This window comes from Skermanella aerolata KACC 11604 (assembly GCF_000936425.1).
In the GTDB taxonomy this organism is placed as follows: Bacteria; Pseudomonadota; Alphaproteobacteria; order Azospirillales; family Azospirillaceae; genus Skermanella; species Skermanella aerolata.
Genome location: NZ_AVFK01000047.1, coordinates 1 through 47,778, shown reverse-complemented (window position 1 = coordinate 47,778; position 47,778 = coordinate 1). Strand labels below are relative to the sequence as shown.

Annotated in this window: 41 protein-coding genes and 2 pseudogenes; 18 read left to right on the top strand and 25 right to left on the bottom strand. The window is 61.5% G+C overall.

Annotation, left to right across the window (positions count from 1 at the left end; all coding sequences use genetic code 11):
- Positions 1-107: 107 nt before the first annotated feature.
- The 3 genes from N826_RS32785 to N826_RS32780 all read left to right on the top strand — a co-directional run bounded on the left by N826_RS32785 (position 108) and on the right by N826_RS32780 (position 2,923).
- Positions 108-1,757, top strand: a complete 1,650-nt coding sequence (locus tag N826_RS32785) for an IS1182 family transposase (protein ID WP_044436000.1) — start codon at positions 108-110, stop codon at positions 1,755-1,757.
- Entirely contained in the window at positions 1,758-1,868 is a 111-nt protein-coding gene (locus tag N826_RS46080; RefSeq protein WP_084721383.1) for a DDE-type integrase/transposase/recombinase, read from the top strand.
- A 284-nt stretch (positions 1,869-2,152) separates the two neighbouring features.
- Complete coding sequence (locus N826_RS32780) at positions 2,153-2,923, top strand: calcium-binding protein (protein WP_044435998.1); 771 nt, start codon at positions 2,153-2,155, stop codon at positions 2,921-2,923.
- Between the two features lie 155 nt (positions 2,924-3,078).
- On the opposite strand, the pseudogene N826_RS32775 reads toward N826_RS32780, so the two are convergent.
- Positions 3,079-3,767, bottom strand: a pseudogene (locus N826_RS32775) (IS6 family transposase).
- 528 nt (positions 3,768-4,295) lie between these two features.
- Between N826_RS32775 and N826_RS32770 the strand changes: the two are divergent.
- Positions 4,296-5,546 (top strand): epoxide hydrolase family protein, encoded by a 1,251-nt coding sequence (locus N826_RS32770; protein WP_084721380.1) that lies wholly within the window; start codon positions 4,296-4,298, stop codon positions 5,544-5,546.
- Positions 5,547-5,655: 109 nt separating this feature from the next.
- Here the strand turns inward: N826_RS32770 and N826_RS32765 are convergent, their stop codons facing one another.
- Positions 5,656-6,015, bottom strand: a complete 360-nt coding sequence (locus N826_RS32765; protein WP_044435996.1) for a transposase — start codon at positions 6,013-6,015, stop codon at positions 5,656-5,658.
- A gap of 753 nt (positions 6,016-6,768) precedes the next feature.
- Here N826_RS32765 and N826_RS32760 point away from each other — a divergent pair.
- The 5 genes from N826_RS32760 (at position 6,769) to N826_RS32740 (ending at position 10,791) form a co-directional block, all read left to right on the top strand.
- Complete coding sequence (locus tag N826_RS32760; RefSeq protein WP_044435994.1) at positions 6,769-7,173, top strand: DoxX family protein; 405 nt, start codon at positions 6,769-6,771, stop codon at positions 7,171-7,173.
- A 363-nt stretch (positions 7,174-7,536) separates the two neighbouring features.
- On the top strand, positions 7,537-8,634 hold the full coding sequence (locus N826_RS40835) for a PAS domain-containing protein (RefSeq protein ID WP_052832468.1): 1,098 nt from the start codon (positions 7,537-7,539) through the stop codon (positions 8,632-8,634).
- Positions 8,635-8,954: 320 nt separating this feature from the next.
- Positions 8,955-9,980 carry an aldo/keto reductase gene (locus N826_RS32750; RefSeq protein ID WP_044435993.1) on the top strand — a complete coding sequence of 342 codons (1,026 nt, stop codon included), beginning with the start codon at positions 8,955-8,957 and terminating at the stop codon, positions 9,978-9,980.
- Positions 9,981-10,322: 342 nt separating this feature from the next.
- Positions 10,323-10,520, top strand: a complete 198-nt coding sequence (locus N826_RS32745) for a hypothetical protein (protein ID WP_044435991.1) — start codon at positions 10,323-10,325, stop codon at positions 10,518-10,520.
- A gap of 79 nt (positions 10,521-10,599) precedes the next feature.
- Entirely contained in the window at positions 10,600-10,791 is a 192-nt protein-coding gene (locus N826_RS32740; protein ID WP_044435989.1) for a hypothetical protein, read from the top strand.
- Positions 10,792-10,977: 186 nt separating this feature from the next.
- Here the strand turns inward: N826_RS32740 and N826_RS32735 are convergent, their stop codons facing one another.
- Positions 10,978-11,985: a Rossmann-fold NAD(P)-binding domain-containing protein gene (locus N826_RS32735; RefSeq protein WP_044435987.1), complete on the bottom strand. Its 1,008-nt coding sequence runs from the start codon at positions 11,983-11,985 to the stop codon at positions 10,978-10,980.
- A 95-nt stretch (positions 11,986-12,080) separates the two neighbouring features.
- On the opposite strand from N826_RS32735, the gene N826_RS32730 reads away from it, so the two are divergent.
- Complete coding sequence (locus N826_RS32730) at positions 12,081-12,707, top strand: TetR/AcrR family transcriptional regulator (RefSeq protein ID WP_211099447.1); 627 nt, start codon at positions 12,081-12,083, stop codon at positions 12,705-12,707.
- Between the two features lie 212 nt (positions 12,708-12,919).
- Here the strand turns inward: N826_RS32730 and N826_RS32725 are convergent, their stop codons facing one another.
- Positions 12,920-13,846, bottom strand: a complete 927-nt coding sequence (locus N826_RS32725; protein ID WP_044435984.1) for a LysR substrate-binding domain-containing protein — start codon at positions 13,844-13,846, stop codon at positions 12,920-12,922.
- A 134-nt stretch (positions 13,847-13,980) separates the two neighbouring features.
- On the opposite strand from N826_RS32725, the gene N826_RS32720 reads away from it, so the two are divergent.
- Both N826_RS32720 and N826_RS40830 read left to right on the top strand, forming a co-directional pair.
- Positions 13,981-14,631, top strand: a complete 651-nt coding sequence (locus tag N826_RS32720; RefSeq protein WP_044435982.1) for an FMN-dependent NADH-azoreductase — start codon at positions 13,981-13,983, stop codon at positions 14,629-14,631.
- Positions 14,632-15,179: 548 nt separating this feature from the next.
- A complete protein-coding gene (locus N826_RS40830) occupies positions 15,180-15,695 on the top strand; it encodes a glycine-rich domain-containing protein (protein WP_052832466.1) in 516 nt (171 codons plus the stop codon).
- Positions 15,696-15,764: 69 nt separating this feature from the next.
- Here N826_RS40830 and N826_RS32710 read toward each other — a convergent pair whose 3' ends face one another.
- Positions 15,765-17,321 (bottom strand): ABC transporter substrate-binding protein, encoded by a 1,557-nt coding sequence (locus N826_RS32710; RefSeq protein ID WP_052832465.1) that lies wholly within the window; start codon positions 17,319-17,321, stop codon positions 15,765-15,767.
- Positions 17,322-17,638: 317 nt separating this feature from the next.
- Between N826_RS32710 and N826_RS43645 the strand changes: the two genes are divergently transcribed.
- The 5 genes and pseudogenes from N826_RS43645 to N826_RS32685 all read left to right on the top strand — a co-directional run bounded on the left by N826_RS43645 (position 17,639) and on the right by N826_RS32685 (position 23,732).
- A complete protein-coding gene (locus tag N826_RS43645) occupies positions 17,639-19,438 on the top strand; it encodes a hybrid sensor histidine kinase/response regulator (protein ID WP_052832464.1) in 1,800 nt (599 codons plus the stop codon).
- A gap of 221 nt (positions 19,439-19,659) precedes the next feature.
- Positions 19,660-19,994: pseudogene (locus tag N826_RS32700) on the top strand (transposase); the annotation flags it as partial.
- Positions 19,995-20,172: 178 nt separating this feature from the next.
- A complete protein-coding gene (locus N826_RS32695; RefSeq protein WP_044435979.1) occupies positions 20,173-21,141 on the top strand; it encodes an IS5 family transposase in 969 nt (322 codons plus the stop codon).
- Positions 21,142-22,288: 1,147 nt separating this feature from the next.
- Positions 22,289-23,143, top strand: a complete 855-nt coding sequence (locus N826_RS42235; RefSeq protein ID WP_169789457.1) for a sigma 54-interacting transcriptional regulator — start codon at positions 22,289-22,291, stop codon at positions 23,141-23,143.
- Between the two features lie 106 nt (positions 23,144-23,249).
- A complete protein-coding gene (locus tag N826_RS32685; protein WP_052832459.1) occupies positions 23,250-23,732 on the top strand; it encodes a four-helix bundle copper-binding protein in 483 nt (160 codons plus the stop codon).
- A gap of 63 nt (positions 23,733-23,795) precedes the next feature.
- Here the strand turns inward: N826_RS32685 and N826_RS32680 are convergent, their stop codons facing one another.
- The 10 genes from N826_RS32680 to amoC form a co-directional block, all read right to left on the bottom strand.
- Positions 23,796-25,184 carry a PepSY-associated TM helix domain-containing protein gene (locus N826_RS32680; protein WP_044435977.1) on the bottom strand — a complete coding sequence of 463 codons (1,389 nt, stop codon included), beginning with the start codon at positions 25,182-25,184 and terminating at the stop codon, positions 23,796-23,798.
- Between the two features lie 59 nt (positions 25,185-25,243).
- Complete coding sequence (locus tag N826_RS32675) at positions 25,244-25,678, bottom strand: DUF2946 family protein (protein ID WP_169789456.1); 435 nt, start codon at positions 25,676-25,678, stop codon at positions 25,244-25,246.
- Between the two features lie 54 nt (positions 25,679-25,732).
- A complete protein-coding gene (gene gfa / locus N826_RS32670; RefSeq protein WP_084721375.1) occupies positions 25,733-26,368 on the bottom strand; it encodes an S-(hydroxymethyl)glutathione synthase in 636 nt (211 codons plus the stop codon).
- 62 nt (positions 26,369-26,430) lie between these two features.
- The gene (locus N826_RS40815) at positions 26,431-28,731 is read right to left on the bottom strand and encodes a copper resistance CopC/CopD family protein (RefSeq protein WP_084721374.1); all 2,301 of its coding nucleotides are present in this window, start codon (positions 28,729-28,731) and stop codon (positions 26,431-26,433) included.
- A 43-nt stretch (positions 28,732-28,774) separates the two neighbouring features.
- The gene (locus N826_RS32660) at positions 28,775-29,287 is read right to left on the bottom strand and encodes a DUF1775 domain-containing protein (RefSeq protein WP_169789455.1); all 513 of its coding nucleotides are present in this window, start codon (positions 29,285-29,287) and stop codon (positions 28,775-28,777) included.
- A gap of 56 nt (positions 29,288-29,343) precedes the next feature.
- Positions 29,344-31,107, bottom strand: a complete 1,764-nt coding sequence (locus tag N826_RS32655; RefSeq protein WP_169789454.1) for a multicopper oxidase domain-containing protein — start codon at positions 31,105-31,107, stop codon at positions 29,344-29,346.
- Between the two features lie 21 nt (positions 31,108-31,128).
- On the bottom strand, positions 31,129-31,911 hold the full coding sequence (locus N826_RS44960; RefSeq protein ID WP_063772354.1) for a hypothetical protein: 783 nt from the start codon (positions 31,909-31,911) through the stop codon (positions 31,129-31,131).
- Between the two features lie 35 nt (positions 31,912-31,946).
- Positions 31,947-33,230 (bottom strand): bacterial ammonia monooxygenase, subunit AmoB, encoded by a 1,284-nt coding sequence (amoB, locus tag N826_RS32645; RefSeq protein WP_247870475.1) that lies wholly within the window; start codon positions 33,228-33,230, stop codon positions 31,947-31,949.
- Positions 33,231-33,331: 101 nt separating this feature from the next.
- On the bottom strand, positions 33,332-34,147 hold the full coding sequence (amoA, locus tag N826_RS32640) for a bacterial ammonia monooxygenase, subunit AmoA (protein WP_084721373.1): 816 nt from the start codon (positions 34,145-34,147) through the stop codon (positions 33,332-33,334).
- A 172-nt stretch (positions 34,148-34,319) separates the two neighbouring features.
- A complete protein-coding gene (gene amoC / locus N826_RS32635) occupies positions 34,320-35,234 on the bottom strand; it encodes a bacterial ammonia monooxygenase, subunit AmoC (RefSeq protein WP_084721372.1) in 915 nt (304 codons plus the stop codon).
- Between the two features lie 551 nt (positions 35,235-35,785).
- Between amoC and N826_RS32630 the strand changes: the two genes are divergently transcribed.
- On the top strand, positions 35,786-36,265 hold the full coding sequence (locus N826_RS32630; RefSeq protein ID WP_147041163.1) for a hypothetical protein: 480 nt from the start codon (positions 35,786-35,788) through the stop codon (positions 36,263-36,265).
- A gap of 199 nt (positions 36,266-36,464) precedes the next feature.
- On the opposite strand, the gene N826_RS44955 is transcribed toward N826_RS32630, so the two are convergent.
- The 10 genes from N826_RS44955 to N826_RS32585 all read right to left on the bottom strand — a co-directional run bounded on the left by N826_RS44955 (position 36,465) and on the right by N826_RS32585 (position 47,098).
- The gene (locus N826_RS44955) at positions 36,465-37,439 is read right to left on the bottom strand and encodes a TCP-1/cpn60 chaperonin family protein (protein ID WP_052832454.1); all 975 of its coding nucleotides are present in this window, start codon (positions 37,437-37,439) and stop codon (positions 36,465-36,467) included.
- A 120-nt stretch (positions 37,440-37,559) separates the two neighbouring features.
- Positions 37,560-38,147 (bottom strand): TCP-1/cpn60 chaperonin family protein, encoded by a 588-nt coding sequence (locus N826_RS44950; RefSeq protein ID WP_211099446.1) that lies wholly within the window; start codon positions 38,145-38,147, stop codon positions 37,560-37,562.
- Between the two features lie 28 nt (positions 38,148-38,175).
- Positions 38,176-40,107, bottom strand: coding sequence for a sigma-54-dependent Fis family transcriptional regulator (locus N826_RS32620; protein ID WP_211099445.1), 1,932 nt, complete (start codon positions 40,105-40,107; stop codon positions 38,176-38,178).
- Positions 40,108-40,568: 461 nt separating this feature from the next.
- Positions 40,569-41,699, bottom strand: coding sequence for an aromatic/alkene monooxygenase hydroxylase FAD-binding subunit MmoC (gene mmoC, locus N826_RS32615; RefSeq protein WP_211099444.1), 1,131 nt, complete (start codon positions 41,697-41,699; stop codon positions 40,569-40,571).
- The gene (gene mmoD, locus N826_RS32610; protein ID WP_169789453.1) at positions 41,699-41,914 is read right to left on the bottom strand and encodes a soluble methane monooxygenase-binding protein MmoD; all 216 of its coding nucleotides are present in this window, start codon (positions 41,912-41,914) and stop codon (positions 41,699-41,701) included. Before mmoD ends, mmoC begins: the two co-directional genes overlap by 1 nt.
- Before the next feature lie 8 nt (positions 41,915-41,922).
- A complete protein-coding gene (mmoZ, locus tag N826_RS32605) occupies positions 41,923-42,432 on the bottom strand; it encodes an aromatic/alkene monooxygenase hydroxylase subunit gamma (protein ID WP_044435966.1) in 510 nt (169 codons plus the stop codon).
- Positions 42,433-42,468: 36 nt separating this feature from the next.
- Entirely contained in the window at positions 42,469-42,879 is a 411-nt protein-coding gene (mmoB, locus tag N826_RS32600) for a methane monooxygenase regulator MmoB (protein WP_044436004.1), read from the bottom strand.
- A 29-nt stretch (positions 42,880-42,908) separates the two neighbouring features.
- Complete coding sequence (mmoY, locus tag N826_RS32595) at positions 42,909-44,087, bottom strand: aromatic/alkene monooxygenase hydroxylase subunit beta (RefSeq protein WP_044435964.1); 1,179 nt, start codon at positions 44,085-44,087, stop codon at positions 42,909-42,911.
- Positions 44,088-44,183: 96 nt separating this feature from the next.
- The gene (gene mmoX, locus N826_RS32590) at positions 44,184-45,764 is read right to left on the bottom strand and encodes an aromatic/alkene monooxygenase hydroxylase subunit alpha (RefSeq protein WP_044435962.1); all 1,581 of its coding nucleotides are present in this window, start codon (positions 45,762-45,764) and stop codon (positions 44,184-44,186) included.
- 461 nt (positions 45,765-46,225) lie between these two features.
- Positions 46,226-47,098, bottom strand: coding sequence for a DUF2189 domain-containing protein (locus N826_RS32585; protein WP_084721371.1), 873 nt, complete (start codon positions 47,096-47,098; stop codon positions 46,226-46,228).
- Positions 47,099-47,778: the final 680 nt, after the last annotated feature.

The following is a 47,778-nucleotide window of genomic DNA, read 5'->3' as shown; positions in this document are numbered from 1 at the left end:
CGCGGTCGATCGCCCGGTAGAGATAGCACCATTTCCCGGCAACTTTGAGTAGGTCTGATACTGTCGGCGAAATCCCGAGGTGTCCTCCAGCAGGAAAGGGTTTATCCATGAGCCTTCATCCGGACCCGATCGGCGAGATTTCCGTTGAGACAGCGCGTGTCGCTCATGCCGCTTTTCTGAAGGGTACCGTCGCTATGCGGCTGCGCGAGGAGTTCGACGCCCTCTACCGTGATGAGGATTTCCAAGCGCTCTACCCGAACCGGGGCCAACCCGCCTTGGTGCCGTGGCGCCTAGCCCTGATTACGATCTTTCAGTTCTTCGAACATCTCAGCGACCGCCAGGCAGCCGACGCCGTGCGGGCCCGGATTGACTGGAAGTTCGCACTCGGGCTTGATCTCGCCGATCCAGGGTTTCACTTCAGCGTGCTGACCGAGTTCCGCGCCCGCCTTGTCGTCGGTCAGGCGGATCACCTGCTGCTCGATACGATGCTCGAGCGTTTCAAGGAGCGCGGCCTGGTCAAGGCGCGCGGCAGGCAGCGCACCGACAGCACGCACGTGCTGGGCGCCGTGCGTGACCTGCATCTCCTTGAACTTGTCGGCGAGACGCTGCGTGCCACCCTGGACGACCTGGCCGCCGTCGTGCCGGACTGGCTGCGCACGCTGGCACCACCCGCCTGGTTCGAGCGCTATGGCCATCGCGTCGAGGACAGCCGCCTGCCCAGGAGCCGGGAAAAGCGCGAGGCACTGGCCCTCGAGATCGGCGCGGATGGGTTCCAGCTGCTCGATGCTCTGGATGCGCCGACCGCGCCGCCAGCAGTCCGCACCGTGACGATGGTGCAGACGATGCGCCGGGTCTGGCAGATCCATTACGCACGCGACGAGGGGCAACTGCGCTGGCGCCCCGTCGCGGAACTGCCCCCGGTTGCCGACCGGCTGCAGTCCCCCTATGACCCGGAGATGCATTACAGCATGAAGCGGCAGTTCGAGTGGTCCGGATACAAGGTGCACATCACCGAGACCTGCGACGACGACGCGGCACACCTGGTCACCCACGTGGAAACCTGTCCGGCGATGCAGCTGGACACGACAAGCACGGCCGGGATCCACGAACGCCTGGCCGCCAGAGAACTCCTGCCCGCCGAGCACTTTGTGGACTCCGCCTATATCAACGCGAGACTGCTGGTCGGCAGCCGGCTCGATTACGGTGTTGCGCTCGAGGGGCCGGTTCGTGGCGTAGCAAGCTGGCAATTCCATGCTGGACAGGGCTACGACCTGTCCCACTTCACAATCGATTGGGAAGGTGAACGGGTCACCTGCCCGAAGGGCAAGGTCTCGGTATCCTGGCGCGCCTCCCGCAATGCCAACGGCAGCCCGCGCATCCTCGCCCAGTTCAGCCGGTCGGACTGCGGGGCCTGTGCCGCCCGGGCCTTGTGCACCGCGACCAAGGCGGCACGCCGCCACGTCTACTTCCATCCACGCGCGGAGTACGACGCCCTCAACGCGGCGCGGGTGCGGATGCGCGATCCTGCCTGGAAGGAGCGCTACCATGCCCGCGCCGGGGTGGAGGGCACGCTCTCACAGGGCGTCCGTGCCTTCGGCATGCGCCGCAGCCGCTACATCGGGCTGGCAAAGACCGGACTTCAGCAGGTTTGCATCGCCGCCGCGATGAATGTGTCGCGGATCGTCAACTGTCTTAACGGCCGACCCCGCGCCCAGACACGCGTCACACCCTTCGCCGCCCTGGCACCGGTCGCCTGAATTCGCCGACAGTATCAGACATACATCAAAGTAGGTGGCCGGTGGCAGTATCTGTACCGGGCGATTGACCGCGACGGCAACCTAGTCGATGGGATCTGGCGCGAGACCTGACGGAACCATCTGGATTGCCCTCTACTTTGAGCATCTGCTGAAATTCCAACTCTCAATCGGTATAGTTGGATTTCTGGATGATTAATTAAAGTGAATGAAACAGATCAATCTGCTACTTTTTTGAAAAATTACGGAACAGCGGCGTAAAAGATCACTTCTATTTAGGTAATATTCTCAATGGATATTGCATGAGTGCCCCTTCAGGGCGACTATCCGGCCGTTGTTGAGCACGGCCCACTGCGCTCCTGGCCGATATTTATCATTCATATCAGGAGGATCAGACTATGGCTCTCATCGACGGCACAGACCTGCGGGACATCCTCACGGGTTCCTCCTCAGCCGATACCATCAACGGCTTGGCCGGAGACGATATCCTCTTCGGCCTAGCAGGTAACGACACCCTGTCCGGCGGCGGCGAGGACGACATCATCGACGGTGGATCCGGCAACGATACCATCAACACCGGAGCCGGCAACGACTTCATCCTTGGCGGAACGGGAAACGACACCATCGTCGGCATGGCAGGGTCGGACATCGTCTTCGGAGGCGCCGGCAACGATACGGTAGCCTGGAACGATCCAATTGGAGACCGGGTCTTCGGCGACGCCGGAAACGACATTCTGCGCGGTGGCGACATCGCCGCGGACACCATCTTCGGCGGCTCGGGCGACGACCTGATCCGTGCTGTGGCCAACCAGTCCATCACTGTTCACGCCTCCGACAAATTGTTCGGTGACGCCGGGCGGGACACGCTCATTGGCAGCAACGTAGGCGATCTGCTCGATGGCGGAACGGGCAACGACACCATGGCCGGTTTCGGCGGTGCGGACAGGTTCGTGTTCCAGAAGGGCGGATCGGGCAACGACCTGATCGTCGATTTCGACAAGAGCCAGGACGTCATTGACTTGACCGGCTGCGGCGGCGCCTTCGATCCCCTGGATGAGCTTCAGGACACGGCTTCCGGGGTGAGGCTGAATCTCGGCGGCGGCAACCACATCACCTTCCTGGGCGTCACTGCGGGCGAACTGACGGAGGCGAATTTCTTCATCGCCTGAACTTCGCGGGCGGGCAGGGCCGCGACGGCTTGCCGCCCGTCTCCGCTTTTTTTCAGGAAAGCCCCATCTCCTGGTCCGGCCTGGACGGCATCGTCAGGTTGTTGGGCGGGAGCCGAGAGCTGGGCAAGCTTGACGGCACACAAGACAAGGTCGGGCTATGCAGCCGGCTCGATGCCGCAGACGTCGTGCCACGCCTGGAAGGCACGGTCGCGATCGGCGCGGTAGTCGGTTGCAGGCGTCAGATGGCGGAGCAGCAGGAAGAGGTTGTTGATCTGGTCGTGGGCGGACAGGAAGCGCTGGGCCTGCCGGGCTGACTTGAACCGTTTCATCTGGCGCTCCCGTCGTCGGGTCGGCTGGTGCGAGTTCTCGGCCCGGTTGTTCAGGCCCTTGTGCTGGCGGTGCTCGCCGCCGAGATTCAGGTCCTTCTTCGCCGCCGCGTAGGATTTCAGCTTGTCCGTGACCATGACACGAGGGGCACGGCCTTGCTTCTTCAGCAGCTTGCGTAGCAGGCGTTTGGCCGCCTTCTTGTCGCGCCGGCTCTGGACCAGGGCCTCGAGCACGGGCCTTGGCAACGCCCTTCGGGCGGTAAGCCGTCCTGATCCACGGCGCACCAGAGATAGTGCTTCTTGCCGGCGATCTTGTGAACGACCTCATCCATATGCCACTTGTCACCAGGCCGGGGCAGCCGCCGGCGGATGATGTTGGCGAACTCCTGGCCAAACTTGAGGGCCCACTGCCGGATCGTCCCATAGCTGACCACGATGCCTCGGAAAGCCAGCATCTCCTCGACTATTCGAAGGCTGAGCGGAAAGCGATAGATTAGCCAGACCGTGTAGCTGATCAATTCCGGAGGGAAGCGGTGGCCGGCGTAGAGGGACTTGGTCTAGATCGTCATGCCAGCCTCATAACCAACCCGTGCTGCTCCGGCAGCCCAGCCCGCCGGCAACTTGACGATGCCGTTTTGTCAAGTCGCCCCTTCGATGCTGTCGCAGCGCATCGCTGCGCTGCGATCCATCTTCCGAATTACTCGAAAGGTGATTTGGAATTTGACAAGCTTATCGGCGGGCATGGCATGAGTATAGTCGTACGCCAAGGACCGGGTGTCACGGCAGACAACATCGCATACGGCCCTTGCCGACTGACGACCGTGTTCGACGAAATGATCCGGTATGCCGTTGCGACACGGCGCAAATGCACGGTTCCATGGCTGATCGCGGCGCTGCGCTGCACGACCCGCCGAGCTTGGACCGCGCCCATGACATGGATCTGGCCATACGACGGCTTCCTTTGGAGAATAGAAGATGCATTGCGGTGACTTCATTCCAGCATCGTGCGACGGAACGGATGACGTTCCCTGAACCAGAGACGGCGGATGATTTTCAAAGCTGGACTAGGTTTCGCTGCGGCGACAGTGCTGGGAGCCGTTTCTCCGGCATCGAGCGCGCCCGCATTCCCCAGCTCGGCCAACGCTCCGCGCGATTACCAAGTGATCTGGAGCGCACGGCAGCTCGAGGACCTTCGCAAGAAACTGAAATCGTTTCAGTTTCCGAAGCTCATCCCGGGGACGGGTTGGGATTACGGCATGGACCCGGACTATCTTCGCTCCCTGATCGGGCACTGGGCCGACCGATTTGACATGGAAGGTGCAGCGCGGAACCTCAACCGATTTCCCCAGTACATCACGAAGGTCGAGGATCTGGATATCCACTTCATCCGGGTGATCGGCGAAGGCGGCCCCGACAAGGCACGGCTTCCGCTTATCTGCACCCATGGCTGGCCCGGTTCGACATCCGAGTTCTGGGATGCCATTGAGCCTCTCGCTTTTCCATCGCTCTTCGGTGCCGGGTCGGAGGTGGCGTTCGACCTGATCATACCTTCGCTTCCCGGGCATGGGCCATCCGGCAAGCCGATCCGTCCAGTAGGGGCGCGGACGACAGCGCGCCTTTGGGACAAGCTGATGCGCGAGAATCTGGGCTACGAAACCTTTTATGCACAAGGCGGCGACTGGGGAGCCGGCGTAACCGGCTGGCTTGCGCTCGTTTTCCCCGAAGCGGTGAAGGCGATCCACCTCAACCTGATGATCGTAGCACCGCAGGTGTCGCCGAAGACGGATGCCGAGCATACGTTCTATGCCAAGGCCGAAGAGGATGAACAACTCTGGGGCGCCTATTACCAGCTGCAGGCGACCGAGCCTCAATCGCTGGCCTATGCGTTCATCGACAATCCGGTTGCCCAGGCGGCATGGCTGATCCAGCGCTTCTACGAGTGGAGCGACAAGCGCACCAGACCGTTCAAACAAGTGTTCACGATGGACCAGCTTCTCACCAACGTCATGATTTACGTAATGAACGATGCTTTCCAAAGCTCGACTTGGTTTTACACCGGCAGTCACGAAGAAAACGTCAAGCAAATGCCGAAGGACAAGCACGTCACCGTACCCACTGGATTTGCATCCTACGGCGGCGACAGCCGTTCGCCGACGCCACCACGCAGCATCATCGAGCAAGGATACAATCTTCAGCACTGGTACGACGTGCCACAAGGCGGGCATTTCGCGGCTATGGAAGTTCCCGGACTTTATGTCCAGGGCATCCGCGACTGGGCACGGGTGTTGAGGCTCTAAGAACCAAATGGCCTCGCTAAAAGCAGCCAGCCACCTGTCCATCATGACCGAAGCCGAGTCTTCCAAAGTCTTGGCGTTTGGTCTTGTACTTATAGACTGTTTGTAGACGTCAGGCGCTGATTTCCGAGGTCCCAAGGCGTACGAGGCGGCGGGACAGGATCGAGATGAAGGCAAATTCGATGAAAGCGACGAGGTGAGCCTCCGTCCGCTGAAAGATTGTGTTCAACCGAAGGTAGCAGCTAACCCACGCCAGCGAGCGTTCGACGACCCATCGAATTCCCTTTGGAATGAAGGTTCCTTCATGGCCTCCGACGCTGGGCTCGATGGTGATGCCGAGCGCCTCGCCGGTCTTGGACCGCCGCTGACCGCGATAGCTGAGATCACCCAGGGCTGATCCTTTGAAGCCACGGCCGGCAAGCTGGTGCAGCACCGGGACGATGCCCTTGCTGTCATGGACGTTCGCCGGCAAGACGTCGATCGCCAGCGGGAAGCCCTATTTATCGACGGCGAGATGGATCTTGATGCCCTTGATCTTCTTGACGCCGTCGAAACCGCGCGCGAAGCAACTCGGCGCCGAATGACAGGACCGGCTATCGATGATGTCGGCGCTGGGTACGGGTTTGTCGCCGCAAACCTGCAGTCAGGTAAGGATCAAGCGGTTGAGCAGGCGGCGCCACAAGCCAAGCCGGGTCCAGTGGGCGAACAGCGTTTACAACGTACCGAAAGGAATGTCGCAGAGCTGGTCAATCGCCCGCCACTGCATGCCGCAGAACGCCACGTACCAGAGCGCCGTGATCGCCTTGCGCATGATCATGAGGCTGCTCATAGCCTGCGACGGGCCGGCCAGGATCGCCACGACGTCGTGCGGCGACTGGCCGTCCCACCCTTCGAGGTTCTCGAAAGGTCATTAGCGCCGGGCGTGGTTCCACAGGGATCGCGACGCTGCTAAAGCTGCCGGCGCCAAAGGAGCTGGCACGTGCAACCTCCCCGTAGCCCCCACTGCGCCGGCGACGACGCGCCATTGGCGTCTGGTCAGGACAGGCGGATCGCAGGTTTGCATCGTCCAGGCCCCTGCGGCGTCGATTTCACCTGGGGCGCCCAAAGCCGAGATCGACCATCTGGCGCCTGTTCGCCATCGCGGCAGTTTGTGGATTAACGCCGCGCTCAAACGCCCCTCGGTCGGCACCAGCCGCCTCATACTCTGATTACGCGAAAGACATCCATGAACACGCTTCTTGACTCTCTGCTGCTCAGCGACGCCTTCGTCCTCATCGCGAGGGTTGTCTTGACCTTCGTTTTCTGGAGCGCAGGTCTGATGGGCATCTTCGCTTTCAAGGCGAAGATCGCGGAGATCCGCGCCGTGGGCCTTCCGCAACCGGAGTTGTTCGCCGTCGCAGTGACGATCGTTCAGCTCGGGGGCTCGGGGCTCATCATCGCCAACATCATGCCATGGCTGGGAGCTGGTGCCTTGGCTGGGTTTCTGCTCCTGACAATCCCGATCGCTCATCCGTTTTGGAAGCTTCCGGAGCCGCAACGCACCTTCAAATTCTTCTTGGCGCTCGAACATCTGTCGTTGATCGGCGGGCTCATGGTCGCCGCGGCTCTCGGAGCTTTCACGGGCCAATAGAGCCGGACCTCCAATCCGGATCGGCCTGCAAATCGTCCCCGAACGGTTTGGTCGGCGGACAAGCCGGATGGGGCCATCGGCCATTCAGAAGCTGTTCGTAGACGTCAGGCACTGACCTCCTCGATCACCAAGCGCTTCAGGCGCCTGCCGAGGATGGAAACGAAGGCGATCTCGACGAAAGCGACGAGATGTTCCTTCGTCCGCTCGAGCAACGCGACTGTTGGATCCGGGAGATCATGGCAAAATCCATCTCACTTCTCATTAGTTGAAAAATAAAGAAATTTTTGCTAGCTTTCTGTGTTGTTGTTCCTTGATGTTGTTGTTCCTTGATGACGATAACCCAAGCGGTATGATTGGCAAGCCATGGACAACGAAGCGCCCCGGAATGACGATGCGGACCATGCGTCTTCCGACCTTGAAGCCTGGCCATTGGGCGAGGTGTTCCGCCAATCCCAAACTCCAACGGTCCTGACCAACCCGCGTCTGGCTGACAACCCGATCATCCTGGCCAATGACGCTTTCCTGCGGCTGACCGGTTACAGGCGCGACGAGGTCCTTGGACGCAACTGCCGCTTCCTGGGCGGGGCGGAGACTGATCCGCAGGTGAGCGGCATGATCCGTGTGGCGATCCAGGAAACCCGCTCGGTGAGCGCTACGCTGCTGAACCATCGCAGGGACGGTTCACGGTTCTGGAGCGAACTCCAAATCAGTCCAATCCTCGACGCAGCCGGCACATTGGCCTTCTTCGTCGGATACCAGAACGACATCACCTGGCGGGTGGAAGCCGACCAAGCCCTGCGCAACGCGCACCGGGAACTCGGAGATCGCTTGGCCGAACGCGAGCATCTGGTCCGCGAGATTCAGCATCGCGTTCGTAACAACCTGCAAACCATCATCGGCCTGCTCAACCTGGAACGACGACGCGGGGATCCGGCGGTGCGCCGGAGGCTCGACGTCATTGCCCAACGTGTGGGAGTGCTGGGCGACATCCACAAGCAACTCGAGACCGTTGCCAACTGGAACGCGATCGATTTCGGCCGGCATCTGCGGGAGACCAGCGCCGCGCTCACATATCTCTTCGAGGATGGCATCACGATTGAGGTCGATGCCGACCCTTTCACGTGTGACGTTCAGGTGGCCGTGTCTCTGGGATTGATCGCCAACGAGCTCATTGCTGCCCAACTCGACCTTGTTGTGAGCAGTGGCGAAGCGGGACGGGCTGGGATCGGAGTTCGGCTCAGACACCGGAAGAAAGCTGGGATACTCGAACTCACGGTCGGAATCGTGGGTGTCGAGCATACCCCATGGTCAGTTAGCGATATCATTCCGCACAGCGACATCGTCAATGTGCTGGTAGAGCAGATCGGCGCCGAGTTGGCTCTCGACAGGAATGGGAGCCCGTCCGTGATACTTAAGGTGCCCACCCGGAACCTCGTCACCGAATTCCAAGCTGTGTACTGATGCTGCCCGCTGGAGGGAATCCTAATTTCCGTCACGCGCCAGGTTCAGGACTTAAGCTTAACCAGTTCAGCAACATGCGTGAATGACGTGGATCCCAAGAGCACCCGGCCAACCAACACCATCCTGGCCGGGCGAAACTCTACTGGACCGATGCCGGTCTGGATCACGCGCTCCGGGCCATGACCATGCCGAACCACCCTGCGCGTCGCTCCCGCCGACGAGCCGCTTGACCTCGCCGCCTGATCCGACGAACCTCAAGTTCATGAGAATGCGCCCTCAGAGATTCCCACCAACTTCTGAAAGCGACCAAGGGAAAAGCTATGGACTATAATCGTCTTGGCCATTCCGGCCTACGGGTGCCAGCTCTCAGTTTCGGCACGGCCACTTTCGGCGGCGGCAACGACTTTTTCAAAGCATGGGGTTCGACGGATGCGGGCGGTGCTTCCCGCCTGATCGATGTGTGTCTCGATCACGGGGTCAGCCTTTTCGACACGGCGGATGTATATTCCAACGGCATGGCCGAGCAGATTTTGGGTGAGGCCATCAAAGGCAAACGCAATCGCCTGCTCGTGTCTACGAAGACGACCTTCCCGATGGGCGATGGTCCTAACGAATTCGGTTCTTCACGTCAGCACCTGATCGAAGCCGTCGACACGGCACTTAGACGCCTTGGGGTTGATCACATCGATCTGCTGCAACTACATGGTCAGGACTACAACACGCCGGTCGAAGAAACGCTGTCCACGCTCGACCAGCTCGTGCGATCCGGAAAAGTTCGCTATGTCGGATGTTCGAATTTCTCAGGCTGGCACCTGATGAAATCCCTCGCCGTATCCGATCGCTATGGCTATGCCCGCTATGTCGCACATCAGGCGTATTATTCTTTGCTCAACCGTGATTACGAATGGGAGCTGTTGCCGCTTGGCCGTGACCAGGGCATAGGCGCGCTGATCTGGAGTCCGCTTGGGTGGGGCAAGCTGACCGGAAAAATCCGGCGTGGGCAGCCGGCACAGCCTGGCAGCCGCGCGCATGATATTGCCGGAACTGGACCGCATTTCGAAGAAGAGAGGCTGTTCACGATCATTGACGCCTTGGACGCGGTTGCGGCCGAGACTGGAAAGACGATCCCGCAAGTGGCGCTTAACTGGTTGCTGCGGCGACCGACAGTCTCCACAGTCATCATCGGCGCTCGGAATGAAGAGCAACTGGTCGAAAATATCGGCGCGGTGGGCTGGAAGCTTACACTTGATCAGATAGCGGCGCTTGATGCTGCCAGTGATGTTCCTCCGGTTTATCCGGTTTGGCACCAGCGCAGTTTCCCGATGTTGAACGAAAAGTTTGGCTAAACCGATCAAATGGTTATGTCAGCTTCTGAGGCAGCTTGCCGAGAGCATCTCAGGTGTGCATCCGCGCGCCTTTAGGCGTCTTTGCGCGCCGGCCAAGTTCCTGTGGCAATGCCCTGATTCGGGTAGCCGGGGAGAGAAAGACGCCGCTCGGCAAATCGGCCGGGAAGAGTGACCTGGCTGCGTTCACCTTCACGACCGCCATTACCTTCTATGATGGGGGGCTATGATGGCGGGACCGGTCGCGACACGTTGATGATCGATTAAAGCGACGTTTTCACGCCAGGACCGGACGAGAGATATTCATGGTTCGAACTGAGGATTGATCCTGGCGGAAGCGGCACGATGAACTACCGGGACGATCCGGTGGAAGGAAGCGGTTTGGCGCTCGGTCGGTTTACGGGCATCGAGGAGTTCAGGGCCTCTCCCGAGACCTCGCACCTGACCGTGCTCGCCCGCACGGACGCCACGGTTGTCGGCGGCAATAGGGTGGACCAGCTGGAGGGCAGGGAACCAGGATTCCACCGGCGCGGGAGGGGCTGATCAGTATCAGTTTCTATGGCGCCAGGGGTTCGTGCCCAATCATGACGTCATTCACGGATTCAGCGTTGCTGAAGGGGACGTGATCGAATTCAACAGCCAGTCGGAGGTGGACTTGGGCACGGTGCCACCTCCGCTTAGACTTACAAGTGAGGAGATCGGCGCTCACACCATCTATACTTCGGTCGAAATCGCGACGGGTCAGGTGGTGCATACGCTCGACGTCGATGCGGTCGGGCTGCAACCGCTGGCGGAATGGTACTATCTGGGATGATGGGAGAAAACGAAGGCAACGATCGACTGGATCGTCAGACTATCGACAATCCAGATGGTGTCGCAGAGGCCGCACAGTGGCTTTCGACTTCCATATTGACGTCAATATGGTGGCATGATGCTATCCCTTCTGAAGATGTCCTCCACGGTTCTTGAGGTCCTCCCGCACCGTCGATCGTCCGCCGCATCACCGTACCTCCAGCTTCACGATCGACCCGCCGGTCCTTTTCAGCCGGTCGAGATAGGCGGCGGGATCGAGCAACTGGTACGGGAAGTAGAGACCGGGCGGGGTTGGCCGATTGCCGTCGAGCCCGATGAGCCGTTCGAGGAGCATGGCTACGCCAAGCCCTGTCAGCGGTGCTGCACCTTCCGTATGGATTACCGCATGACGGGTGCGAAGCGGTCGTCCCCTATGATCTTCCCCCGCAAGCTCGATAATGATCTCGGTCGACATGGGCTCGTCGCGGCGGCGGGTGGAACTGACCCCGCCGCCAATATTGAACTGGACGTTCGGCGCGCCGGTCGCCGTCGCCAGACCGACGACATCGATGGACGAAAACCCGGAAGCCTTCACCTCGGTACCGTCGACGGCGCAGAAGCTGGCCTTGGCATCGTCGCCGGCGCGCCAGATATAGCTGCCGTCGCGCCGCGTGAGCGCGGCGGGCATCATCCTGGCCAGGTGCTCGAAGTCGGCGGCCACCGTCGGACCGCCGGTGTCCTGCTCGTCGACCAGCGCGCCGATGACGATGTCATCGACCCGACCAAATGCCTTGGCGAACTCGAGCGTCGGAACCGTCGTGGCACCCACGAGCCATTCGTAGCCGAGGACGACCGGTGCGGCGTCCGGCTTGTGCATGTAGGTCGCGACTTCGGGGGCGATTTCAAAGACGCCTGACGAGATGCTGAGGTGCGGCACGCCACGCTTTTGAGCGAAACGAAGTCCGGCGACCGCATGGTCCATGTAGAAGACGGCAACGGCGCTGACCGGACGCTCGCCGAGACCAAGGTCGTCCGCGGCGAGGTCGAGCACCACTCCCTCCGCTCCGCCGATCTCAGCCGCGGCTTTCTCGGCCCGGGCGAAGTCGCGGCCGCCGATCAGCAGCGGCACGTCGGGGTAGGCGGCGCGCACCGACCGTGCGGTCTGCCGCCCAATCGCGCCGGAGCCGCCCATGAGCAGTATGGAATCTGGTGGCATTGCCAAATCTCCTTACGAAAGTTACTATTGGTAGCTAGGCGAACTTAGTTACCTTTGGTAGGTTCTGCAAGGGGTGAGATGGAGTGACGAGAAGCGTGCAAAAAACGGTGCGACCGACCTCGCGCAGGCTTTCCGCAGCGGAGCGGCGGCGTCAGTTGCTCGATACCGCCCTTTTGATTGTCCGCGAGGAGGGGGCGGATCGGCTGACCTTGGGTCACCTCGCCGCGCGCGCGGGTGTCTCGAAGCCGGTGGCCTACGATCACTTCGGCACGCGCTCGGGGCTGCTGATCGAGCTTTATCGGTGGATCGACATCGAGCGGGTCAATGCTTTTCGGGAAGCAATGGCCACTAGCCAGCGGAGCCTTGGCGAAACAGCCAAGGTGCTCGCGGCTGCCTATATCGACTGTGCTGCCGACACGACGGACGAGTTTCACGCGGTAGGCGCCGCGATGGCTGGAAGCGAGGAAAAGGCCGCGGTTTTCCAGGAACTGCTCGATAACAGCGTGGCGATGTTCGTATCTGTCTTGGAGCCGCACAGCACCTTGTCGCCGCCCGCACTGTATCGATATTGCGTCGGCCTTGTTGGCGCAGGCGAGGCCCTTTCGGCCGCCTTGGTGCGCAGGACCTGCAACGAGGCAGAGGCTGCCGAGGCGTTCGCTTCACTGATCGAGGGAGCATTGCGTGCGGCTCCGCAACGTCATGGTGTCTCCAATCCTCTCTAACTCTTCCCTCGCTGAGCAACAAGCTGAACGCGGTCGTTGCCTCGCGAAATGCTGCAACAGAACCCTCGGCGATGGGCACGACCCGCTGCCGATCGGCCGCGCGGCGCTGGAGCCCGCAATTGACCTTGCCCTTCGCTACTCGGCCGAACAAGGCTCGCTGCCGCGGGAGCCGAGCCTCGACGAGGTTTGAGAAGGGCTGTCGGAAGACCTGATTAGGCCTCCACCTCGATCGGCGTCGCCGGATCAGGTGTGCGGACGCTGCTCTCGATCGCATCGATGAACAACCGGACAGCCGGAACGAGACCCCGCCGGGAAGGAAAAACGACGTGGAACAGGCCGCCGGGCATTGTCCAGCCCTCCAGGACCCCGACAAGGCTGCCGCGGGCTATTTCCCCCTGCACCATCATCTCCGGAAGCTGAGCGATACCGACGCCGTCCACGGCAGCCTGTCGCAGGGCGACCATATCGTCGGTGACGAGCCTAGGGCGATGGGCGATCCTGCGCACCGTCCCGTCGCGTGCCGTCAGCGTCCAGTGATGATCGGCGCCCGGGCCGGTCATAGCCACGCTGTCCAGACCTTCAAGATCGTCCGCGGTCCGCGGCTGTCCCGCCCGGCGCAGAAACTCCGGGCTCGCGACCATTAAGCTGGTGTGGTGGTTGAGTACCTTGAGGATCAGGCCGGAGTTCTCCAGGGGCGGCTGTCTCACCCTGAGGGCTAGGTCGAACCCCTCCTCGATTACATCGACCCGGCGGTTGGTCGCCTCCACATGCATCCTCACCCGGGGATGATCGACCAGAAAGCGCGACACGATCGGCGACAGGAAGCCTTGCAGGATGATCACCGGACAGCTGATCCTGATGGTTCCCTGAGGTTCCGCCTGCGTTCGGTCAATTGCCTCCTGCGCGGCTTCGGCCTCGGCCACCATCGCCAGGCAGTGGCTGTGATAGATCCGTCCGACCTCGGTTACCGAGAAGCGGCGGGTTGAGCGTTGGATCAGCCGGACGCCAAGCTTGCCCTCCAGCTCAGCCACTCTGCGGCTGAGCTTCGACTTCGGGACGCCGATCGATCGGCTCGCCGCCGCGAACCCGCCATGCTCGACTACCTGCGCAAAATAAAACAGATCGTTGTAATCCGTCACAGCGTCACCGTGCCCGATTGTCCTGTCCATAGGACAGATAGTGGTGAAATGCCCATCTACCGATAGCGAACCGGCCGAAATATGTTCAATGGTAGAAAAAAGCCCTCCCGGCCGAAACGCTATAGGATCTGATCATGAAGCTGCTCCACATCGACGCCAGTCCGATCGCCGATGATTCTGTATCCCGCCGCCTGACCTCGTCGATCGTGGCAACGCTCAGGGCCGCCGACCCGGCGCTCGACGTGACCTACCGCGACCTCGCCGCGTCACCGCCCGACCATCTTTCGGGTGACCTGCTGCAGGTCGTCAAGCTGGGCGCGCGGGAGAACCTGACCGAACGCCAGTCCCAGGAGGTTCTGCTTATCGACGCGCTGGTCGACGAATTGCTCGAGGCTGACGTTGTCGTGGTCGGCGCCCCCATGTACAACTTCTCGATCCCGACTCAGCTCAAGGCGTGGATCGACCGGATTGCCCAGCCGGGTCGAACCTTCCATTATACCGAGAAGGGGCCGATCGGTCTGGCGGGCGCCAGAAGGGTCATCATCGCCTCATCCCGTGGCGGCATCTACGCCGGCACGCCGGCCGAGACTGCTCTCGATCATCAGGAAGCATATCTTCGAGCGTTCCTCGGCTTCATCGGCATCACGGATGTGACCATCATACGCGCGGAAGGCGTCGCCTACGGTCCCGAAGCCCGCGCCAAGGCGCTTGCCGAGGCCCAGGTCCGGATCGATGCTCTCGGCTCCCAGACCGCCGCAGATCTACTTGTAGACGCCGGGCACTGATTTCTCGGCTCGCACAGCATCACTACGAACCGAACTTCGTTTCATACAGCTTTGTCGCACCGGGTTTCCCGACCGCTCGGGTCTAACGTTTCTAGGCAGGATCACGGCCTGAAGACAATAGGTATCAGCCGCACGGGTTTATCCCTCGCCGCGCAGTGGGTACCATGGACCCGATCCGGAAACTGACATCACGGATGTCCGCGCGCCCCACGACGTCCCGCTCGTAGCCACTGTCTCAATCGCCTTCGTCCTCGCCTTGGCCTTCCACTATCTGGCCGACCGGGTGCGGCTGCCGCCTCTGGTCGGCTGTCTTGTCGCTGATATCCTTGTCGGCCCTCTGCCGCTTTCCTTTATACCGACCGACGGCAGGAACGTCTTCACTGGCCAATCTTTGATGCAATTGGTATCGCCACGGCAATGCCCTTCCAAATAGGACAATTTTCTTGAAGTTGCAAACTGTCTTCGTTAAGAAATTATTAAACATTAAGCATTTTTTAACCATATGGTCGCTATGAAAGGGGCTCTAAGAACACGGGAAGGAACATGAAATGGCTCAGGTCAACAAAACGCCTAATCTCGGTTTCACCAAGAACTTCATCGAAAATTTCGACTTCGGCTACGTGGTGGACAAAGCGATCAAGGACGGAATGCCGCCTCAGGTTTCTGCACAGGCGCTGACCGAGTTCAAGGAATTCCTGTTCGCGCACGCGGCCCATCCCAGCCTCCCGCTCGTTCCCCAGTCGTGCTGGTGCGACGACCTTTGGCATCAATTCATCGTTGCCGATACCCGAGCCTATTTCCGGTTCTGCGAAGTCGCTTTCGGTCACTACCTTCACCATGACGGCGTAAATGCGACGGCATCGGAGCAAACATTGCGCCGCGCTCAATCGGCGAGGGTTCTGACAAAGACCGTCATCAGCTACGGCGGCAAAGATCTCCCCGTCGAGTGCGGGATGGCCGCCGTCGAATGCGGGATCGCCGTCGTCGAGTGCGGGATCGCCATTGACAAGGCTTTGCCATCCGTGCAGCCGCGGGCTGACAGGTCCGACAGGGTGGCGCACTGACGGACGCGCCGCGGCCTGGCTGGTCGCCCAGCTAGGCCGCGGCGCGTCCCTGCCCGAGTACCGAGCGCCTCAGCGGATCGTCAATCCGCCGAAAGGTGACAGGTGCTGATCTGCAATGGGGTTGCAGCGAAGTGCGACGTAGTCGGGTACGACGAGAGGGAGGATCGGGAAATCATCCAGCACAATCCGCTCGGCTGTCCGATACAGGGCCTCGCGTGCCGTGGGATCGGTGACGGCATTCGCCTGTCCGATGATGCGGTCGAACTTGGCGTTCCGCCAGCCGATCTGGTTGAAGGGACTGTCGCCGCCGAACAACTCGCCAAGGAAGTTCATCGCGTCGGGATAGGCGGCGGTCCAGCCCATGTAGTAGGCGACGTACTCGCCTCGACTGGAGTTCTCGTAGAACTTGGTCTTGTGGACGACATTCAGCTCGACCGGAATGCCGATGTTGCTCCACTGGGAAACATAGTAGGCAAACTCCTGGTGAAATTCCGGCCAGGTCGTAACCTGGAAAGGCGGCATTCCTTTGCCTCCGGGAAACCCGGCCTCGGCCAGCAGCCTCTCGGCACCCAGCGGATCATATGCCAGGGGCTCATGCTCGGCGTCGGCGAGAAGCAGGGGTGGGACGAGCCCGTTGTGGACGACGGCCATCCCCCGAAAGAAGCGTTCGGCAACAGCTTCGCGATCGATCATCATCGACATTGCCAAGCGCACGCGCTTGTCGCGGAACGGCGGATAGCGATCCTGGAGCAGTGCGACGGAACGGGTCTGCATGCGTGGGCAGGATATCAAGGACCGCTGGAAGCCGCTTCCGTCGACGGTCTTTCGTACCAGGTCAGCATCGACCAGCACGAAATCGGCCTCGTTGTTGTTGAAGGCGGTGACGGAGGCTTCGCGCCCGCCGGTCACGACGAACGAAACCTTGTCATGCACGGGGTCGCCGTCCCACCAGCCATCATGCGCCACCAGGTCGACATAGGCTCCGGGCACCCAGGCGGAGAAGCGATATGGCCCAGTTCCGGCCGAATACCTGGTGTACCAATCAGGACCCTGCGACCTGATGAAATCGATGTCGGCGATCGGGAACTTGAAGAACGGAAAGATGGCGCAAGGTTCGGAGAACCGGATGTCCACCGTGTGCTCGTCCACGACCACGACGCCTCGAAGGGGTCCGCCCTTCTTCCGGACCACATCCTCGTACCCCAGTACCTTCTTCAGGCCAGGAACGGCGAAGCTGGGCACGGCCGGATTCTCGAGCAACGCTTCGAAGGTCTTTTTCACGTCTTCGGCCGAGAAGTCACGTCCGGTGTGAAAGCGGACGCCACGGCGCAGGTGAAAGCGCCAGGCGCGGCCGTCGTCCGCAGGCTCCCAGCTTTCGGCCAGCGCCGGCTTGACCTTTCCCGTCCGATCGATCCTCGTCAGCCCCTCGTACATGGCCACCAATATCCGGCCGGCGACGAGATCGCGCACTTCGATCGGGTTCAGCGTCCGGGGAAATGCATCGACGCCCACTCTCAGCAGAGTGCTGCCGCAGGCAAGAGCAGCTTTCGGATAGCCAAGCATGCCGAGCATCGCACCGGAACACAGCATAGCCATCAAATCGCGGCGATTCATGGTGGCGAACATTCTGAACTTTCCTTGGGACGTTTGGGCCGCTGTTTTCCGATCTTGACCAATGATTTGAAAATCTGTGTCAGCTCGACACTTTCAATAGACACCTATGTCGCGAACTACGTAATGCAAATCAAATATAAAGGCAAACGTTTTTATTGTATTGAAATGTAATGGAAAATTTTTCATTATTTGGTAGAAAATTATATTGTGTGTTAACACTAGCATGCCAGTTTTTATTATTGAATGTTCATGGATTTGTAGGATTCAGAACGTAATAACTGGTACGCGATCGATGGATTGCCGGGCGGACGGAACGAAGTGGGATGCTAATGAAGGTCTTTGATCGAAGCCTGGTCGCCAGGATCACCGCCTCCGCAGCCCTGGTCGCCACCATGCTGATCTGTGTTTCGGTGGCGATGCTCGTTCATCTGGATATTCGGCAGGCAAAAGCAACGCTGGCTGGGAAAGCCGACCTGTCCGGCCAGATGGTCGCCGACGCCGTTTCCGCAGCGGTGTGGAATCTCAGTCCTGAAGAGGCCGCCGTAGCGCTTGACCCGCTCAGGGCCGTGGACGACTTCGCCAAGGCCGCCGTCTACGGTACCCGGGGCGAACTCTTTTTCATGATGAAGGCAGGTGCGCATACTGTGCCCGACGATGCGCTGCTGACCAGGATCATCGAGATCAGCCATCCCGACCGGCAAGGGCGTCCTCAGAAACTCGGAACACTCCGGGTCGACTTCGATCTCCATCCGACCCTGGATGCGATCAAGCGGAACGCCCTGTTCCTGGTAGGCAGCGGGTTGTTTTTCCTGGTGCTGGTGGTCTGGGGCACGGTGTACGTCCTGCGGGGAATTACCGCGCCGATCGTGCGAATGACCGATGTCATGTCCGATCTGGCGGCCGGCGAGATCGATATCGTCGTTCCGAACCGGCATCGGGCGGACGAGATCGGCCGCATGGCCCACGCCGTCCAGACGTTCCAGCATAATGCCGTGGAACTTCGGAACGCCAAGGAGTGTGCCGAAAAGGCTATCGCGACGAAGGCCAGGTTCCTGGCCTCGGCGAGCCACGACCTGCGCCAGCCTTTGCAATCCCTGTTCCTGTTCGCCGACGGGCTTGAGCGGCATGTTGTCGATCGGGAGGGGTCACAGAAGCTTCTGCACCTGCGCCGCGGTCTCGACGTCATGAAGGAACTGCTCAACGCGCTGCTCGACATATCCCGCCTCGATGCCGAGGCGGAGGAACCCGACATCAAGGATTTTCCCCTCAGCCTTCTGTTCAGCCAGATAGAAGGCAGCTATCGCACGGTAGCTGCAGCGAAAGGCCTGACATTCTCAATCACCGGTTCCGAACTCGCCGTGCGAAGCGACCCGACCTTGCTGAGGCGCATCCTTGGAAACCTGATCGAGAACGCGATCCAGTATACTCGGGCGGGCACCGTATGCGTTGACTGCCGATCGGTCGGCCCTTCGGTCAGGATCGAGGTGCAGGATACCGGCATCGGCATTCCGAGGAACCAGATGGAAGATATCTGGACAGAGTTCCATCAGGTCGGCAATCCCGAACGCGACCGGAACAAGGGTCTCGGACTCGGCCTTGCGATCGTCCAAAGACTGGCAAAGCTGCTCGACTGCCGGGTCGAGGCGGTGTCGGCCCTGGGGCGCGGCTCCATCTTCAGCATCGAAGTTCCACTCGGCCAGACCTCAGCCATAGCCCGGCCGGAGCCGGCCCCTATTGCCGGTCCGACTGGAGGCCGCTATGCCGTGCTGGTCGATGACGATGCCATCGTCCTAATGGGTTTACAGAGCACCCTGCGTGATTGGGGATACGAGGTGCTGGCGGCAGGCTCGACCGACCAGGCACTGGAGCGGCTGCGCACCGGCATCCGTGAGCCTGACATTATCGTCGCCGATTACCGACTGCGCGGTGGACGGGTCGGCACGGAAGCGATCGTGAAGATCCGTGAACTGTTCGACAGCAACATTCCCGGCGTACTCCTGACCGGTGAAACCGGCCCGGAATGTGCCGCCGATGCCGCCATGCACGGCCTGAGCATAGCCCAAAAGCCGATCAGCTCGCGTCAACTCAACGTCGCCGTGGAAAGACTGCTGTCGGAAGCGTCCGACTGACTGGGTTTTCGCAGCCCGAACCCGGTCACCGCCCGCTGGCCGATGCCGCGCGCGACGGGCCACGTCGAAATCTTCAAACCCATCTCTAGCACGTCTTTACCGCAGCGGCCATGAACCTCGCCCATCTCGACGCATGGCTTCAGGGCAAACCTCGGGCGCAAACACGACTGAATCGTACCGGGTTTATCGGAGATGCCATTTCTTGAGAGACTGGGGTTATCATGACGAAGCAGACATCACCCAAATACGCCCCTGAAGTGCGCGAGCGCGCGGCCCGGATGGTGTTCGAGCACTCCGGAAAACACGTCTCGCAGTGGGCAGCGATCAGCTCAATCGCGGCGAAGATCGGCTGCACGGCGGAGACGCTGCGGGGCTGGGTCCGGCAAGCCGAGCGCGATCATGGCAAGCGGGCCGGCCCGACGACGGACGACCGGGAACGGATCAAGGCGCTGGAGCGCGAGGTCCGCGAACTGCGCCAGGCAAACGAGATCCTGCGCAAGGCATCGGCGTATTTCGCCCAGGCGGAGCTAGACCGCCCGTTCAGGAAATGATCGCCTCAAACAGATTCCATGACGGTGTAGGCGGCAGCCGGTTTGGTAAAATACTGTTGCCCAATCGCATTCAGGGAGGCGACCGATGTCTTGCACCGAGACGTTGGTGCACAAATGGCGATGAGGGCTATCGCGGCGATGGGCAGGTGGGTATAGAGATAGCCCGCTGGAGCAGAGTGCCGCATGCCGTACAAGGCGAATGAACCGCGTCGTCACAGGATCCCGAAAGCCCGGTACAGAATCGAGAACTGGGCCGAGTACGACGCGGCGCTGCGTAGGCGCGGCAGCCTGACTGTGTGGGTGACGCCCGAAGCAATCGCGGCTTGGATGCCGGCGGCGACCGGGCGGCGGGGTCGGCCGCGGGCCTATTCCGACGTCGCCATCGAGACCGGGCTGATGCTGAGGTTGGCGTTCGGCCGGCCGTGGCGCCAGACCGAAGGCTTGCTGAGCTCGGTCATGGGCCTGCTCGGCCTGGAGTTGCCGGTTCCGGACCACACAACGCTCTCGCGCCGTAGCGCCGGCCTGGGTGTCGCGACGGCGCTGAGGAAGGCGAAGGAACCGGTCCACGTCGTGATCGACAGCACCGGCCTGAAGGTGGTCGGAGCCGGTGAATGGCTGCACGAGAAGCACGGCGGGAAGCCACATCGGACCTGGCGGAAACTGCACTTGGCGGTCGATCCCGGGAGCGGTGAGATCCTCGCCTCTGAGCTGACCACCACGGACGACGGCGACGCGTCCCTGGTCGGTCCGCTGCTCGAGCAGATCGACCGCCCGATCTCCGCGGTGTTGGCTGACGGCGCCTACGACGGGGAGCCGACATACCGGTCCGTCACCGACCATACGCCTGACGTCGCTGTGGTCATCCCGCCCCGTTCGACCGCGGTGCTGAGCGCCAAGGTGGACACCGACCCGACCCAGCGCGACCGCCATATCCAGTGGATCGCCGACCACGGACGGCTGGGTTGGCAGCGGGCCGTCGGCTACGGGAAAAGATCCTTGGTCGAAGTGGCGGTGTTTCGGTACAAGGCCCTGATCGGCCGCAGCCTGCGGGCCCGGAGTCTGCGTGCCCAGAAGGTCGAAGCAACCGCCGGATGCAAGGTCATCAACATCATGACCGACCTCGGCATGCCGGTGTCCCGTCGGATTGCCTGACCGCCGTGGCAATGGGCGAAGTCTGCCCGCCCGCTGATTTCTGCACCAACGTCCGTCCGCGCCGCTTGAAGATCACCGAACCTGGGCAGAAGTCCGTGCTCTCCGACCTCCATGCACCACAGCCACACAGCGTGCTGGATGGCGGCGGGTGGAAAATGGTGACGGGCATAGGAGAGCGGCTGCATCCTGGCAGATTATCGTCACCGCTGTCGCTGCACCACCGTTGTCGTGACAATCCCGATCGCCGGTCGAAGACGCGCCGATTTACATCTATCAAAAAATTGAACAATTCTGTTTGATTGTTGAACAACTGTATTCAGATTACACAAGTGAAACATAGCCTTGGTGTTGAGCAATTTTATATCGGACAGCCTGTTGTCGAAGTACTACCGCCGGTCCCAATGCCTCCGAATATCGGCATGACTATTGCTAGCTTTACTGGTGTGATCAAATCGAAGCATATCCAACTCAACAACGATCACCAATCGGCGATAAACATCTTTCTTGGCGGTGCTTTCGCAGCCTCCCGTGCGACAGGATGGAGTGAAGCAGGACCCGATGAAGCATCACGCTGCATGCCACCGGCTGACTGCATGGTTGGGTGTCTTTGCCCTTCTCATCCAAATCGCCGTGCCCGATCTGGCCATGGCGTTCCGGAACATTGTACCGGTCGACCTCGATTTTCGTCCTGACAACGTCGCGGGACACCCCTCCCACGATAGCGACCCGGGTGCCCCGTCGAAGCCGGTGACCCATGACCACGCTGGCCTGTGCCCATTCTGCGTGGTCCAGGCGGCCCCGCTGCTGCCGCCAGCCCACAACGCTGGCGCTCGTTCCGCGAGCTTAACCGGGATTTCGCCATCGCTGCCGGCCAAAATGGGCGCTCCTGCGGCAATGCACTTCTTGAGCTGCGTGAGGAGCCGGGCTCCACCGCCGGATAAGCGCACCTGAAAAGCTTCCTGCTGCGGAAATGTCTGGAAACCGCACCGTCGGTTCTGCGGAGCACAAACGTCGAGCATGGTCGTCGATGGTCATCACCGGGCGCTGCTCAGCGCCCGCAAGCGCCACCGTCACGCACGGCCGTCAGCGCTTCGGCAGCTCCCCGAACCTTTCGTCATGCCTGTCAGTTCGAACGGAGTCACATCCGATGGCGATCCAACTCGCTCAATCAATGCCGTTCCTCCCGGTTTTTCAAAATGTCCAATTTCGGGATACAATACTCGACCGGGCCGTTGCCTGCACGAAGCATGCACAGGCCGCCACTCTTCCCATCCTGGTGTCCGGGGAATCGGGCGTCGGTAAAGACTATATCGTCACCCAGATACATGCCCGAGGGCTGCGCCGCCATCGGCCTCTGGTTCGGCTCGGCTTCGACACGCTGCCGGCCCGATCCATAGCGGAAAAACTGCTCGGCGCCACAAAGGGCGGTATGGCGCCACCCGCGTTCGAAAATGCGCACAAAGGCACCTTGCTGCTCGATGCCGTCGGCGACCTCACTCCGGAACTCCAGGTGCTGCTTCTCCGGGCCCTCGAGTACCGGCAGACCGTATTTCGGAAATCGGGACATCGCATTACCATCGATGTTCAAGTCATTGCGATGACCGATCGGACTCTGTCGGATGCGGTATGTGAAGGTTCGTTCCGCCGCGACTTGTACGACTGGCTCAATGGCGCTCAGATCAGTCTGCCGCCGCTGCGCGAGCGACCGGACAGGAGAGCGCTGATCCGGCATCTCCTGCATGTTGAACAGGAAGCCTTAAGCGTGAAGTCAGCCAAATATCTCAGCAAGGAAGTCTGGGAAATCTTCATGACCCATCCCTGGCCCGGCAACATTCGGGAACTCCGCAGCTTGCTGCGCTCGATGATCGCCGTGGCACCCGCCCAAATCGTCGAAGTATCCGATCTGCCGCCAGCATTCCTTGCCGAGCAGAACCAGCGGGCATCATTTGTCGACCCAGCTTACTGCAAGCAAGGTCGCGCCACCGGGTCAATCGACGCTTAGCGCAAGGCTGAATAGCCTCAGCAGCCGGAATCGCTGGACCAACAGCGGCTCCGGCCGACTGCGGGAGATTACCCCGAACTTACGCACTTTGACATGGAGGTGGCTTATGGAAATGGACCGACGCATCTTCCTGACGGCGGGGGCGACCAGCGTCCTTGCTACGACCGCGATAGCTGCCGCACAGCAGCCGGAAAAGCCGGCAGGCGGCGAGCATGTGCACGAACACCAGCACGGGCATGACCACGCCGGCATGGGCAAGCTGAAGTACGGCGACCTCATGAAGGAGGCCACCCACTGCGTCACGACGGGCGAAGTATGCCTTAATCATTGCCTCGAAACCTTCGCGGGGGGTGACACCACCCTTGCAGTCTGTGCAAGCAAGGTTCGCGAACTGATAGCCGCGACAGGCAGCCTCGCCGAGCTTTCCGCCATGGGCTCCAGCTACGTCCCGGCCATGAGCAAGGTGGTTTTGCAAGTCTGCCAGGATTGCGAGAAGGAATGCCGGAAACACGAGAAGCATGCGACCTGCAAGGCCTGTGCGGACGCCTGCGCTTCCTGCGCGGAGGAGTGCCGCAAGGTCGACGCGTGACCCCAGGCTCGCCACGTCGGGTAGTAAGACCCGACGTGGCTCCCCCCCGCTCCCCTCGCGCGCCTAAGCCGGTGAACGCCTGCGCGACGCGATCGCCATGATCGCGGCGTCGATCAGCAGCATCGCCAGTATGGCGAGCCCGGTAATCGGGAAAGCGATGCCGAAGATGGCCGCCACGACCCAGAGTGCTATATAAGCGGCGCGGCCCCGTGGATAGGGTGGAATGCCCAATTTGCCGCTCGGCCGGCGCTTCCACCACATGATCACCGCCGCCACCGACGTCAGGATGATGGCAAGGCAGGTCGTCAGCATCAGCAATTGGTTCGCCAGCCCGAACTCCTGCCCCATGTGGATGTTGATGCCCAGTTCGACCGCCTTGGCGAAACCGCCATAGTCGGCGAAGTTCAGGTCGACGAGCGGTTCTCCGGTATACTGGTCCAGGTGGATCATGCGCTGGTCCTGGATCATGTCGGGGAACAGCGATGCCGAGTAGACGCCGGTCTTGCCGTCCGGCAGCGTGACATCGAAACCCGGACCGATGCCGCGCGCCTTGAAGACCTCGACCGCCCTGTCTATGCCGACCGGAGCGCCGCCGCCGGAAGGTGCTCCGGAAAGCGGCATCGGCGCGTTCTCGACCGTCCAGCCTACCTTGCCCAAGGCGTCCTTGGCCGGGACCTTCGAAACGGGTACGTCGTCCCACAGGAACTTCGGATAACCGACGCCATTGTCGCTGGCGATCTTGTTGACGGCATTGCCCCAATACCCTGACCACGGCATTCCGCTGAGGGCGAGGAAGAAGATCACCAGACCGGCCACGGCGCCCGTGACCGCATGAAGGTCGCGCCAGAAGACCCGCTGCGCCGGCTGCGCCCGGACCGTAAGAACGCCGCCCGATTGCCCGCGTGGCCACCAGAGATAGATCCCGGTCACCACCAGCACCAGGGCGAAGCCGCCGACGGCTTCGATGATCCGGTTGGTGTAGTCGCCGAAATATTCCAGGCTATGCAGCCGCTTGACCACCCACTGGAATTCGCCATGGGCCGGAACGACGTCGAGGACCGCTCCAGAATAGGGGTTCAGGAACACAATGTTGCCGCCGCTGTCGCCGTCCGTATCGGTCTTGACGGTGACCATGGCGGAGCCGGTGGCGCTGCGTGGCGTCCGGTAGACGGTCGCCGCCGATCCGGGAACGACATCCGCTGCCGTTGCGGCGAGGACGCTGACGGGCAGGGGAGGCGTCGCCGCTTCGGCGACGACGTTGCGGTAGGCGAAGACTGAGTTGTCGATCTCATCCTTGAACAGATAAAGCGAGCCGGTGACGGCCAGCAGGATCATGAAGGGGACTGCAAGCAGGCCGGCATAGAAATGCCAGCGCCAGATGGCGCGGTACAGCTTACCGGCTGGTGCCGCCTCGGCGGCGTAAGGGCGCGCTTGGCCCAGGACATGGGTCATGGTCGGAACTCCGTCGCGTCAGAGTTTCAGCGGGTATCGTGGATGTTCGGTCGGGAAGTTCAGACCGGCGGCGCCCTCGGCTGGATCGGGCTCGGCAGCCGGCGCTGAGGTGCTGCATCCGTTTCCGGCAGCGACGGCGAGTTGGCGTCCTCAGCGGGAATGAAGATTTCGGGCTGCGGCGGCGGGGGCAGGGCGGCCGCATGCTGAACCAGACAGAACGGACAATGGGGGCCATATGGCTGGCCGGGACCAGGATCGGAACCGGGATCGTAAGCGGGCTTGGGACCCGGCTGGGCCAAGGAAGCGCCGTCATGGCAGTCGGCCGAAACGGCGGCAATCGGACGCTCGACGGGATGCTGCCCGGCGGGGCCGGCAAGCGCCATGGAGAACTCCGGGACCAGCGCCCGCACGAGCATGGCAAGGACGGCGACGATGCCGATCCATCCCATGCGTCGTGTCCCGGACACGCGCCCCGTGGTTCCGCTCTGATCCATGCGCCTGCCGCGTCCTTCCATCGGTTCTCAATCGGGAATCAGTCGCCCGAGCCGTCAGACCGTCTCAAGACGCTTGGACTTGGCGGTATGGGCGGCGATCAGGTCCATCAAGGCGGGAGACAGGCAGTCGTACGGCTCCAGTCTCAGTTCCCGCAGGCGGGCGCGGATCGCCGGCATGTCGTCGGGCCGGGTCCCGGCCTCGACGATCGACGAGACGAAGGCCGCGAATTCCGGAGCGCTCCATCCCACCTGGTTCGACAGTTCGGTGTGGATGAAATCCAGGCCGTAGAACGGGTGTCCCTTGTTCTCGATCCTGCCGTACATGTGGACGCCGCATTCGACGCAGGCGTGGCGCTGGATCGCCGCCGAGGGATCGACGATCTTCAGCTTGTTGGCGTTGGCCGTGACCCGGAGATTGTCGCGCGGCACGACCGCGACCATCGAGAACAGCGCTCCGTCCGGTTTCCAGCACTTGGTGCAGCCGCAGACATGGTTATGGGCGGAGTTGCCCTTGATCGTGACCTCCACCGGATCGCGGCCGCAATGGCAGCGCAAGGTCCCGCCGCCGAAGTTGGCGCTGCCGGGGACGACGCCGTGATCCACCGAGGGGTGTATGTGGATCGAGCTATCGCCGACCCTGTTGTTGTTTCCGTTTCCGTTTCCGTTGCTGTGCTTCTTCCACCAGGCCATTTTTCCTCTCCCATTGGTCGGGTTTTTCCACGTGATGTCCTTATCGGGCATCCGAGCGGGCTTCAGCGCCGCGCAAACGCGGCGGCGCCGAAGATCAGCGGCACCACGAGCAGCAGCAGGCCCGCGATGATCGTCGGGTAGGTCGCCGGAACCCATTGGACAGGGCCGGCCTCCGCTGGATTGGGTGCAGTGATTCCGGGGATGTTGGGGAGGTCTCCGTTGCCTCCCGCTACCTTCAACTGGGCCTTCAGGCCCTTCTCAGTGTGCTGCGCCATGTCGCAGTGGACGAAATAGGTCTTCGGCGCCGCCGGCACGATGAAGGTCGCGCGCCGGCTCGTTCCGCCATCGGCCTCCAGGTGGATCATGCCCTGCGGATAGAGATAGCGCGGCAGGCCGTGCATCATGAACTGGTGGCGGACATGGTCCTCGTTGACCATCGTCACGGTCACGCGGCTGCACGCAGGCACATCCCACTGATAGCGGTCGTAGCCGAACACGAAGCCGGGCAGGGCATAGCGCTTGCCGGCATGCAGGGTGATCGCGATATCGCCGGTCAGGCTCTTGCAGTCGATCGGCAGATGGTCCGCGTTCTCGTTCATGACGGCGCCGTCGAGATCGCTGATCATGACGTGCGGCCCCTCATGCGCGCCGCCACCCATCGCGGCCATGTCGTGCCCCGCGGGGCCTGCGTCGAACCGCGCCTCCCCGATGAAGGTCCGCTTGGTGAAGTCGTCGACGAACAGATCGACCGCCAGCGTCCAGCGGCCGGCGAAGGGAACGGTCACGTTCTCGGCGCGCAGCTTGCCGCCGGCGTCACGATGCGCCCGCCACTGCATTTCCTCGACGCCGCGTTCCGGCAGGGCCAGACGCAGATCCGCTTCCCCGACCGCCGCCGGCTTGCCCTCGGCGTCGAGATAGTCCAGCGTCACCGTCGTCCTGTCGGTCACGCTGGGGGAGAACAGGACAGTCAGCTTCTCCTCCCCGGCGCTCAGCCGCATCTCCGATCCCATCGCCAAAGGGCTGATGCCGTGCGTGCCGTGAAGCATGGCGAGACGGGGCGGAGGGTCGAGCGACAGGATCGCCGTCGCCGCGACCACGACGAAAGCCAGCCCGTGATCGACCGTCAGCAGCCGGACGAGCCAACGCTTGCCGCCGGGCGACTGCCTCGTCGCCAAGGACGGGGTAAGCTTCGCCCGATTGACGGCCGCGACCGCCAGGAGCCCCAACACGAGCAGGACTTTGACGCTCAGACGCACCCCGTAGTCGGACGTCCACAGCGCCGTCAGGTCGCCGTCGGTCTGAACCCAGGTCATCAGCCCGCCGCAGGCCAGCAGCACCAGGACGGCCGGCCCCGCGACGATGGCGAACCGTCCCAGAACGGTCTTGGCCTCCGGCGCCGTCAGCCTCCGCGCGGCCAGCAGCAGGAGAGGCAGGGACCCCAGCCAGAACGCACCCGTCAGGATGTGGAGGATCAGCGCCGAGCGGACGAGGGCCGCCGGCTCCGCGCTGGCGGTGTGGCCGGTCAGGGTGAATCCCAGCGCCACGACGATGGCGCCAGCCGCCGTCACCAGCTTGTTGCCTGCCTTCGACAGCTGCCAGATGATGGCGGCCAGTCCGGCGGCCGTCGCCGCCAGAGTCCAGGCACGCGGCCCCGACACCATGAGCCACCATGTTCCCGGCATCAGCACCGCGAAACCGGTCGCCCCCAGGAGTGCCGCAGTGGCGAACAGGTGATAGGGCACCAGCAGGACGGCGGCGCAGCCGCAGGCTCGGAGCGCAATCTTGCGGGCCGGCCCCATGATCGACGCCGGAGCCTTGATGAGGGCCAGGGCGATGGCGCCGCCCACGCCGAAGATCAGGGAGGCGTAGAGCAGCCAGCGCAGCGTGACGACGGTCCATCGCCATGCCTCGGTCCCCGCTTCGGCTTGCAGGCGGGCGAGAGCCTCGCTGCGGATGGCTGAGGTTTCGGCGGCGCCGACCTGGAACCGGACCGAGCCGGCGACTGGGTGGCCGTCCGCCGAGGTGACGCGATAGCTCAGCAGATAGGTCCCGGATCCCAGCGCCGCCTCCGGCCGCAGCACGATGCGGTCGCCGGGCTCCCGCTGCGGCGGATTGAGCGCCAGCGGAGCGCCGGTCTGGTCGAACAGGCTGAACCGGAGCGGCAGGACCGGCTCGTTGAACTCGAACTGAAACCGGTCGGGCGCGCGTTCGAGCTGCGCATCGGCGGCGGGCTGGGTCCCCACGAGCATCGCGTGGGCCCGCGCCGGGGCGCTGCCGGCAGCACAGAACCAGCACAGGATCAGCATGAAGATCAATGCCGCCCGGAAGGGTCTTCCCCCTGCTGAAGTGCCGCCCTGTCGCATGTGTTGGTTCCGTCGTCAGCCTTGCCGCATGTCGGTTGCCGACCTATTGCGACGGCTTCTTATCGCCGTGATGTCCGTGGTGATGATGCTTATGCCCGCCGCCCGCCGCCGCCTCGTCGGCTGCTTCCTCACCCTCGGGCAGGTCGGCCTTTTTACCGACGATCACGAAGGCTGCCGGGAAGCCTAAGTCTTCCTGCTTCTTTTCCGCGTCGGGCATTTCCACCCAGCGCTGGACCTCGCCACCCGTGCAGCGCTGGACGACCGGGATGTAGAGTTTCGTGCCTTCCGCGACCTGCGGGACTTCGAACGATACCCCAAGCTCCATCCGGTCCGGTGTCGGGCCGCCTTGCCAGACGATCTCGCCCTTCGCCGGATCGACCGAACTCTTCCAGCCCTTGGGGCTGTCCGCCTCGATATGGGTCGCCTCCCTGGGCATCCGCAGCACCACTTCGACAGTCGGCTGATTGTTGCAGTCATGGGTCAGCACGAGCTTGCCTTCGAAATGTTCTCCGGGCTCGACTTCCGACCCCACGATGTAAGGGTGTGCCACGACCATCGCAGGCAGTATCGGCAAAGCGAAGGCAAGAAGCGCAATTCCGCAGCGTCCGCCAATCATTTCCGTCGTCCTTTCGCTGTTTTCGCTGAATGGATCGTTCTGATCGAAGGGGATCGTTCGTTCCGGCCGTTCACTTCCGCTCCATGAGTACTTGCGCGCCGCCGCCGGAACAGGCTGCCGAAACTCACCAGCATTCCCGTGAGCAGCAAGGGCAGCGCCACCATCCTCAAGGTTCCCGCCCAGTCCGTCCCGGCGAAACCAGACGTGGAGCCGGCACCGTCCGGCATCGGCATGCCCGACGCATGGGTCGCGTAATGGCCCGGCACGAAAAGCTTCGCCAAATCAGCCGCCGCGCGAGGTATGCCTTGAGTGTCGAGGAATCCGGGATAGGCCAGGAAGGTCATGCTTCCGCCATGTCCGATCCCGTTGTTGGTCACAGCCTTGGGCCGGTGATCGTGGATCATCCACAGTCCGGGACCGTAGCTGTGCAGGCCGTCATCCGTGGCATCGAGGTCGAGGTCCACCCGCTGGCCCGGCATCAGGTCCACCACGTCGCGCATGGTCCGGGCGCCGGGCGGTACCGCGACCCCGTCCTGGTGCGTGATCAGAACTTTGTGACCATGCGTGTGCAGGGCGATGTATTCGCTGCTGGCGTCGAGCACATGCAGCTTAACGCGCTGGCCCGGCTCGATCGCGATCATGGATTCCCGCAGCGTGTAGGGAAATGCTCGGCCGTTGAGCAGGAAATACTCCGGCTGGGCCTGGGTGACGTTGAAGTCCTGCTGGATGTGCCGCTCGATCACGCGGGCATTGTTCGAGGTCGAAAGCAGGCTGTTCAGCCCACGCAGGACATCGCCGTAGACGAGGTCGTGTTCACCGGCATAGCCGGCACTGCGCACCGCTCCCGACCGGTACCTGACCTCGCCGGCGCCGATGTTGAGGGTCTGGACCGGCGTTTCCGCCTGTTTCTCCTCGACGATTATCATGCCGGCCAGTCCCATCGGGACGTGCGCCTGCTCATCGACATGGCAGTGGTAGTACATCGTGCCGGCATGCCGAAGCTTGGCCTCATAGACCCGGCTTTCGCCGGGCTGGACGGCTTCCTCGCCGAACATCGGCACGCCGTCGTTGCCTTCCCCGGCAGAGTTCAGATAGGGGTGATCGACGCCGTGCAGGTGGATCGTGTGCGGCAGGTAGTGCGTGTTCTCCAGTACGATCCGCAGGGTATCGCCGACCTTGACCCGTATCGAGGGCGGCGGCATCCGGAGGAGCGGGCCGGCGTCGCTGGATTCCGAACTGACCGTGGACATCCCGCGATGCTTCGGCGCGAATGTCCAGAATCCGGGCTTGATGCCGGGGGCGATGGCGTAGCCGGGGAGCGGCGGCCCGCCGTCAGGGTTGAACCCGTTGAGTTCGGCCACCTCCAGGTGGATCTCGACGTAGTTGGGATCGCCGTCGCGGCCCTTGATGACGGCGTCGCGCGACAGGCCGGAGCGCATCAGCGTATCTTCCGATACGTTGTTGGTGCCCAGGACCGATGCCGCGACGACATAGGGATCGTCGGCGACGCAGGCGGTCGAGGGGGCGATCTCCACCCCCTCGACGGTGATGCCGGCGCGGGCCTCGTCGTTGCCCGGCGGGCAGACCGCTTCAGGCTCGCCGGGCGAGGCCATAGGCATCGACGGCATGCGCGTGTCGATACCCTGCGCGGTCGCGCTGAGCAGTCCGAGCGCGGGCATGTCACGGAGCACCAGCGCTCCGTTCACCAACGCCGCCACGCCGCAGGTCAGCCCGATGGTGAGCAGATGAGCCCTTTTCATGGTCATCGGTCCCACTTTCGCCTAAAGCGGCCCACGCCTGGGGTCCGGCGGCGGAATATCGCGCACCCATCCGTCGTCCGGCGAAGCGCCCGCAGGGCTGGCGACCTTGACGGTGTGATGTTGCCGGCGGTACCAGAAGTAAAGCAGCAGCGCCATGACCAGCCCCGCGAAGATCGCGGCATAGCGGGTAAGGCTCCAGTTTGAAGTCGGCATGCCGACCGAGAACGGGAAACGGGACACGTATTCCCGTTGGCCATCCCGGATCGTTATCAGCCCGATGAACTTTTCCGGCTGCGGGAAATTGTACTGGAAATTGAAGGTGCCGGTCGGATGAAGCGCCGGCGGCAGATGGAATACCGTGATCGGCGTCAAGTCGCCGGTTTCGGGTGCGCCGACGTCCTTGATGATCCTGACTTCGGCCGTCATTCTGCGCAAAGCCGGATCGAAGTAGTCGAGAACGATGATGGTGTGGCCGGTTTCAGGTATGTCTTCGCAAAATTCCTGCTTGGTGCTGTCGGGCTGGTAGCCGACGAAGTGCATCTTGTACGGTCCCAGGCGAAGGACGCAGGTATCCTCTTCGACGCTGAGCCCTCCGTGAGCCTGGATATCCGGGGCATGCAGCAGGGTCAGGACAAGCGCAGCGGCGCCGATCGCCCGGCTGAGAGTTTTTTTCACGGGCACATGCATGATCCTTGACCGAAGGCTGGGCGGTGAAGACGCGCGGGCATCGAAGCCGGTGCGCGGCATCCCCGCGGTGAAGAAATCGCCGTCCTGAGCCGCCGTTTCAGCGATCCAGGACGGCATTTCCCATCAAGTGCGGACGTTCGAGCAGTGCCGGTTCAGGTCGTCTGGAAATCGGGAACGGCAGGGCCGCCGATCTCGAGCACGTGGCGGTTGCCCTGTTCGTCGAACAGGAACAGAAGGCCGCCGATGCTGCTGTCCGTGTCGTAGTAGAGGTCGGAAAGCCGCTCGACGTCCCAGGCCGCGTCCTGCGCCTTGATGACCAGGGTCTTGGTGGTGCCCGGCTGGATCGGCTGTGCGTCGGACAGCGACAGGCCCTGGGGCGCCAGCAGGTAGTCCGGATAGTTCACCGGCTCCTTCATGACATCGGGATTGAGGAAACGGACACCCGCCGTCGCGAACTCGCCGATCCGCAGCGGCGAGGTGCCGTTGTTCGTGATCTGCAAGGTGACGTCGAGTTCTCGGCCGGGGACCTTGTAGGTCGCCCGCTCGTACTTGATGGAAACGTCCTTCGGGTAGAGAGCCGGATCGGACGCCGGGATGTTCAGGAGGCCCGCCTGGAGCGGCAGCGTGCGCGGGCTGCCGGATTCTCCCATGCTGTACCCGACCAGGACCACGACCAGCGTCGCCGCCAGCGACGCGAAGGCGATCTTCTCGTCCTTGGGCGAGATCATCGTGTCGCCCTTGCCCGCGACCACGCCGAAGTACCGCCCGACGAAGCCGCCGCGTGAGAACCAGTAGCCGATCCAGGCCACGCCGGCGACGAACCAGAGGAAGTGCCAGCCGTAGATCGTGCCGATGCCCATGGTCTCGATATCGACCTTGCGCCCGTCCAGCGTGGTCTCGGGGTTGATGAAGTCGGCCATCGATCCTTTGATCTTGAGCCACTCGCCCGGCCCGATGATGGGGCCGCCGCCCTCGACGTTCATCAGGGTATGGACGTGCCAGTCGCCGGCCCGCCGCGCCCGCAGCAGGATCTTGAAATCGTACCGCTCGCCGGGCGTCAGAGAGAACGACCGGGGAACCGGCTGACCGTTGATATAGGCGGCCTCGCGGACGAATACCGGACCGGGTTCGCCGACGTTCAGGAACGAGACGTCCGGGTTCATCACGGCCTGCGGCCAATTGGAGAAGACATTGAACTTGCCGGATATCTCGACGACATCGTTGACGTTGACGTCGGTCTTCGACCACTTCAGATCGTACCACTGGACGGTGCGCATCCGAAGGAACGCCATCTGCGACTTCTCGCCGTGGGCCTCCGCCGGCGCCGTCGTCATCACGTTCGCCGTCAGTCCCACCGCGGCTCCCATCGCCAGTCCAAAGACACGGCGTGTCATGATTTTGCGCGCGATGGACTTGAACTTCTGCCAACCCCTCATAACTTTTCCTCCGACGTTTATGGTGCATGCCTATCCGTACCGTTGGATCCACTGGGCGGCTGTCGGTGTGTCAGCACCGGCAGCCGTTCATCCAAGGGCCGCTAGATGCGGCCGATGAAGCGCGTCGTGGAGAACCAGCGGCCGACGAATGCCCAGACGAAGTACACGATCATCGAAATGAAGCCCGCGAAGAACGCTGAAACCGGCACGACGTCCTTGCCGAAGGTCCTCATGGTGCCGCGTTCGACCATGCGGATGTATTCCGGCGTGCCGGTACGGACATATTCGAAGCCGATCAGGTCAGCGAGCGTCATGATCAGGCCGTCCTTCTCGAGTGGGACGTGGAACTGCGCCAGGACCGGCCAGTTGGAGGGGTACAGCAGCAGCGCCCAGCCCATCGCCCCGACGATCGCGGTGATCAGGTAGCTCCGGGTGATGAGCAGCACGATGTCGAGGAACAGGGCGCTGGGGATCAGGATTGTCGGCCAGACCATGTTGATCGGGAAATAGGTCCAAAGCCAGAAATTGAAGTACCGGTTGATCCACTCACCGAAGATCAGGCCGACGACCATGAACGTCGCCCCGAACGGCAGCCGGAACTTCTCCCAGAAGAACGCTTGTCCGGCGGCAGCGAAAGCGATCAGGACGATCGGCAGAACGGTCGGGAAATAGCGGCGGTCCTTCCAGTCGACCCAGAAGTCCCAGTCGCCCATCGTCAGCATCGCATGGATGTGGAACGACGCGAGGCAGACGAAGAACAGGATGAACAGCAGCAGCCAGTCGATGGTGCGGCCCAGCGCCAGGGCTTCGCCCTTGGACTTGAGCGCCGGCCCGGTGACCTTGGGTCCGGTTTCGACCGTCGTCCCGCCATAGGCGGTCTGAAAGGTATCCGAAGCAGTCGGGTCTTGCGTTGACATTGTATTGCTCTCCTTCGATGTTTCCTGCCCTTTGATTGGTTTTCGTTTTTCCGAGGCTTCCGCCAAGAGCGCCGGTCGCCGGGGTCGAAGATGCCCTCTTTGCCTTCGTTGTTGCCGATGGAGGAGGTAGCCCGCCCTGAAGCGGGCTACTGTCGAGATCGATCGATGACGATTATTCGGCCGCCTTCGGCACCGCTGCGCCTTCGATCGTCTGACCGGTGGCAGCCACGGCCGCGGTCTCGTCGAAGGTGCAGTCCTGAACGTAGCCGACGGCCAGTTCCCGGACGCGGTCGAGGATCTGGAGGGTGACGCCGAAGACCGCGAGCGCCATCCAGCCGAAGAACACGAAGCCCCAGTGCAGGGGGGCCACGAACAGTTCTTCCATGAACCAGAAGGTATGGCCCCACTCGTTCAGGCCGACATTGGGGAAGATCATGAACGGTCCGATGAACAGGATCAGGAACGCCACCGAGTAGCCGTTGGCGAACATCGGAATCCGGGTCTTGGCATACATGAAGGCGCCGCAGCCCATGATGATGTAGATCGGATAGCTCAGGTAGAACTCGATGATGTGGCTGGGCGTGAAGTCGGTGTCGCGTACCACGGTCTGGTGCCACGTGCCGTCCTGCTCCGTGAAGAAGCTGGCGCCCCAGTACAGGGCCGAAGCGTACATGACCAGCCATGTCAGCAGGGTCATGTGCCGGCGCAGTTCCTCGCGCGGTTCGACCTTGTTGACCTCCCGGTCGCGGGTCTTCCACAGGTAGCCCATCAGGCCGAAGAAGGCCAGACCCTCTAGCGGAAGCTCGATCCAAAGCATCGTCATCCAATAGGTTTGGAATTCGTCGCTGAATGCATCGAGACCGGCCGACCAGCCGAAGATCTGTTCATAGATGCGGATGAAGAAATAGAAGGCGAACATCACCCCCAGGCCTATATAGACCGTCTTGGCCTTGAACAGGTCTTCACTGAGTGCGGTGTCGCGTTCCTGCTTCGCCTCCCCGGCCTCAGTACGGCTCCTGGCCCCGAAAACGCCGGTTGCGGCGTTCCCGACCGTGTCGATGATGCGGTCAGTGATACTGTTGCTCATCTGTGACCTCCGTGCATTTTATTGTCACCTTCGGATGATGGAGCGCCGCTTCGCTCCCGGGTGAAGATATGCGGTCGATCGTCGTCTGGTCGGCCGTTTCAAGCGGCTTGCAGTCATTCGAGGCCGTCGGCGCTCGATGATCGTCCTTGGCCGCTTTTAGGAGTGTCCGACTTACGCAGGGACAATTAAGCAATATGCATGCCTGTTGTTGCGACGACCCTTTTTTCCTGGAAATGTTTATCATCTGCTTCAAAACCCTGGGTCACCATGAGATGGCACCTGTCAAAGTTCTAAACAGGTGTATCTTCTGAAAACAAAATTGTACATTAAATGAACATACTATCAGAAATCGGCATCCTTATCCTCATGCAGAAACACTATTTATTTAGCATGTCGGAAGTTTATACAGTTAGTGAATGCTATAAGCACTCGACTTGCTTCAAGATTCATGTCATTTTCTATCAAGGCTGAGCATCCCTGATGATAAGGTGTTTGTTACCGTGCCTGCTTCTTCCATCACTGTGCCGCGGGTGCTTATCGGTATCTGCCGGATGAACCAGGGACCGCAGGCGCTGCCATCCTCTCCGGCACTCCTGGGGCTGAGCCTCGCGGCTTATGGTTTGAGCGAGTTCATCCTGGTATTGCTCGAACAAACGATGGAGACCGCGGTCGCAGCGGCGATCGTCACCATCCTCCTGCTCGTGGCTTTCACGGCAGGGGCGCTGATGATCGGTGGTTACGGGTGGCGCGTACCGCAGACCCTGACGGCGCTGGCGGCGGCCGGCAGCGTCGTCACCCTGACCGGCTTCGGGCTGCGGCTTCTCCTCGTGACGGTGCTGCCGCCGCCTTTTCCCATCACGGAGCTGGCACAGTTCCTGCTGTTTCCTTTGGTGCTGTGGCACATGCTCATCTACGCCAATCTGTATCGCCATGCCTTGTCGGGACGGCCTTACCACGCCTTCGGCCTTGCCGTCGCCTACCTGCTGCTGCTCGCAGCCGCTTTGAGAGAGACCTACGTCGTGCTCGCATGAGGGCGGCGGCACGGTTCCATCAACCGGCCCGCCGATTTACGGCGGACCACAGAAAGGGAGAGACGAAATGGGAGCGATCCTTGAACTGGTGGACATGATGAAATCACCGCTGGGCATCGTCGCTGCACTGATTGCCGCCAGTGCCGTCTATCTGTTCGTGCGCTGGGTCCTCAAGGATTGATGCATTTACTGCCGGCGGCTACAGGCGCGGATCTTCGCGGGTCCGCGCCGCCCATTCCGGTGTATAGCCGAACGACGGGTCCTGGAGGGGCCGCTCCGTCACCACGCATTCGGCGGTCATCAGCATTCCTGCCGTTCCGACAGCGTTCTGGAAGGCCAGTCTGGTCACTTTTGCCGGATCGACGACTCCCAGATCGAACAGGTCCCCGTAGACGCCGGTCCTGGCGTCGAGGCCCCAGGATTCGCTGTTGGCGTTGCGCACCCTGAACAGGACTTCGGCAGGCTCGAACCCGGCATTCATGCTGATGCGGGTCAGGGGTTCTTCCAAAGCTTTGCGGACAATGTCGATGCCGTAGTCCTGTGCGTGGTTGTCCCCCCTAAGGCCTGTCAGCGCCCTGCCGCAGCGCAGCAGGCCGACGCCGCCCCCCGGTAGCATTCCCTCCGCTCCGGCGGCAGCGGCGGCGTTGCGGGCGTTTTCCGCGTGTTGCAGGCGCTCTTTTATCACGACGTCGCTGATGCCGCCGATCTTCACCACGGTCAATGTGCCGGACAGGTTGCGCAGGCGTTCTTCCAGCTTTTCGATATCGTCGAACCGCGCCTTGGGCGACCCGGCGGCGCCGTCGGCGTTGCGGATCGCCTCCAGTTCGAACCGGATGCCCGACTGCCGTTCCCGGATTGCCGGTTCGGCGCCCGCCGCGCCGATGATGGTCGTATCGTCCTCACCGATCACCGCCTTGCGGGCCTGGCCGAGATCGTCCAGCGTCACACCCGTCAGGGTATCCCCTTGGGAGCTCAGGATCGCTCGACCTCCGGTCAGCACGGCCAGATCCTCCAGCCGGTTGAGCCGGCTGTCGCCCTGGCCCGGTCCCCGGACCGCAACAGCGCACAGGTTCCGCCTGATATGGTTGATCAGGATGCCGGGCAGCGCCGCCTCGACGACATTCTCGGCGACGATCAGCAGCGACCGGTTGCTGGCGCGGACCAACTCCAGCACCGGTATCAGCTCGTCGAAGACTTCGACCGGGCGGTCGTAGATCAGGATATAGGGATCGTCAAGCTCGGCCAGCTTGCGGTGCCGGTCGGTGACGAAGTAGGGCGACAGATAGCCGTGCTCCTATCGCATGCCCTCGACCCGCTCGATCTCGTCCGTCAGCCCGGCACCCAGCTCGATGACGATCGTACCGTCGGTTCCAGCCGTCTCGATCGCCTTGGAAATCAGCGCGCCGATTGCGGCCTCGTCGTGGGCAGCCAGTGCCGCGATATGCGCCAGGGCCTTATGGCCGGCGCAGTCCCTTGCCTGCCGCGTCAGATCGGAAGTGACGGCGCGGCCGGCCATGTCCATGCCGGCCCGGATGTCGCGCGGGCTCATGCCCGCCGCCATCCCCTTGCCGGCGGCCCGCGCCAGGCAGCGGGTCAGCAGGACCGTTGTCGAGGTGCCGTCGCCGACCTCGCGGGAAACCGTGTTGACCACCTGCCGGATCAAGGCGACGCCGATGTTCCCGACCTTGTCGCCCAGCGTCAGGGAGCGCACCACTGTCGCTCCGTCACGCGTCGCAAGGGGAGCAAAACCGGATGTCCGGTGCTCGATCAGGACGTTGCGGCCCCGAGGGCCGAGAGTCACCGCGACCGTATCGGCCAGCCGGTCGATCCCGGCCATCAGCCGGTGGCGCGCGTCGGCGCCGTAGACGATATCCCGCGCCACCGGCATTCCCCCTTGGATCTTCAGGCCGCTACTTCTTAAGGCCGTAACGCGCCATCTTGTGATAGAGCGTCGCCCGCGTGATGCTGAGCATGCGGGCGGCGCGCGAAATGTTGCCGCTGCTCGCCGCCAGGGCGGAACGGATCGCCTGCTCCTCCCAGTCGGCCAGCACCGCAGATCCGGTGCCCTGTTCGCTCCCTCTCGGCTCCGGTGTCCTGTATTCGGACGTACCATGGTCCGGCATCTGCTCGGTCCGGGAAGGCGAATGCTCCATCTCGTCGAGGAAGTCGGGAGGTAGATCTGTGATCCGGATATCCGGCCCGACCGTCATGGCGAGAGAGGAGCGGAGGACGTTGCGCAGCTCCCGGATATTCCCCGGCCAGGGGTGCTTCATGAAGATCTGCCAAAGTTCTTCGCCCAACTGCTTCGGTTCGGAAATAGCCAGCGCCTCCTGTTCGATCTGAAGCATGTGCTGGATCAGCTTCATCTTGTCCGGACGTTCGCGCAGCGGCGGAAGCCAAATCTGGGCGCCGTTGAGCCGGTAGTAGAGGTCACGGCGGAAGGTTCCCTTCTGCACGCTCTCCGGAAGATTCCGGTTGGTGGCGGCGACCACATGGACATCGACCGGGATCGATTTTGCTCCGCCGATCGGCACGATCTCCGACGTGTCCAGCACGCGGAGCAGCGTCGCCTGGAGGTCGAGCGCCATGTCGCCGATCTCGTCAAGGAACAGGATGCCCTTGTCCGCCTCGACGAACTTGCCGGATTTGCCCCTGATCCGGGCGCCGGTAAAACTACCGGCCTCGTAACCGAACAACTCGCTGGCGATCAGTTCGCGCGGGATTGCGCCGCAGTTGATTGCGACCAGCGGCTGCGTGCTGCGCGGTCCGCTGGCCCGCATCTGGCGGACGAGATAATCCTTGCCGACCCCTGACTCCCCCGTGATCAGGATCGGTATCTTCCGGCTTTCAAGGCCTACCGCCTTATACAGCGCTGTTTCAAGCACGACATCGCGGAATTGGCTGGAAGGTGCGGCGGGGATGGCGGGAATCCGGCTCCGTTCGGATGCCCTGGTCCCGGCGCTACGAGAGGAATCGCCGGTGAGATTTCGCACTGGGCAACTGGTCGGGGGAGTGACATGGCTAAGGCTGATGTCGGTTTCGATGATCAGACGGGTTCCGGACGGCAGGGTATGCTCGATCGTCCCGCCGCCGGTCGCCATCCGGGCGCGCAGGTCGCCAAAGCCCAGGCCGGTTACGGTGGACAGGTCCTTGTGCAGGATGCTGTCGTGGTTTTCAGCCCCCATGAGCAGCAGCCCGGTCCGGTTGGCGCCGAGGATGCTGCCGCTCTGGTCGACCGAGACAAGTCCGTCCAGCAGGCATTCTTGAACGCCCAGACTTTCCGTCATGTCGGCTGGGCGCAGGCGCAGCATCAGTCCCGGAGGGCTGTGCCGCTCGAACAGGTTGGCCTCGATCAGGTAGCCGGCCAGCCGCAGGAAACCCAGCAGCGACTTGGACGAGTCCCGGCGGTCGGTAACGGCACCCAGCAGCGCCGTCAGGCTGCCGTCCGGGCCGGTAATCGGGTAGCCCGCCGTGGCAAAGGGATGCAGGCCGCAATAGAAATGTTCCTTGCCCTCGAAAGCGACCGGTTCCCTCAAAAGCCCCGCCGTCCCCATGCCGTTGTTGCCGATGCTGGCCTCGTGCCAGTTCACTCCCAGCCTGACGAGCTGCCGACCGATCGGACAAAGCTGAAGTCCGGCATCCATGACGTGGATCAGGGTGCCGGCGGCATCCGCCAGCAGCAGCGTCACGTTGGTTTCGCGTAGAAACAGCTTCACCTTGTAGATCATGACCGTCAGGCTGGTCCTTACCGCCTCCGGCAGGTCGCTGCCGGGCCTGAAACCCTGTTGTAAGCGGTCTCCGGCCGGCAGGTCGACCCCGACCCGCAGGCAGTGGTCTTCCAAACATCGGCTCCATGCTTCCGCGACCTGAGGCCGAACCCAATCGGCTCCGAAAGGAGCCTGTTCAGTCTGCTTCATCCAGTCCCAGGCTACGCCCGGACGATCGACGCCGAACAGACCCGTTTCGTTTTCCGCCTCCCGTCCGCTAATCGCTTGTTCGTTTTCGTGCATGAACAAAGGATTTGGCGGCCATTTGACTGTCATGGTGTCCGACGACGCGTGCCCAGATCTTGCTATCATCCCGAACCTGCCAACCTCTTGGGGTTTCCTCGTCACATTTTTTTGTCATTCTGATCATTCTTATCCTTGAAACGGATCAAACTAGTAAGATATTCAGAGGACAATCAATAATTAGACCCCTGAAATATCAATATTGAATGCCAGGTTTCGATTTGGAAAATACTGAATCGACCTTAGAATATAGAAAATTCTCGTGAAAAATCTTGTATGTATAATATTATTTACTACGACGGAAAAAACTTTTCGAAATAGATATTTTCTTTTTTGATATCGGAGTCTAGCGCCGTGATGACGGCGCGGTCGATCATGGCAGGCGGGCCGCATAGGTAGATTTCCGGTTTGACATCCGCCTCGGCCAGATGCCGGCGCAGCAGGTCGACGACAGTACCACCGGCGCCTGGCCAGGCGCCATCGGGGCACATCACCGAAACGTCGACGGACAGGTTGGGCATGTCTTCGGCCAGATGCCTCAATTCATCCTGGCAAAACAGCTCATGCCGATGGGTCACGCCGAACAGCAGCAGAACCGGCTGTCGATCGCCCGCCGTTTTCAAATGACGGACCATCGACAGCACCGGTGACAGGCCGGTGCCGCCCGCGACGAAGCAATAGGGTCGCGGTGGACCCTTGTCGCGCAGCATGAACCCACCGGCGGGGCCTCGCAGCGACAATCTCTGACCGACAGCGGCCTTGCGCATCAGGTGGCAGGAAAAACGTCCGTCCGGCAGCAGGCGTATGAAGAACTCCATGTCTACCATTCCCGGCAGCGACGCCATGGAAAAGGACCGGCGGAGCGGCGTGCCCGGAATTTCTATATCGACGTATTGGCCGGGCAGGAACGGCATCGCCACAGAGGTGCCGGAGATGGGGTCGAGACAGTTCAGCACCAGCCGGACGACGTTCGACGAGACCTGCTGGCACAGCATGATCTCGCTCGTCCAATTCGACTGCACCTGGCCGAAGGAGATCCGGTCATGGGTATAGGGAAGGCTGATGACGAGATCGCTCTGCGGAAACGTCCGGCAGAGCAGGATCATGCCGGCCTCCTCCTCATCCGAAGGCAGCGCCTGGACGCTGCATTTCTTGAGGTCGTACCGGCCGTCCAGACACTCGGCCTTGCATGTTGCGCAGCCGCCTTCCCGGCAAGACGACAGGAGTATGACGTTGTTTCTGAAAGCAGCACTGATAACGTCCTCATTGGGCCTGCAATCGAACACGACGGATTGAGAGTCCTCGGTTATGGTTTCTATTCTATACATTCCGCAGTCTCCGGATCGGCTCTCGGTACTCAAGGCAACGCTTTCCGAAGAAGGGTCTCCATCGTTTCTTCCAAAGGCGCTCGTCGCATCGGGCATCAGTCGGGACCTACACCACGGATCCGCCCGAAATAGGCGACTACGTAGCCGACCGCCTCGTCTGCCGCGCGCTTGGTGAGGGAGCAGCCCTCCTGCATCAATTTGCCGTCGGAATGGATTTCCCAGCGCCACATGAATCCGAGGTCCTGGGCGTAGGCTTCGAACCTTTCGTTCCGAAAGATCTCTATCGATTCCCTATCAGCCGAAGTGTCCATTTCGCCCCTCATCTTTCCGCCACGTAGATGACGCCTACTCCACGCTCTCTGCGAAGTTCTTCGAGCGACAGGGTATGGTAATTCAAATTGCGAAGTTCCATGAGCCGCGATCCCATCGCAGCATCGGCTTTCAGGAAAGCATTGACCGGCATCACCGGTGGCTTGTAGTCCTGGCGGAACTCGATCAGCATCTTCTCCGCTTCGTATTTATCTTGGGTATTCACCATCCGCTCGACCCACTGGTCGGCCGTCGTCCCCGCATCCTCGCCGGTCGTGCATTTTGCGAGAAGGTCGGCGTCCGAGAACTTGCTTTCCTTCAGAATCGCCAGCCGTTGTTCGATCTGGCCCTCGATCCAGAGGTAATCGAGGTCGAGATCGTATGTCTTGCGCAAATGCGACGTGCAATCGCGCCGGAACTGCTGGATGAACTTGGTCGCCTCATCGACGGAATGCAGTTCATCGATCTTGCTCAGCCATCGTCTGCGTACGGGATTGTCATGTACCGGATATCCGCCCATCCCTGGTCCCTCCCCGATCTGCCCATCGCCTGGTTTTCAAATGTCGGTCAGCTTTCTCTCCAGCCCCATCAGTTCCGCTGTGATCGTGAAGGTGTTGCCAAGGGTGTAGGCCCGTCCGACGGTGGACGAGACATTCACCAGAAAGTCGAAGATGCTGTAGGTCTTTCCCAGGATGGCGCTGGCTTCGTCGGCATCCACTTCGATCTTGCCATCCGCCTTGATCCACCAGAAGCTGATGCGGTCTTCGACAGTCATCGTCGGATTCCGGATGATCCCGTCCTTGAGGATCATCTCTTCGACGATGGCATCGACCTCGTCGCTTTTCATCAGCACCAGGACGACCTTGTTCGCTTCCTTGACCACTTGGTTTTCTTCCGCGAAGAACTCTCTGGCAAAGGCTTCGCCGGTCTTCGCCATGATGCCGGCGCCGTAGCTGTTCTTGCTCATCAGGAGTCCTTCCCGTTGATCATGGTCCATCACTGCCCGATGCGGCTGACGATCTGGCTCGTCAGCCTGGACCGGTCGACTTTGAAATCGATCCTGTCCGCATAATCCTGTGCCCAGTCGCAGATCACGCGCTCCACGGACTCCTCGATCGACGCTTTGTCGGTGACGCCCCTGATCAGGCTGATCCTCTGGTAGATCGCGACGAAGTCGCCGAGGGCATCGATCGTGTGGGGCAGCCATTTGCCTGTCCAGACCCTGAGGAAACGCCGGTTGTAGCTGGAGAACTCCGGGTCGTCGGCAAGGCAGTGCAGATACAGGTCGCTGATGGCGCCCCGCGTGATCTGATAATAGGTCTGCGCCTGATTGACGAAGAAGGGCGTCAGCGTATCGCCGAAATAGGGAGCGAGCCGCTGGAAGAATTCCCGCCGGACGAACTGTCCGAACAGGCTGTCATAGACGGCATGGACCGACCATAGGATCTCGTTGCAGTCATGAATGCCGCGCCACAGCTCCTCGACCGTCTTCCGGGCGCCGCGATAGACTGGGTCTTCCAGCCAAACCCGCTTAGGCGCATCGGTGGAATCGGTACAGACCGGCACGAGCTTGGCGATGAAGGTCCGCTCCAGCTGGATCATCTGAGCGATGTCCAGCTTGTCCAGGGCCGCGAAGGCGGCGCTGGTCCGGATAGTTTCCGACAGGCAGTCGCGCAGGACGGAGGAATGGGCGTTGAACAGGCCGTACTCGTTGAAGAGCAGAGCGCCCCAGTACCGGTCCAGGATCTCGTCCCGCCAGAACGGCTCCATCGTCCGGATAGCGCCATCGGCGGAATAGCCTTCAAGGAAACGCGTGGTGTAGCGCCAGTCCTCCGACTTGTCCTTGACGTAGGGAGCGTGCCAGCGGCGGCTGGGGTCGCGGTGGCGGTGCCAATCGGTCGTGCGCAACTCGGTGAATTCGTTGCCCCAGGACGGACGGCCGCCATGGAATTTCTGCGTCCAGTCGCCCCAATCCAGACCTCCCGGAACCCAATCGGGCGTCGGCTGGCAATAAAGGGTGAGGATTTCGTATTCGCTGAGCCGTTTCCATCGCGGTGGGACGAAGTAGTTCATCCTCCTCTGGCTATCGAGCGGGACAGCCGGTATCGCCTTGAGAATCTCCGCAGCCCTTTCAGGATCGGTCAAGCCGCGCTTGTTCGCGTCGATGAGGGCCATATGCTTCCTCCCATCTAAATTCACCCGTTCTTCATGCGGGGAAGCTTGTTTCCGCATGAAGGACGGGAGCGGCATCGCGCCCGGCGAGAATTCGGCTTACATCCTGTCCAGCGAGTCGACGAAGACGCACCCGGCACGCCGGACATCCTCAAGCGTCCACATGGTATCCGGCCGGATGTGGGGCTGACCGATCAGCGTCCTGCCGTCGCTTCGGACACCATGGCCCTCGGCGATCACCTCCGACAATTCACGTCCTTCATACTGTTCGAAGATGTTCTGGCATTCGTAGCGCTCGGGTTCGACCAGCCACATGCGCTCGCCCCAGTCGTCGCTGAACGAGTGCTTACGGCCATTATATTCGTGGACGCGGAGCGAACTCGATCCCTTCGACAAAGTCGGGCAGAAGGGAACTTGCGAAACTCTGTCGATGTAGATGTGGTGGCCGCGCTCCAGCAGCCATTGGATGGGGATGAAGCCGCTCCGGGGGTCTTCACAGCCCAGGTCCTTCCATTCCCGGTAGATCTTGCCATAGTGATCGTACCAGCCCGGATAATTGGCTTCGAACCATGCCATTTCCTCCTCGTCCGGCAGGGCCAGACGGAAGAAGCCGGTTGGCCAGAGTGCGTAGGCGATCAGGGCCAGATCGTGATGCGCCCAGTAGGCATCCTGCTTGGCGTCGCGCAGACTGGGCGGCGACACGATCCCGTACTTGCCGAGCCGGCCGATCCAGATGCCGCCCCAGTCTTCGTAGACCCAGCGGTTCCAGGTCTTGACCCAGGGCTCGACCTTGAACTTGGAGCCGTATTCGAAAAGCATTCCCAGAACAGGCGTGAAATATTTCTGCTGCGTCCAGAAAGCATTGTTCAAGTCCGCGTTCAAATACTTCTGCGCGGCAGGATCGTTGGCGATCGACACCACGGTCTGATAGCCGTTCGCCATGTGGCGGAGTTCGTCGGTCTCGATCGACAGGAAGACGGTCGGCGTGATTTCATCGCCGTTGGCCGATGCCCATTCCGTTATCGCGACGATCAGGGGGTTCGTGAAGCAGGCTTCACCAACCAGTTGGAGGTTGATCGAGCATTCCACCGCGTCGCCGGAGATGAAGCTGTCGGCGAACACCCGCTTCATGCCCTTCCACAAGGGACCGATGGTCCGGGTGCGCCGTGCGTCGTTGTGGCCGGCCGGATTGTGATAGTGTTTAGAGTAGTAGTAGTTGACGAAGCCGCACTGGTTGGTATGGCGGATCTCGTCCAGAACCTGGGCCAAATATCCGTTCTTCTGCTCGGCCGAGTTCGCTGCATCCCAAAGCATTGCGGATGCGGCTATCGCGTTGTATTCCCCGACTTCGAGGAAGTTGGACGCGATCTTCATGGTCTCGCCCCATTTGGGATGCATCCTGTTGCCGGCGCCCAGGCGGGTCAGTCCGTCCAGCAGAGTCCCGAATTGGCGCTCGTCCTTGGCGGCCTCCATGCGGGCATATTCCTTGGCGATCAGCTTGAACTGTTCCTTCGTATCGCCCGCCATGGTGTATTTGGTCGGGTACTTCGTTCTGTTCTTTTCGAAGTCCCAGTTGAAGCTCTGCATCCAGCGATGCACTTCCTGAGGATTGACACTGATCGGAGCACGGTTCGTTTGCAGGGCGCTCGATGCGGCCTCTGTCGCGGCGCTGATCGGCATGACGTTGACCTCCCGGTTTGCTTATATGCGGTTGCGTGCTCCGCAAGCTTCTTTCTGAGCTCTTTGCATACCATATGCCATTCAAGGGGAGCTCCCCTGCACAACCATCACAACTTCAGCAGGCGTAAAGACGATTGTCAGGATATGGATCGTGACAATCCGGCGTCTTGGCGTAAATGGGTACGTAGACTAGACGCTTTGACTAAACGCTTTGCATGATTTCCATACAGACACCTGTATAGATTTCCTACATGGCGGGTGTTTTATTACTATCCACCTGAACAATTCAGATTCAAAGTCGGTATGTAAAATATACCTCTGATTGTATCCTAAAACTTATGCCTTTTCAATGACCGGAATGAGCATCCGATGGAAGCGGAGGTGGGTGGAGGCCCTGCGGAATGGTCCCCGCGAGACCGCCACCTTTGCGTCCCGGACCTTTATCCCCGACGGATCGTTCCTCAGACCGGATCGAAGCACACGATGACCTTGCGGTACAGGTGCCATGTGGAATGGCCAAGGACGGGTAGGACGACGATCAGGCCGAGGAACAGCGGTATCGAGCCCAGCACCAGACTGCCTGCGACGATCATCCCCCAGACGGCCATCGGACCGGGACTGGCGAGAACGGCATCGACCGATACCCGTACGGCCTTTCTCAAGCTGACATGGCGGTCCAGCAACAAAGGAAACGACACGACGCTGATCGCCAGCACGGCGGCTGCGAACAGGAAACCGACGCCGACGCCAAGGCCGATCATCGTCCAGCCAGCTTCGGTCGTGAAGACGTTCCGGGCGAAGGAACTTGCCGAGTCCGGAGCGCCCGGCCCGAGCGTGGCCGAGTAGATCAGGTCGGCGGTCAGGACCCAGAGCAGGAAGATCGCACACAGCATCATGCCGAGCATGATAACCGAGCCGAGCGAGGGCGAGCGGAGGACGTCGATGGCGTTCATCCAAGTCGTCTCGATGCCCATTTCGCGACGGCGGCTCATTTCATAGAGACCCAGAGCAGCCACCGGGCCGATCAGCGCGAAACCCGATGCCAGAGGAAACAGCAACGGCAGCATGTCATAGCCGAAGGTGACCCGAGCCAGGAACAGGCCGACCAATGGATAGATGATACAGAGGAACAGCACATCGGTACGGTTTGCACCGAAGTCCTCCATTCCTGAAGTCAAGGCGTCGCGGAGGTCCGAGATCCTGATGCGGCGGATCATGGGAGCCGGGCGAGACAGGTCGGCTGTGCGGCGGAACTCATGTCCCGCGGTTCCCAGGACAGTACCGGCATTCTTGAACTGATCGACACCCCAGTCGATGGGGTTCCGGATTTCCATGCTGATTCCTCCCGAATGAGTGATCAGGAAAGTCGCCTATCGACCGTAACCCTTTTCGGGGCGGTTACCGGAAGTCACGACTCGCCGATTTGAAGACGTGCGTCCATATCAAGACGTCGCCACCCTATAATAGGGCATAACTCGGCTGTCTTGTAAATGATAGAAGACCTATATCAGGTGATTTCATTTTAAGGTACGGAGAAAAATCAAATTAATTCTGATGATAAGCGCTAACTAACTGGCAGTGTAGTCTTAAAATTACACAAGTGTATAGATTCAATACATTGATCCGCCCAAAAATGATACGTGAGCTTCCGCCATTCTTGTCGATAGCCAATGCATTTCGGGCGGAAGCTGGCCAGCGGCACCGTTATTTGCTCAGTTTCGTAAACTGCGCCGGACTGGCATCGCTCTTGCTTCTGTGGCTCTTGCTTTTACGGGCGGTGACAGTGAGTTCCGTGACGAGATCCGTGATAGCGGCGCCACTTACTGATCGAAGCCAAACCGTCAGGCAAACAAATCTATCCTGGAAACAATAATATCTTCAACAAGGACCGGGAGGTTGCGGGTTATGAAACTGAAGACAATCCTGATGACGTCGGCACTTATGCTCAGTGCCGCCGGGGCCTTCGCCAACGACGAAGTGATGAAGCTGCAGAAGGACCCGAACAACTGGGCCA

Coding starts and splice junctions, on each gene's coding strand:
- N826_RS32770 (WP_084721380.1), top strand. CDS start 4,296: ATGATTTTCAAAGCTGGACTAGGTTTCGCTGCGGCGACAGTGCTGGGA.
- amoA (WP_084721373.1), bottom strand. CDS start 34,147: ATGTCAACGCAAGACCCGACTGCTTCGGATACCTTTCAGACCGCCTAT.
- N826_RS40830 (WP_052832466.1), top strand. CDS start 15,180: ATGGCTCAGGTCAACAAAACGCCTAATCTCGGTTTCACCAAGAACTTC.
- N826_RS32750 (WP_044435993.1), top strand. CDS start 8,955: ATGGACTATAATCGTCTTGGCCATTCCGGCCTACGGGTGCCAGCTCTC.
- gfa (WP_084721375.1), bottom strand. CDS start 26,368: ATGGCCTGGTGGAAGAAGCACAGCAACGGAAACGGAAACGGAAACAAC.
- N826_RS32695 (WP_044435979.1), top strand. CDS start 20,173: ATGCCGTACAAGGCGAATGAACCGCGTCGTCACAGGATCCCGAAAGCC.
- N826_RS32655 (WP_169789454.1), bottom strand. CDS start 31,107: ATGAAAAGGGCTCATCTGCTCACCATCGGGCTGACCTGCGGCGTGGCG.
- N826_RS32660 (WP_169789455.1), bottom strand. CDS start 29,287: ATGGTCGTGGCACACCCTTACATCGTGGGGTCGGAAGTCGAGCCCGGA.
- N826_RS42235 (WP_169789457.1), top strand. CDS start 22,289: ATGGCGATCCAACTCGCTCAATCAATGCCGTTCCTCCCGGTTTTTCAA.
- N826_RS32720 (WP_044435982.1), top strand. CDS start 13,981: ATGAAGCTGCTCCACATCGACGCCAGTCCGATCGCCGATGATTCTGTA.
- N826_RS32735 (WP_044435987.1), bottom strand. CDS start 11,985: ATGCCACCAGATTCCATACTGCTCATGGGCGGCTCCGGCGCGATTGGG.
- N826_RS32760 (WP_044435994.1), top strand. CDS start 6,769: ATGAACACGCTTCTTGACTCTCTGCTGCTCAGCGACGCCTTCGTCCTC.
- N826_RS32675 (WP_169789456.1), bottom strand. CDS start 25,678: ATGGATCAGAGCGGAACCACGGGGCGCGTGTCCGGGACACGACGCATG.
- N826_RS32585 (WP_084721371.1), bottom strand. CDS start 47,098: ATGGAAATCCGGAACCCCATCGACTGGGGTGTCGATCAGTTCAAGAAT.
- N826_RS43645 (WP_052832464.1), top strand. CDS start 17,639: ATGAAGGTCTTTGATCGAAGCCTGGTCGCCAGGATCACCGCCTCCGCA.
- amoB (WP_247870475.1), bottom strand. CDS start 33,230: ATGAGGGGTTGGCAGAAGTTCAAGTCCATCGCGCGCAAAATCATGACA.
- mmoB (WP_044436004.1), bottom strand. CDS start 42,879: ATGAGCAAGAACAGCTACGGCGCCGGCATCATGGCGAAGACCGGCGAA.
- amoC (WP_084721372.1), bottom strand. CDS start 35,234: ATGAGCAACAGTATCACTGACCGCATCATCGACACGGTCGGGAACGCC.
- N826_RS32785 (WP_044436000.1), top strand. CDS start 108: ATGAGCCTTCATCCGGACCCGATCGGCGAGATTTCCGTTGAGACAGCG.
- N826_RS32745 (WP_044435991.1), top strand. CDS start 10,323: ATGAACTACCGGGACGATCCGGTGGAAGGAAGCGGTTTGGCGCTCGGT.
- N826_RS32710 (WP_052832465.1), bottom strand. CDS start 17,321: ATGTTCGCCACCATGAATCGCCGCGATTTGATGGCTATGCTGTGTTCC.
- N826_RS40815 (WP_084721374.1), bottom strand. CDS start 28,731: ATGCGACAGGGCGGCACTTCAGCAGGGGGAAGACCCTTCCGGGCGGCA.
- mmoC (WP_211099444.1), bottom strand. CDS start 41,699: ATGCCCGATGCGACGAGCGCCTTTGGAAGAAACGATGGAGACCCTTCT.
- mmoZ (WP_044435966.1), bottom strand. CDS start 42,432: ATGGGCGGATATCCGGTACATGACAATCCCGTACGCAGACGATGGCTG.
- mmoY (WP_044435964.1), bottom strand. CDS start 44,087: ATGGCCCTCATCGACGCGAACAAGCGCGGCTTGACCGATCCTGAAAGG.
- N826_RS32685 (WP_052832459.1), top strand. CDS start 23,250: ATGGAAATGGACCGACGCATCTTCCTGACGGCGGGGGCGACCAGCGTC.
- N826_RS32780 (WP_044435998.1), top strand. CDS start 2,153: ATGGCTCTCATCGACGGCACAGACCTGCGGGACATCCTCACGGGTTCC.
- N826_RS32680 (WP_044435977.1), bottom strand. CDS start 25,184: ATGACCCATGTCCTGGGCCAAGCGCGCCCTTACGCCGCCGAGGCGGCA.
- mmoX (WP_044435962.1), bottom strand. CDS start 45,764: ATGCCGATCAGCGCCGCGACAGAGGCCGCATCGAGCGCCCTGCAAACG.
- mmoD (WP_169789453.1), bottom strand. CDS start 41,914: ATGGACACTTCGGCTGATAGGGAATCGATAGAGATCTTTCGGAACGAA.
- N826_RS44960 (WP_063772354.1), bottom strand. CDS start 31,911: ATGCCGTCCTGGATCGCTGAAACGGCGGCTCAGGACGGCGATTTCTTC.
- N826_RS40835 (WP_052832468.1), top strand. CDS start 7,537: ATGGACAACGAAGCGCCCCGGAATGACGATGCGGACCATGCGTCTTCC.
- N826_RS32630 (WP_147041163.1), top strand. CDS start 35,786: ATGAACCAGGGACCGCAGGCGCTGCCATCCTCTCCGGCACTCCTGGGG.